At 63.7% G+C, this 57,671-nt stretch carries 46 protein-coding genes and 6 pseudogenes; 37 read left to right on the forward strand and 15 right to left on the reverse strand.

Features of this window, described 5'->3' with window-relative positions:
• A pseudogene (locus tag DN412_RS43100) lies at positions 1–654 on the reverse strand (hypothetical protein); the annotation flags it as partial.
• Between the two features lie 470 nt (positions 655–1,124).
• Between DN412_RS43100 and DN412_RS27255 the strand changes: the two are divergent.
• The 7 genes and pseudogenes from DN412_RS27255 (at position 1,125) to DN412_RS27280 (ending at position 6,376) form a co-directional block, all read left to right on the forward strand.
• Complete coding sequence (locus DN412_RS27255) at positions 1,125–1,838, forward strand: c-type cytochrome (protein WP_115214427.1); 714 nt, start codon at positions 1,125–1,127, stop codon at positions 1,836–1,838.
• Between the two features lie 121 nt (positions 1,839–1,959).
• Positions 1,960–2,763, forward strand: a pseudogene (locus tag DN412_RS45970) (c-type cytochrome); the annotation flags it as partial.
• A gap of 60 nt (positions 2,764–2,823) precedes the next feature.
• Positions 2,824–3,156, forward strand: coding sequence for a c-type cytochrome (locus DN412_RS45975; protein WP_425267451.1), 333 nt, complete (start codon positions 2,824–2,826; stop codon positions 3,154–3,156).
• A 5-nt stretch (positions 3,157–3,161) separates the two neighbouring features.
• Entirely contained in the window at positions 3,162–3,368 is a 207-nt protein-coding gene (locus DN412_RS27265) for a hypothetical protein (RefSeq protein WP_115214428.1), read from the forward strand.
• On the forward strand, positions 3,365–3,958 hold the full coding sequence (locus DN412_RS27270; protein WP_115214429.1) for a cupredoxin domain-containing protein: 594 nt from the start codon (positions 3,365–3,367) through the stop codon (positions 3,956–3,958). Before DN412_RS27265 ends, DN412_RS27270 begins: the two co-directional genes overlap by 4 nt.
• Complete coding sequence (locus DN412_RS27275; protein ID WP_115214430.1) at positions 3,945–5,567, forward strand: cbb3-type cytochrome c oxidase subunit I; 1,623 nt, start codon at positions 3,945–3,947, stop codon at positions 5,565–5,567. Before DN412_RS27270 ends, DN412_RS27275 begins: the two co-directional genes overlap by 14 nt.
• A 50-nt stretch (positions 5,568–5,617) precedes the next feature.
• Positions 5,618–6,376, forward strand: coding sequence for a c-type cytochrome (locus DN412_RS27280; RefSeq protein ID WP_244222800.1), 759 nt, complete (start codon positions 5,618–5,620; stop codon positions 6,374–6,376).
• Positions 6,377–7,262: 886 nt separating this feature from the next.
• Here the strand turns inward: DN412_RS27280 and DN412_RS27285 are convergent.
• The gene (locus DN412_RS27285) at positions 7,263–8,180 is read right to left on the reverse strand and encodes a LysR substrate-binding domain-containing protein (protein WP_161564050.1); all 918 of its coding nucleotides are present in this window, start codon (positions 8,178–8,180) and stop codon (positions 7,263–7,265) included.
• A 432-nt stretch (positions 8,181–8,612) separates the two neighbouring features.
• On the opposite strand from DN412_RS27285, the gene DN412_RS27290 reads away from it, so the two are divergent.
• Genes DN412_RS27290 through DN412_RS27295 form a run of 3 tightly spaced genes read left to right on the forward strand, consistent with a single transcriptional unit; the run spans position 8,613 to position 10,969 of the window.
• Positions 8,613–9,788 (forward strand): trans-sulfuration enzyme family protein, encoded by a 1,176-nt coding sequence (locus DN412_RS27290; protein ID WP_244222801.1) that lies wholly within the window; start codon positions 8,613–8,615, stop codon positions 9,786–9,788.
• An 18-nt stretch (positions 9,789–9,806) separates the two neighbouring features.
• Positions 9,807–9,980, forward strand: a complete 174-nt coding sequence (locus tag DN412_RS43520; RefSeq protein ID WP_161564051.1) for a hypothetical protein — start codon at positions 9,807–9,809, stop codon at positions 9,978–9,980.
• 20 nt (positions 9,981–10,000) lie between these two features.
• Positions 10,001–10,969 carry a tripartite tricarboxylate transporter substrate binding protein gene (locus tag DN412_RS27295; RefSeq protein WP_115214433.1) on the forward strand — a complete coding sequence of 323 codons (969 nt, stop codon included), beginning with the start codon at positions 10,001–10,003 and terminating at the stop codon, positions 10,967–10,969.
• A 295-nt stretch (positions 10,970–11,264) separates the two neighbouring features.
• Here DN412_RS27295 and DN412_RS44715 read toward each other — a convergent pair.
• Positions 11,265–11,483 (reverse strand): annotated as a pseudogene (locus DN412_RS44715) (IS110 family transposase); the annotation flags it as partial.
• Between the two features lie 132 nt (positions 11,484–11,615).
• Positions 11,616–11,891, reverse strand: coding sequence for a TonB-dependent receptor plug domain-containing protein (locus tag DN412_RS27300; RefSeq protein WP_115214466.1), 276 nt, complete (start codon positions 11,889–11,891; stop codon positions 11,616–11,618).
• Between the two features lie 278 nt (positions 11,892–12,169).
• Here DN412_RS27300 and DN412_RS27305 point away from each other — a divergent pair, with 278 nt between their 5' ends.
• From DN412_RS27305 to DN412_RS27350, 8 genes are all read left to right on the forward strand, one after another.
• Entirely contained in the window at positions 12,170–12,451 is a 282-nt protein-coding gene (locus DN412_RS27305; RefSeq protein ID WP_115214434.1) for a hypothetical protein, read from the forward strand.
• A gap of 177 nt (positions 12,452–12,628) precedes the next feature.
• Positions 12,629–13,588, forward strand: coding sequence for a hypothetical protein (locus tag DN412_RS27310; protein ID WP_115214435.1), 960 nt, complete (start codon positions 12,629–12,631; stop codon positions 13,586–13,588).
• 5 nt (positions 13,589–13,593) lie between these two features.
• Positions 13,594–13,968 (forward strand): copper resistance CopC family protein, encoded by a 375-nt coding sequence (locus tag DN412_RS27315; RefSeq protein WP_115214436.1) that lies wholly within the window; start codon positions 13,594–13,596, stop codon positions 13,966–13,968.
• 18 nt (positions 13,969–13,986) lie between these two features.
• Positions 13,987–15,045: a copper resistance D family protein gene (locus DN412_RS27320; protein WP_161564052.1), complete on the forward strand. Its 1,059-nt coding sequence runs from the start codon at positions 13,987–13,989 to the stop codon at positions 15,043–15,045.
• A 564-nt stretch (positions 15,046–15,609) separates the two neighbouring features.
• The gene (locus tag DN412_RS27325; RefSeq protein WP_013953073.1) at positions 15,610–15,879 is read left to right on the forward strand and encodes a hypothetical protein; all 270 of its coding nucleotides are present in this window, start codon (positions 15,610–15,612) and stop codon (positions 15,877–15,879) included.
• A gap of 703 nt (positions 15,880–16,582) precedes the next feature.
• Positions 16,583–17,860, forward strand: coding sequence for a patatin-like phospholipase family protein (locus DN412_RS27340; protein ID WP_244222802.1), 1,278 nt, complete (start codon positions 16,583–16,585; stop codon positions 17,858–17,860).
• A 679-nt stretch (positions 17,861–18,539) separates the two neighbouring features.
• Positions 18,540–20,225: a SulP family inorganic anion transporter gene (locus DN412_RS27345; protein WP_115214438.1), complete on the forward strand. Its 1,686-nt coding sequence runs from the start codon at positions 18,540–18,542 to the stop codon at positions 20,223–20,225.
• Between the two features lie 13 nt (positions 20,226–20,238).
• Positions 20,239–21,660 (forward strand): DUF2252 domain-containing protein, encoded by a 1,422-nt coding sequence (locus tag DN412_RS27350; protein WP_115214439.1) that lies wholly within the window; start codon positions 20,239–20,241, stop codon positions 21,658–21,660.
• 16 nt (positions 21,661–21,676) lie between these two features.
• On the opposite strand, the gene DN412_RS44725 is transcribed toward DN412_RS27350, so the two are convergent.
• Positions 21,677–23,254, reverse strand: a complete 1,578-nt coding sequence (locus tag DN412_RS44725; protein WP_244222803.1) for a transporter — start codon at positions 23,252–23,254, stop codon at positions 21,677–21,679.
• A 290-nt stretch (positions 23,255–23,544) separates the two neighbouring features.
• Between DN412_RS44725 and DN412_RS27365 the strand changes: the two genes are divergently transcribed.
• The gene (locus DN412_RS27365) at positions 23,545–24,723 is read left to right on the forward strand and encodes a hypothetical protein (RefSeq protein ID WP_115214440.1); all 1,179 of its coding nucleotides are present in this window, start codon (positions 23,545–23,547) and stop codon (positions 24,721–24,723) included.
• A 533-nt stretch (positions 24,724–25,256) separates the two neighbouring features.
• On the opposite strand, the gene DN412_RS27370 is transcribed toward DN412_RS27365, so the two are convergent.
• Positions 25,257–26,039 (reverse strand): IclR family transcriptional regulator, encoded by a 783-nt coding sequence (locus DN412_RS27370; RefSeq protein WP_115214441.1) that lies wholly within the window; start codon positions 26,037–26,039, stop codon positions 25,257–25,259.
• A gap of 195 nt (positions 26,040–26,234) precedes the next feature.
• Between DN412_RS27370 and DN412_RS27375 the strand changes: the two genes are divergently transcribed.
• The 8 genes and pseudogenes from DN412_RS27375 to DN412_RS27410 all read left to right on the forward strand — a co-directional run bounded on the left by DN412_RS27375 (position 26,235) and on the right by DN412_RS27410 (position 35,658).
• Positions 26,235–27,083, forward strand: coding sequence for a fumarylacetoacetate hydrolase family protein (locus DN412_RS27375; protein WP_115214442.1), 849 nt, complete (start codon positions 26,235–26,237; stop codon positions 27,081–27,083).
• Between the two features lie 36 nt (positions 27,084–27,119).
• Positions 27,120–28,795: pseudogene (locus DN412_RS27380) on the forward strand (bifunctional 3-(3-hydroxy-phenyl)propionate/3-hydroxycinnamic acid hydroxylase).
• Positions 28,796–28,818: 23 nt separating this feature from the next.
• Positions 28,819–29,658, forward strand: a complete 840-nt coding sequence (locus DN412_RS27385) for a VOC family protein (protein ID WP_115214443.1) — start codon at positions 28,819–28,821, stop codon at positions 29,656–29,658.
• A 126-nt stretch (positions 29,659–29,784) separates the two neighbouring features.
• On the forward strand, positions 29,785–31,098 hold the full coding sequence (locus DN412_RS27390; protein ID WP_115214444.1) for an MFS transporter: 1,314 nt from the start codon (positions 29,785–29,787) through the stop codon (positions 31,096–31,098).
• Positions 31,099–31,131: 33 nt separating this feature from the next.
• Complete coding sequence (locus DN412_RS27395) at positions 31,132–32,241, forward strand: porin (RefSeq protein ID WP_115214445.1); 1,110 nt, start codon at positions 31,132–31,134, stop codon at positions 32,239–32,241.
• A gap of 75 nt (positions 32,242–32,316) precedes the next feature.
• Positions 32,317–33,093: a class II aldolase/adducin family protein gene (locus DN412_RS27400; RefSeq protein WP_244222804.1), complete on the forward strand. Its 777-nt coding sequence runs from the start codon at positions 32,317–32,319 to the stop codon at positions 33,091–33,093.
• Between the two features lie 37 nt (positions 33,094–33,130).
• Positions 33,131–34,126, forward strand: a complete 996-nt coding sequence (locus DN412_RS27405) for a Bug family tripartite tricarboxylate transporter substrate binding protein (RefSeq protein WP_115214447.1) — start codon at positions 33,131–33,133, stop codon at positions 34,124–34,126.
• A 62-nt stretch (positions 34,127–34,188) separates the two neighbouring features.
• Positions 34,189–35,658, forward strand: coding sequence for an aldehyde dehydrogenase family protein (locus DN412_RS27410; protein ID WP_115214448.1), 1,470 nt, complete (start codon positions 34,189–34,191; stop codon positions 35,656–35,658).
• 88 nt (positions 35,659–35,746) lie between these two features.
• Here the strand turns inward: DN412_RS27410 and DN412_RS27415 are convergent, their stop codons facing one another.
• Genes DN412_RS27415 through DN412_RS27425 form a run of 3 tightly spaced genes read right to left on the reverse strand, consistent with a single transcriptional unit; the run spans position 35,747 to position 38,075 of the window.
• Complete coding sequence (locus DN412_RS27415) at positions 35,747–36,337, reverse strand: cyclic nucleotide-binding domain-containing protein (RefSeq protein ID WP_115214449.1); 591 nt, start codon at positions 36,335–36,337, stop codon at positions 35,747–35,749.
• Between the two features lie 52 nt (positions 36,338–36,389).
• Positions 36,390–37,283 carry an SDR family oxidoreductase gene (locus tag DN412_RS27420; RefSeq protein ID WP_115214450.1) on the reverse strand — a complete coding sequence of 298 codons (894 nt, stop codon included), beginning with the start codon at positions 37,281–37,283 and terminating at the stop codon, positions 36,390–36,392.
• Between the two features lie 48 nt (positions 37,284–37,331).
• Entirely contained in the window at positions 37,332–38,075 is a 744-nt protein-coding gene (locus DN412_RS27425; protein WP_115214451.1) for an SDR family oxidoreductase, read from the reverse strand.
• A gap of 126 nt (positions 38,076–38,201) precedes the next feature.
• Here DN412_RS27425 and DN412_RS27430 point away from each other — a divergent pair, with 126 nt between their 5' ends.
• Positions 38,202–39,098 carry a LysR family transcriptional regulator gene (locus tag DN412_RS27430; RefSeq protein WP_115214452.1) on the forward strand — a complete coding sequence of 299 codons (897 nt, stop codon included), beginning with the start codon at positions 38,202–38,204 and terminating at the stop codon, positions 39,096–39,098.
• 383 nt (positions 39,099–39,481) lie between these two features.
• Here DN412_RS27430 and DN412_RS27435 read toward each other — a convergent pair whose 3' ends face one another.
• Positions 39,482–40,480, reverse strand: coding sequence for an epoxide hydrolase family protein (locus DN412_RS27435; RefSeq protein WP_341868080.1), 999 nt, complete (start codon positions 40,478–40,480; stop codon positions 39,482–39,484).
• 145 nt (positions 40,481–40,625) lie between these two features.
• On the opposite strand from DN412_RS27435, the gene DN412_RS27440 reads away from it, so the two are divergent.
• From DN412_RS27440 to DN412_RS27455, 4 genes and pseudogenes are all read left to right on the forward strand, one after another.
• Positions 40,626–41,084 (forward strand): DUF6130 family protein, encoded by a 459-nt coding sequence (locus DN412_RS27440; RefSeq protein ID WP_115214454.1) that lies wholly within the window; start codon positions 40,626–40,628, stop codon positions 41,082–41,084.
• 275 nt (positions 41,085–41,359) lie between these two features.
• Positions 41,360–41,674, forward strand: a pseudogene (locus DN412_RS44730) (nitrilase-related carbon-nitrogen hydrolase); the annotation flags it as partial.
• 433 nt (positions 41,675–42,107) lie between these two features.
• Positions 42,108–43,160, forward strand: coding sequence for an alpha/beta fold hydrolase (locus DN412_RS27450; protein WP_115214455.1), 1,053 nt, complete (start codon positions 42,108–42,110; stop codon positions 43,158–43,160).
• A 31-nt stretch (positions 43,161–43,191) separates the two neighbouring features.
• Positions 43,192–44,931: an FAD-dependent oxidoreductase gene (locus tag DN412_RS27455; protein WP_115214456.1), complete on the forward strand. Its 1,740-nt coding sequence runs from the start codon at positions 43,192–43,194 to the stop codon at positions 44,929–44,931.
• A gap of 561 nt (positions 44,932–45,492) precedes the next feature.
• Here DN412_RS27455 and DN412_RS27460 read toward each other — a convergent pair.
• Positions 45,493–47,001 (reverse strand): efflux transporter outer membrane subunit, encoded by a 1,509-nt coding sequence (locus tag DN412_RS27460; protein WP_208647665.1) that lies wholly within the window; start codon positions 46,999–47,001, stop codon positions 45,493–45,495.
• A gap of 101 nt (positions 47,002–47,102) precedes the next feature.
• Here DN412_RS27460 and DN412_RS27465 point away from each other — a divergent pair, with 101 nt between their 5' ends.
• The 3 genes from DN412_RS27465 to DN412_RS27475 all read left to right on the forward strand — a co-directional run bounded on the left by DN412_RS27465 (position 47,103) and on the right by DN412_RS27475 (position 52,109).
• Complete coding sequence (locus DN412_RS27465; RefSeq protein WP_115214457.1) at positions 47,103–47,720, forward strand: TetR/AcrR family transcriptional regulator; 618 nt, start codon at positions 47,103–47,105, stop codon at positions 47,718–47,720.
• 103 nt (positions 47,721–47,823) lie between these two features.
• Positions 47,824–49,011: an efflux RND transporter periplasmic adaptor subunit gene (locus DN412_RS27470; protein ID WP_115214458.1), complete on the forward strand. Its 1,188-nt coding sequence runs from the start codon at positions 47,824–47,826 to the stop codon at positions 49,009–49,011.
• Complete coding sequence (locus DN412_RS27475) at positions 49,008–52,109, forward strand: efflux RND transporter permease subunit (protein WP_115214459.1); 3,102 nt, start codon at positions 49,008–49,010, stop codon at positions 52,107–52,109. The genes DN412_RS27470 and DN412_RS27475 overlap by 4 nt, the downstream gene beginning before the upstream one ends.
• Positions 52,110–52,752: 643 nt before the next feature.
• Here DN412_RS27475 and DN412_RS27480 read toward each other — a convergent pair.
• The gene (locus DN412_RS27480) at positions 52,753–53,520 is read right to left on the reverse strand and encodes an SDR family NAD(P)-dependent oxidoreductase (RefSeq protein ID WP_115214460.1); all 768 of its coding nucleotides are present in this window, start codon (positions 53,518–53,520) and stop codon (positions 52,753–52,755) included.
• A 119-nt stretch (positions 53,521–53,639) separates the two neighbouring features.
• Between DN412_RS27480 and DN412_RS27485 the strand changes: the two are divergent.
• Together DN412_RS27485 and DN412_RS27490 are read left to right on the forward strand one after the other, a co-directional pair.
• Positions 53,640–54,464: pseudogene (locus DN412_RS27485) on the forward strand (LysR family transcriptional regulator); the annotation flags it as partial.
• Positions 54,465–54,746: 282 nt separating this feature from the next.
• Entirely contained in the window at positions 54,747–55,256 is a 510-nt protein-coding gene (locus tag DN412_RS27490) for a nuclear transport factor 2 family protein (protein WP_208647666.1), read from the forward strand.
• A gap of 292 nt (positions 55,257–55,548) precedes the next feature.
• Here DN412_RS27490 and DN412_RS27500 read toward each other — a convergent pair whose 3' ends face one another.
• The 3 genes from DN412_RS27500 to DN412_RS43315 form a co-directional block, all read right to left on the reverse strand.
• Positions 55,549–55,974, reverse strand: a complete 426-nt coding sequence (locus DN412_RS27500) for a cupin domain-containing protein (protein ID WP_115214462.1) — start codon at positions 55,972–55,974, stop codon at positions 55,549–55,551.
• A gap of 82 nt (positions 55,975–56,056) precedes the next feature.
• On the reverse strand, positions 56,057–56,884 hold the full coding sequence (locus DN412_RS27505) for an AraC family transcriptional regulator (protein ID WP_115214463.1): 828 nt from the start codon (positions 56,882–56,884) through the stop codon (positions 56,057–56,059).
• Positions 56,885–57,471: 587 nt separating this feature from the next.
• A complete protein-coding gene (locus DN412_RS43315; protein ID WP_145970224.1) occupies positions 57,472–57,609 on the reverse strand; it encodes a type II toxin-antitoxin system VapC family toxin in 138 nt (45 codons plus the stop codon).
• Positions 57,610–57,671: the final 62 nt, after the last annotated feature.

The following is a 57,671-nucleotide window of genomic DNA, read 5'->3' on the forward strand; positions in this document are numbered from 1 at the left end:
CGCTACGCTGCGCAGGGGATTCTCCCCGCGCAAAATCAGGGCAGCGCTGTTCCGCTGCATGTGAAGAAATGGATGCAGCTTAAACTCGGTTGAAATCTGTCTTGACCGAGGGGTCCACTTTAGCCCGCCGAACGGCATGACAGACCCCCAAGGCGCACGCAGCGCTGTGTAGCCCCCGGCAAGTTCGAACAGCCCACCGCTCAGGCCACTGCTTGCATCGGTCACCACGTCGCGCGGGACGACAACTCTGGTGCCGCCCTCCGCCCCCACGGCCTTGAGGTTGGTTTGCTGACTACTAAAGTCAAGGTAGATCGCGTCGGCAAGGACAGTCCAATCTCCCTTGCTGGCTTCGACCTGCAGCATCAGAACAAACTGCAAATTCTGGAGATAGCTGTCCGGCCCCGCTCCAACATCGAGGTTGCCACCCCCGGTAGACGAGGATCCGGAAAAACGCAACGCGCCGCTCACGTTTGGCAACCAAAGGTACGGGCCAACGGCAATTTGCCAGCCATCGGCATTCGTCGGGGCGGCATGCGCCGACCCGGCGGCGACAGCAAGGACGATAGTGCTCCCCAGACAGTGGCGGCCCAGATTGGCACATAGGCCTTTACTGTTTGGTGCACCGAACCGACCAGCGAGTCGCACCTTTCTCATGGCTTCGCCCCCATTTCACAACATGTTGCGCCCGTGCGCACAAGGGGAATGGATTGCTGGGGTCGTCGGAGCACCCGGTGCCGGCCGCCATCACCAATGCAATGCCACGGGAAATGTTTGCTGATCCAAATCCAAGATAGCAGACGCCCAAGGCAGCGAGCGCCGGCCCGTATCCGTCGTGCCATGGCGTCTTGGTCACAACTGACTGTCTCGGCAACAGCAAAGTGCGCGGTCGACCGCTTTTTTTTGCGCTCCTTGAGACGACCGAAGCTGGTAGCCGGAAGTGGTGCCATCACCCATCCAAATGAAAGCGGACGGGATTGCAAGGTGCCCTGAGCCACTTCTATTTCACGGATTTGACGAACTACAGCGCGTCGCCCTTTATGACCTCAAATTGAAGGAGTTGCCTTTCCGCTTGACACAGCACGCTTGACGTCTACGCTTGATGCATCCCACACGGCACACCGCCCATGCGCCCCACATGGAAGTTCCCGCCGCTCGCGACTCTACTAGTCCTCCCCTTAGTCGGGATCGCGCAACCTGAGGCTGTTCCGGCGTTCAGGCAAGTGGACTCCCTCGAAGCCAGGGTGCAAGGCTGCGTTACCTGTCACGGCCAGAGTGGCCAAGGGACAAACAACGGCTACTTTCCCCGCATTGCGGGCAAGCCGGCGGGGTACCTCTATAACCAGTTGGCCGCCTTTCGCGACGGCACGCGGCGCTATCCGCCGATGAACTACCTGGTGGCCTACCTGCCGGACCCCTATCTGAAGGAAATTGCCGAGTACTTCGCCAAGCTGCGGCCGCCGTTCGCGCCCACAGAGAGCACCAACGACGCCCCGCCCACGCTGGCGCGCGGTCAGGCACTGGTGACGAAGGGCGACGCCGGCCAGGGCATTCCAGCCTGCGCCGCCTGCCACGGCAACGGGCTGACCGGCATGGAACCGGGCATTCCGGGGCTGGTCGGGCTGCGCCGCGCGTATATCGTCGGCCAACTCACGCGCTGGAAGGTAGGCGAGCGCCATGCAGCCGAGCCCGACTGCATGAAGCGCATTGCCGGCCGGTTGAGCGACGCCGACGTCTCGGCGGTGGCGGCATGGCTATCGCAGCAGCCGGCCCCGCGCGACCCGTCGCCGGAATCCTCCAACCTCGTTCGCATGCCGCTGGCGTGCGGCAGCCAGCGGTGATGCGGTGAAGCGCTGGCCCTACCTCATCCTCGGCATCGCGGTCATACTCGCCATCGTGGTGCTGGCGATGCGCTTCATGCAGCGGCCCGTTTCCGCACCGCAGCAGGCGGGCTCGCCGTCGGCCAAGCCCGTCGCGGCCGGACCGGCCGGCGCTGCCACGCAGATCATCACCAAGGGCGAGTACCTGGACCGCGCAGGCGATTGCGTGGCCTGCCACACCGAGCCAAACGAAAAGCCTTTTTCCGGCGGACGGCCAATGGCCACCCCCTTCGGCAACCTCTACGTGCCCAACATCACGCCCGACGATGAGACCGGTATCGGGCGGTGGAGCGCTGACGACTTCTACAAGATGATGCACACCGGCGTCTCGCGAGATGGCACCCTGCTCTACCCAGCCATGCCGTTCGCCTCGTATACGAAGGTGACCCGCGAGGATTCGGATGCCATTTATGCCTACCTGATGTCTGTGCCGCCGGTGAAGCGCCCCAACCGGCCACACGAGCTGCGCTTTCCGTTCAATAAGCGCGAGTTGCTGATCGGCTGGCGCACCCTGTATTTCAAGGAAGGCGAGTACCAGCCCGATCCGAAACAGACGGTGCAATGGAACCGTGGTGCCTACCTGGTGGAGGGGCTGGGCCATTGCGCGATGTGTCACACGGCCATCAACGCGCTGGGCGGCTCCAGCGAATCGAAGGAATTCGAGGGCGGCATGATCCCGAACCAGAACTGGTACGCGCCATCGCTGACGTCCAATCGCGAGGCGGGACTCGGCAACTGGCCGATCAAGGACATCACCGACCTGCTGCAGGTGGGCATCTCTCACCGGGGCACGGTGTACGGACCGATGGCCGAAGTGGTCTACAACAGCCTGCAATACTTGACGGATGCGGACGTGGAAGCAATGGCCGTCTACTTGAAGTCGCTGGCCCCGCGCGACACCGAGCCGCTGCCCACCAGCCAGGCGAGGCTGGTCCAGCCGGCGGTGATGGAACAGGGCCGGCAGATCTACACCCAGCAGTGCGCGATGTGCCATGCCGACGACGGCAAGGGCCATCCGCCCTCCTTTCCGCCGCTGGCCGGCAACCAGTCGATCACGATGGCCTCGCCGGTGAATTCCATCCGCATGGTCCTCAACGGCGGCTATGCGCCCGGCACCGCCAAGAACCCCCGTCCATACGGCATGCCGCCGTTTTCGCAGATCCTTGACGACCAAAAGGCTGCTGCGGTCGTCACCTATATCCGCGTAGCGTGGGGTAATGCCGGAACGCCGGTCGCCCCCAATCAGGTGAATGAGTTGCGCAAGCTGCTGCCGGAGTGAAGCCGATGACCATACCCAGTTCGATACCCAGCGCGACACCGGGCGCCCCCGATCCTGACGATTCTGAGCCCACCGAGGCCGACGTGCACCGCGTGGTCAGCGCGGGGCCGACCGGCGCCTTCGCCGTAGCGGGGGTGGCGACGGCCATCGTCGTGCTGATCTACCTCGCCTTCTGGTTCTTCATCCACGTGCCGAGGGGAATGGTCCAGTGAACGCAGCGACGCCGCCTTCTAGTCCGTCCGCCGCCCCGGACGGCCATCACGCCGAGGTGGTCGCGGTCGCGGCCGAGCGGCGCTGGGCCGTGGTGGTCGGACTCATCATCGCCGTGATCATTCTGTTGATGATCTTCGCCGGGCTGCACTGGGCGTCGATGCCGCCATCGCGGGTGGAGACGGTGGATGTGAAAACATTGCACCTGCGCGGCGAGTTCGCCGAGGGCAATCTGGGCACCGCCGTGGACGCCGATGGCAAGGTCACGGTGCGGCTGATCGCTCAGCAGTACTCCTTCGAGCCACAGTGCATCGTGGTGCCTGCAGGCGTGCCGGTAACCTTCCGCGGCACTTCAGCCGACGCCATCCACGGCTTCATCGTCGGCACGACCAACGCCAACACCATGCTCATTCCCGGCTTCGTGGCCACTTTCACCACAACCTTCCCCAAGGCCGGCGAGCACCTGATGCCCTGCCACGAGTACTGTGGCACGGGCCACGAGGCGATGTGGGCGCGGGTGGAGGTCCTGCCCCAAGAAGAGTTTATGGCCCGCGCGCGTGGCGCGGAAAGGATGAACTGTGTTTCTCGCTAGAAAGCTCGTCCTCGCGCATTTCTGGGTGGCGTTCGTCGCCTTCCTCGGCGCCATCCTGCTCGGCGAATGGCAGATGTTCATCCGCAGCCCGCTGGCGCAGTGGGTCAACAATCCCGAGCACTATTACCGCTCCGTCACCGCCCACGGCACGGTTATGGCCTATGTGCTGCCCACGCTGGTGGCAATGGGATTTGGCTACGCCATCACCGAGCTGTCGCTGAAGCGGCCTCTGCTGGGGCTGCGCTGGGCATGGCTCGGCTTCTGGGTGGTGATTGCGGGCACGGTACTGGCGGCCATCGCCATGGGGCTGGGCAAGGCATCGGTGCTCTACACCTTCTACCCGCCTTTGATCGGTAGCCCGTTCTACTACCTCGGCGTAGTGCTGGTGGTGGTGGGTTCGTGGGTGTGGGTGGCGCTGATGTCGGTGAATCTGCACGCCTGGCGGCGAGACAACCCCGGCGCAACCGTCCCCCTGGCGATGTATGGCACGGTGGCCGGCGCCTACCTGTGGGCGTGGACGTCGGTGGGTGCGGCGGTCGAGGTGCTGGTGCTGATTCTGCCCGCGTCGCTGGGGCTGACCGACACCATCAACGCCGGACTATCGCGTGTGTTCTTCTCGTGGACACTGCATGCCATCGTCTACTTCTGGCTGATCCCGGCCTACGTGGCCTTCTACAGCATCGTGCCGCGCGCCATCGGCGGGCGGCTCTACAGCGACACGATGGGGAGGGTAGCCTTCGCGCTGTTCCTGGTTTTCTCCATGCCCATCGGTATCCATCACCTGTTTGCCGATCCGCAGGTCGGCGCGGGCTTCAAGTTCGTGCATGCGGCCATGACAGCGCTGGTGTCAGTGCCCACGCTGCTCACGGTGTTTACCATCGTCGCCTCGGTGGAGATCGCGGCGCGGCTGCGCGGCGGCAAGGGCGTGTTCGGCTGGCTGACGGCGCTCCCGTGGCGCAACCCGATGATGCTGGCGGTAACGTTCTCCTTCATCATGCTCGGCCTGGGCGGCGCCGGCGGCATTATCAACATGAGCTACCAGCTCAACGAGACGGTACACAACACGCAGTGGGTCACCGGACATTTTCACCTGATCTTCGCCGGCGCCATTGTCATTATGTACATGGTGGTCGCCTATGACATGTGGCCGCAGCTCACTGGCTGCGCGCCGCTGCAATCGGGACTGGTGCGCCTGCAACTGTGGCTGTGGTTCCTCGGCATGCTGGTGCTGTCGCTGCCGTGGCACTGGGTGGGCCTGCTTGGCATGCCGCGCCGCATGGCCTACTACGACTACAGCCACCCGGCGCTCCATCCGCAGGCATGGACGGTAACGGCCTCCACGTTCGGGGGGCTGGCGATGGTCGTCTCGGCCATCCTGTTTGTGCTGATCCTCGCCCGCGCCCAGCGACGCCCCGGGCCGGCGCCCGCCACCTATACCTTTAGCCAGCCGCTGCATCCCGGCGCACGGCCGCCAGCCGCGCTGAACGGCTACGCACTGTGGGTGGGCATGATGATCGCGCTGACGCTGGTCAACTATGGCTATCCCATCGTGCAACTGGCCATGCTGGACAACGCCCGCGTGCCGGTGGTCCCCATCGGGAGCCGCTGATGCAAGACAACCGTACGCCCCCGGACCGCAGCCCGCTCGGCAGGCAGAGTGTGGTGGCTCTGGCCGTACTCACCGCCCTGCTGATGCTGGTCGGCTTCCTGTGGCTGCCCATGGCGCAAGGCGACTTTACCGTGCGCGGACTGTGGGACACCATCTGCCGCGCTGCGGGCGTACCTTCCCAATGGGCCGGCAACAGTGCTGCCCGTACCGGCCACGTCGCCACCAACGTCGTGCTAGACCGCGCCATGGCCCACGCCGCGCCGGCCGCCGCCGTAGGCCGGGGTGCCACGCTCGCGTTGAACTGCACCATGTGCCATGGCGCGCAGGGCATGAGCGCGTCCAATGCGCCCAACCTCGCCGGACAGTATCCGGAAGTCGTCATCAAGCAGTTGCAAGACTACAAGACAGGCAAGCGTGGCAGTCCGATCATGGAGACGCTTTCCCGCAATCTCTCCGAACGCGATATCGCCGACCTCGCGGCCTACTACGCTTCGCTTCCCAAGGCGCGCACGGCTCCGACGACCTACGACGAGAACCTGCCCGCGCTGGTGCGCGTGGGAGACCCGCTGCGCAATGTGGCGCCCTGCATTTCTTGCCACGGAGGCGTGGATCAGAAATTCGGCGCGCCGTGGCTCGAAGGCATGCCGCACGCCTATTTGACAAGCCAGTTGCGTGCGTTCCGCGAGGGTACCCGCCGTAATGACAGCGAGGCGCAGATGCGCAATATGGCGCGAGCGATGACCGATCAAGAGATCGAGGAAGTTTCGAATTTTTACGCAAGAAAGAACAGTGCGGCAGAGGGGCGCTAGCCATCGCATTTAGGGAGCGTTAAAAACCTTGGGGTTCGGCTTCAGCAATTCGTCCTAACCGGCCCGCCTGGCTAGGCCGTCAACCCTCGCGGCGCCGCATGTCCGCTTTGCTTGCGGGCCGGTTAAATTCCCGCAGCCCGTCCGCCAGCATCCCGAGGGCGACCGACGCGACACCATCTCCCCACGCATTGGGACCATGCAATACCCCATACTCAGCCGGGAACGCAATCGGCGGCGGATACCAAAACGCCAACACGGGCTAACAGGAGGACCGATCGGTCTCAAGAACCGGTGAACCGACGACCGAAGCGTGCCCGTGAATATTGGGCGCGGACGGCTATCCCGACCTGTCCCAGCCCTCGACGCTTTCCGACCGAAGTGATCCCACGAATGACCGTTCGACCTCGGAAGCGGCCGTATAGGTTATCGCGGATTGAAGGGCTGTCCAGGGTCGGTAGTCGACTCTTGCGCCAGCAAGCCCGTGCGCGAATACGCCGACGACAGAGACCGGCCACTTTCGGACGTCTACGTGTGCCTCGATGCTGCCGTTCGAACGTCTTCAGCGCCTCCAGTAACGGTCGTTCGCCAAGCAGCGTCGAGTGGCTCGTTTGCGTGGGCTACCGCGAACTGGCGCGCCATGCAGGAGGTGGCTGGGCGCTGGGAGGAAATTGTGCTCTGGCCAGCGCCGAAGAGGAAGGTGCGGTTGTAGTTGTGGTGGCCTAAAGCATAAAGGTCGCACGGCCCGGCCGCGCAAACGGCACGAAGTGTTGACTTCGCTGGCTTGGCTGACCGCTGGCGAAGTCTACCCGGCAGGCCAGAAGTTCGGTAGGTGACGTAAGGGTGGGCCGGTTAGCGGTGTTTTTGCGCCCTGCACTGGCATGTAACGCTAAGAGGTCCCCGGGAGCGTCATCTTGGCGAGCTCGGTCCGTGCAATCTTCAGAACCTCCCGTACACGAGGTGACGACGGACTTGACGGCGGAAACACGGCAAGGGTCGAAAACCGAATTTCAACCTCCAGCGGGAGTACGGCGACCTGGCGACGGGCTTCGTGTGACAGGCTGATCGCGTTCACAATCCCAATACCAATGCCTTCGCGAACCATGGCCAACACTCCCATGCTATAGGGTGTCTCCACTGCGAATTGGAGTTGAAGGCCTCGGTCCGTGCAAGCTTTCTCCAATGCTTTTCGAGTCACATCCTCGGAATTCAAAGCCACAAGCGGGAACGAAGCAAGTTCTTCCAGTGTAACGGTTCCTCGTTTCCTAGCGAGTGTATGTTTTAAGGGGGTGATAACAACGGCCGCCGACTTCGAGAATATTGAATGGACGACCCCCGACGTATCGATTTCACTCGCGGCAAAGCCAATATCCCAATCTCCGTTCGAAACCCGATCCTTGATCTCCCCGGAGTTCGCTATCTGCAGGGACACGCGGACTGAGGGGTGTGATTGCCGGAAGATACGGATGACAGATGGAAGCAGCGTGTATCCCAGTGCATGCTGACAGCCCACGTAAATTTGGTCTTCCTGTGCGCCACGGAGGCTCATCGCACGGCGCTCCAAGGCCTCCATGCTCACGTAGTGACGGTCAACCTCGTGGAAGAACGCTCTCCCCTGCCGGGTTGGCACGAGCCGTCCCCGCTCCCGCTCGAATAGCTTGAAATCGACCGCCGTCTCGAGTGCTGCGATCTGTTGACTCACCAGCGACTGCGAAATGTTCAGCGTACGGGCGGCCGCTGAAGCACCTCCTGCCAGTATCACCGCGCGGAAGACCTCCAATTGCTTGGATTTGAGCTTCGTCAGCATGTCGCCCTTCATTAGGTTTTCAGATGGACCAATCGCATTTTAGTAATAGATGTCGATGGCGCGAGTAAAGATACTACGCGTATCCCTCGTGGAGCAACACCATGTAAAGCATTGTTCAAAGCACGTTTCCTCGCACGCGTGTCCACTTCGGTCATGGCACAAGCGTACCCCCACGAACCGATCAATATGGTGTTGCCCAAGCCTTCGGGCAAGTGAACGCATCGGGGAGGTAGGGCCTGAGCTCGTGCGGCCCGTTGTCACATCCGGTCAGGCGACGTGGTGGGTGTGTGTGTCACAACTGGAAGAGTCTAAGCATGTACCGGGGCCGGCGCACGTGGCCACACTTCACACATCCACGACGACGCGGACGTAGGCGCCCCATCCGCCAATGCATCTTTATATATAGAGAGCTTTGAGTTTTGAAGATCAGAAATGGATGAAATCAGCATGAATCAAGCTACTGTCGAGGATACCAAGGTCGCGGGCTTCAAAAGCCTGTCGCCCGCCGTGTGGAGGGCGTCAACCGTACTCTTCAATACCGTAGACGAATTCACTAGTCGTAAGGACCGCTTGTACGACGGCTACACGTACGGCGTTACAGGTACCCCCACGAACAGGGCGCTCGAGGAGCGAATTGCAGAATTCGAAGGCGGCGCGCATTGTGTGCTCGCTCCTTCAGGGCAGGCCGCTCTCTGCATGGTTGGCCTCGCGTTGGTTCGCGCGGGCGACCATGTCCTTGTGTCCGACTCTGCGTATGGCCCGCTTAAGACCTTCTTGAACGACTGGCTCAGTGGCTATGGCGTGGCAGTAGACGTCTACCCACCGACGGCGGGTTCTGATTTAGAGAGCCATATCCAGGACAACACCAAGCTGATCTTTTTGGAGTCTCCAGGGTCGCTGACCATGGAGATGCAGGACATTCCGGCGATCGTTGCCATTGCCAAGCGCCGAGGCATCCTGACCGTGATAGACAACACCTGGGCAACCCCTTTGGGATTCAAGCCGCTTGATCAGGGTGTTGACATCTGCGTCGAAGCGGGATCAAAGCTCTTTGGTGGCCATTCGGATGTGCTGCTCGGTTCTATTGCGACGAACCATCGGTGGGTCTACGAGAAGATGCGCCATGCGCAAAGCGTACTGGGCCAGGCGGTCAGCGCGGAGGACTGCTTCCTAGTCCTCAGGGGCTTGGACACACTGGCGGTCCGCTACGCACACCAGTGCAACTCTGCGATAGAGATCGCCAGTTGGCTGGCGAAACACGAGCAAGTGGAGTTGGTCATGTTCCCGCCACTGCAAACGTCGCCAGGGCACGAAGTTTGGGCGCGATCCTTTCAAGGCGGGGGTTGCGTTCTCTCTTTCATTCCGACGTTCCAGCAACGCGACGAGGTACACGCATTCTTCGCTGCACTGACGACGTTCTCCATTGGAGCTAGCTGGGGTGGCGTTCACAGCCTCGCCGCGTTCTATCCCGCCACCGAGTTCGCTCGAAGAAAGCACTGCGAATACCAAAGAGGGATCGTTCGCCTGTCTGTGGGATTGGAACCGGTTAGCTCGCTGGTCACCGACCTCGAAAAATCGCTTGCATCTGCACGCGCTCGGAATTCGTAATTAACAGGAGTTATTGAAGTGACAACTATCTCGCAATTCTTGTTTGGCACTGGTGCCGAGAAAAAGGTCGGTACGATCGCCGTTGGGGTAATGGCATCTGGCGTTCCGCTTGAACTTCCATACATCGGCGGCGGCGCTGCAGCCGTCGTCGGCGCCGACGCACCTGCCCATGGCGGCCCGGCACAAGCATGATTTCAACACAGAGTACCCCCATGAAACTGAGCCATCTTCTTGCCACACTGTCAATCTGCCTTACCGCTCATGCGCCAGCGGCACTCGCCGCCTATCCCGACAAACCAATTCGCCTCATCGTACCGTGGGCGGCCGGTGGTAGTACCGATGCCCTGGCACGAGCCGTGGCTCAGCGAATGAGCGAATCGATGGGCCAGCCTGTGGTAGTGGATAACCGCGCCGGAGCTGCGGGCCGGATCGGAGCGGAGGCGGTGGCGAAGGCAACGCCTGACGGCTACACGCTGGGCGTCATCGAGTTGGCTCACACTGTCGCGCCCTCGGTATTCCGCCAGATGCCATACGATCTGCTGAGGGACTTTGCGCCGGTGTCCCTGCTTGGAGAATCTCCGTTGGTACTATTCGCCAATAGCACCCGGTATCGTACTGGTGAGATCCAGCGGTTCCTTACGGACGCGCGCAAAAACGGCATGGCACTGCAACTTGCCACCAGTGGCAATGGCACGATCAGCCATCTGGCGGCTAAGATGCTCGAGGCGCAAGCCGGCATTCCAGTCGATGCGGTTCCGTACCGCGGTTCCGCACCTGCGCTGACCGACGTGTCTGCTCAATTGGTCGCAGGCCACTTCGCCACGCTTGCCAGCGGCAGCAGCTTGCTTGGTGGAGGCAAGATCACGGCGCTAATGGTGACGGGACCGGCACGGATTCCCGCACTGCCACAGGTTCCCACAGCCGCCGAGGCGAAGCTTTCCGGCCTGCAAGTTAGTCAGTGGTGGGCTCTTGTGGCCCCGGCTCGCACGCCGTCCGCTGTGGTCACCAGGCTGGGGGACGAAGTGCGCGATGCTCTGGCCAATCCGAAGACACGGGCGCGGTTGGATACGCAAGGCATCGAGCTCAAATCATCGTCCTCCGCACAACTCGCCCAACGGCTGCGCGAAGAAGCTGGTCGATGGTCGACCCTCGTTAAGCAGGCTGGCATCCAACCCGAATAAGGTTATATGAACGCGCCCCGGTTTGCTAGGTAAAGCGAAGGGTCCGGCTCAACAAAGGGTTGGTTGCAGACTTGTATCCTGCCTCATGGTGCAGGCCATGCCTGCGGGCCCTGATGGAATTCGCCAAGAACGCTCTCATCTTGGCCACGTGCTCGAAGCACCAGAACCTAAGCAGGATTGCGTTCTTGCGGTCCAACCTGTCACGCCATCATCTTTATGCTTACCATCGCAACTTGCTGACGAGGATTCGTCGCTCCAAACCAACGGCCACGTGTCTGTGAAGCGGGCGTACGAGCTACGCAGGCTTCACTGGCACGTGGTTCTTTTTCAATGCAGTTTTGTGCACCAGCAGCGCCCAGGCTGTGCGAACCATTTTGTTGGCCAGGGCCACAGTGACCACATTGGCCGGTCGCCTCTGACGCAGACGGTCGCACCAGATTCCCTTCTCTTTCGATCGGAATAGCACCGTACGCGCGCCGTGGATCAATAAGGTGCGCAGGTAGACATCGCCACGGGGACCAGCTTGAGCGCATCGGTCGGCTTGATGACCGTCTGTAGGTAAGCCCCATAAACGTCGAAGTCGAAATCCTGGTCGCGCGTCTGCTTGACGCGTACCTGTTCGACGGTGTTGTAGCGCAGGCTGCGGTTAGCCTCCCGAAGTGGTGCCCTGATTGAAGTCGGTCAGCAACACCCCCGGCATCTGCCCAAACAACTGCCAGACATTCCTGACGTTTTGGTCTTCGATTCGATCCGCGCCCAGCACGTCGACGGAGGTCAGTATGTTCTTCGTTGACAGTATTCCAGTCTGCCGGGCTTGCACGACGACTGATCCGAGCACAAAGGTGGAATCATCTGCGAGAGTTGCGTTTGCCGTCGACTTAACCGACGCCGCGGCCGGCTTGTCGGCGGACACGTCTGCCAAGGCGTGTGCGACTGCCAACTTACGTTCCAGGGCGTCTGGCTACGGTCGCAATAAGGCGGGATACCAGCAATCGGGGCGCGCATTGTCACACAGGACGAAAACGGGATGGAATTCGACAAATCGTCACCGTGTCCCGGCCACATCGCCGTCGTCGGCAGATTGGTATTTGGCTTGCGTGATGTTACGGGTTGCCTACACTTTCAATCAGGCTGGCATTCTGCTTGCAGTGCAGTGCCGAGCCTGACGCAACGCCATGATTTATTGCTTGGAGGTACATCATGAAGAAGGCACTTCTGCTCGTTGTATCGACGATGCTAATGACGATTTCTGCGACGTCGGCGATTGCTCATAAAGACACGCCCGGGATCATGGGTGAACACGATATGACTGGGACCGTCAGCCAGCTTGATCACAAGAAGGGAACGTTTGCCCTGCAAACCAAGGGCGGACCCACCCTCAATCTGCATTTCCCGGCCGATCAAATCAAGGACGTCAAGAACGGCGACACCATCACCGTTCATCTGGGATTTACTAAGGAAGGCGGCACCGAGAAGAAGTAAGCCTTCTTGGCTTTCGGCCGGCATTCACTTGGGAAACTCTGGCATGCGCACTTTTGTAGTGCATGCGGGTGGCACCTTTGCCGGCCGAGTACAAGAGAACGCCAGCCCGAAGGCACGGCTGGGCCATCTCCGTTGTGTGTGCAACCTGAATCTGCCTCCAGCCAAGCTCGACCCGTCATGAAAAAGACCAGTGATAACCTGATCGGTGCCTTGCTGGCTGCGGCCGGCGCCCTGGGATTGTGCAACTCGCCTGCTCACGCCCATGGCGTGGTCGGCAAGCGCTTTCTGCCGGCCACCATCACGATTGACGACCCGTTCGTTGCGGACGAAGCGAGCTTTGTGGTCGGTCACCGCAAGCTCCCGCAGGAGGCAGAGGCGGGCGGCACGGGCGGCAGTGACGAAGCGGGGCCATCCAGTGGCACGCCAGGCGCCCATACGACGACATTTTCCACCGAGCTCAGCAAGCGCATCACGCCCGACCTCGGCATCTCGCTGGGCGCCACCTATCAGCGCGTCAGGCCGGACGATACAACCGTCCCCCAGTATGGATTCGACAACCTGTCGCTGGGGGTCAAGTACCAGGTGATCAAGAATGCCGAGCATGAAGCGATCGTGTCACTAGGGTTGGATGCCGACCTCGGCGGAACCGGGAGCCACCGGGTCGGTGCGGAGTCCTTCTCAACCCTTTCGCCAGGCATCTTCTATGGCAAGGGCTTCGGTGACCTGCCCGAGGGGGTGAAGTACCTGCGTCCCTTGGCAATCACCGGTATCCTCGCGCCCGAGCTGCCCACGCGCCGGTCGGAACCTGATAGGCTGAACTGGGGCTTTACCGTCCAGTACAGCCTGCAGTACCTTCAAACTTATGTCAAAGATGTCGGCCTGGGCGCCCCATTCAATCGCATGATCGCCCTGATCGAAGTCCCGGTGAAAACCTGCCTGAGCGGGGATTGCTCCAGCCAGACCACGGGGACCGTAAACCCTGGCTTGATGTGGTTCGGAAAGTACATGCAGGTCGCCCTGGAAGCTGCCATCCCGGTCAATCGTCGGTCCGGGCGTGACGTCGGGGTATTCCTTCAATTTCACTTGTTCCTGGACGACATGTTTCCCGGAAGCATCGGGAAACCGCTCTTCCACTGACCGGGATGAAGCTTCGCCCATTGAGGATCTGCCTGGCGATCGCCGCGCTCTGGGGACTGTTAGCGCCTCAAGCGATCTTGGCGCACGCATTTCCCGAACAAATGGAGCCGCGTGTCGGTGCGGTCATCGACAATCTTCCAGGCCAGGTTCGAATCTGGTTTGACGCGGATCTGGAGCCCGCTTTCAGCACCCTGCGCGTGCTGGACGACCAGGGGAGGCAAGTCAATCGAGACCCGGGCCAAGTCAATACCGGGCAGGCCCGCCTCCTCGAGGCACGGCTGCCGCCGCTGGCACGAGGGGTCTACCACGTCTTCTGGCGGGTGGTCGCCCGCGACGGGCACGCCACAGAAGGGGATTATTCATTCACGGTGGGGCGATAGGCAACCATGGCTCATGCAATGATGGCAGCAAGCCCGGGCAGCATGATCGTTACCGCGGCTGATCTGCTGGCACTCGCTACATGTATCGGGGTCCTGGGCTTCCGCATCTGGGTTGTCCGGTTCAAGGACGAAATGCCGCGGCCATCCATCGCCACCGTGATGCCACTCTGGTGGCTGGTTGGCATCTGCCTCGCCGTGCTCACGCTGAGTAGCGTGGGCGAACTGATCCGGCGCACCATGGAGATGAGCGCACGGCCGCTGGCGGAGGTTGGCCTGGTGCTGCCGCAGGTCCTGTCCCAGACCCATTTTGGGCGAGTCTGGCTGCTTCGTCCTGTGGCGCTACTGGTGCTATGGTCAGGCTGGTGTACCCGACCTCGCCTCGGCTCGCCAGCGATCACGGCGGTGATGCTGGCTGCGGCCTGCCTGTTCGCCGCAAGCAGAAGTTTGTCCGGCCATGCGGCCGACTGGGGCGATATCACGCTGCCCGAAATAATAGACTGGTCGCACTTACTCGCCGCATCCCTCTGGGGAGGCAGCCTGATCGGGCTCACGCTTACCGGATTTCATAGCCTGACCGAGGCGGCGGATGAGCGGCGCCAGTTCGTTGCCGCCATGGCCCGCCGCTGGTCGGCACTCGCGGGCGTAGCACTGGCGGTGGTAGCCCTGACCGGCATCTACAACGCGTGGCTGGAGATGCAGCACTTCGAGGCGCTTTGGCAGACTGCCTACGGCAGGATCCTGTTGCTCAAGTTGTCACTGGTGCTGATCATTGTTGCGCTGGGCGCAAGCAACCGCTATCTCGGCATCCCTTCGCTGCGGGCCTGGGCAGACGGGTCGTCCGGCAGCGCGAAGCCTTCAGGGATATTGGCGACCACACTGTACTTCCTGACGCTGAAGCGTCGTAGAGCGGGAAAGCATGGCCCACTTGAGCGATTTGTGCGCAGGGCAAAAGTGGAAGGTGTTCTGATGATAGGGGCACTGCTCTGTGTCACGATTCTGCTCGGCCAGATGCCCGCCCGCCATCAAAGCCGCATGCCAACCAGCCACCACACGCATGCTAACGGTATGGCTCGCTGAGCCCCAGAACGGTCATTCAAGTGGAGTTTGTGACCACTCTACATGGGCCTATTCAAGCGCCGCAATCAGAACGGTAGCAGCAGCGGACGGCAAACGGACTGCAGCGGCCTCAATCTGTGTCGGACATCTGGCTGGGTGTGGCAGGATGCCCGCTCATCGGCCAAACCGGCCATTCAACTAAAAGGTGGGGAATGTCTATAAAGGGTTGGGAAGCGCCGACCGAGGAGCGACCGGCGGAGGTCTCTTGCCGGCCATCAAGCGACATCCCCGCAGAAGACCGCGCGGACGCTCAAACGTCAGGTATGGCCAAACAGCGGACACCTGACGCGCGCCGCAACTGACGTGGGATCGTCGGCCACTCACGAACCATTGCCACCCTTTGAGGAATGGCTTGCGCATGGGAATTTGTTCTCGGCGACACTCATTCGTGCCATCATCGGCTGCGGGCAAGGGATGCTTTCTTTTGTCGGAGGAGGCTTCTTCAGTCTGGCTCTCTACGAGCATGCGAAGGCGGCGTTGTGCGAAAACTGACCGCCGTTTCTACCCAGCACGGAGGAGGTGAAAATGGTCGAATCAAGAAATGGACTTTGGAGGCGGACGGGCGCAATGCTGGCCGCAGCCGGACTCCTGGCGCTATCGGGGGCTGCCCTGGCCACCAACCAGTCGCAACAGCGCCAACAAGGCAGGGACGCAAACCAGGCTGCCAAACAGGAAGCGCGCGCGGGCAAGGTCGACTGCCGGGCTGCAAACCAAAAAAGCAACTCCCAGTGCCGGCAAGACAAGCGCGACACGAAGCAGGAGGGCCGGCAGGAAAAACGGGACATCAAATACTAGCGCGGCCGATGCTGGCCGACGAAACGATGCTACGTATTCGTGCGGCCGCTTTCTGGCGCGGCCCTGTTCATGCGCAACCGGCCAACTGCGGCCACTCGACTGCGCTCTCAAGCCGACATTCGAATGTCGGCTTCTTTCTGAAAATGCTGCTTGAAAGCGGCCATTGCGACTGCCCCGGTCTGAACGGCAGCAGTGGGTCAGGGAAGATCGCAGGTTCCCAGCGTGCATCCGACGGGGACCGGCCAGGACCGGTCGGTCGTCGAGCCCGTCAATTTTGGGCTCTGGACCTCGCAACATTACTTCACTTCTCGTCGGGCTCTTGTATGGCTGACGTTTCCCAAGCACTTGCGCGACCAACGGCACTGTGGTGATGACCCCTACAGCGAGCAGCGTCCAGCCGATAGCGCGGCGTTGTTCCGGATTCATTCGGTCGCTGAGCAACAGTGCGAGGCCCGCAGCGCCTGCCGCCCGTGTTCCGGCAATCAATCCAATTTCTGGAATGGTCAGTGATACCTGTTGCATCTGTGCCTCCTGGCGGGTTGGACAGATTCGAAGTGGTTTGCGGCGCGTACGGCACGCATTCAATGCGACGCACCAAGGTTTCGCTACTCTACCGGCGCACAAAGAATCTGCGTGCCTTACAGTTGCTAGAGGCAATGGCCTTGCAGGTGAAAGAGCAACCCAATGTAAGGAGGGCGAGATCATGAGCCGGTTATTCGCTGCGATGGTGTCACTTGCGGGCGTCGCCGACGCCCAACCGAACCTCAAGTCCACCGTCCTCAGCCTAATTGCGGCTTTCATGCTTGTCTTGCAAGGGTGCGCGACCGCGCCGGCACGCCTGCCCGCAGTTCCCCCCGACCTAACAACAAAGGCTGAAATACCCGGCATGCCCGGGGTACGTTACGTCGCAGGGATCGATTCTCCACAACTCACTCAAGCGGCTTTTGAATCACTTCGGCGAGAACAGGATTACCGCGCACGGGAGGGGCACAAAGGGCCCATGCCTGCGGCGGTGTACGCCGCGATTTCGGGTGGCGGTGACAACGGTGCGTTTGCTGCCGGCCTTCTGAATGCATGGACGGAGACTGGGACACGACCGGTGTTCAAACTCGTCACCGGCATAAGCACTGGTGCGCTGATCGCGCCCTTCGCCTTTCTCGGGCCGAAGTATGATGCGACGCTGAAGGAGGTCTATACGACCATTTCCCCAAAGGACGTTATGAAACCGCGCAGCTTTCTTGGGGGCGTGTTAAGCGACGGGATGGCCGACAACGCGCCACTGCTAAGGCTGACGCGAAAATCGGTGACCGAGGATCTGCTCAAGGAGATTGCCGCCGAGTACGCTAAAGGCCGCATGCTTTTGGTGGCCACTGCTGACCTCGATGCGCGCCGCGGGATTATCTGGGACATGGGCAAGATCGCGAGCTATGGCGGGCCCAACGCATTGGACCTGTTTGTGAGAGTTATGGTCGCCTCCGCCTCGATTCCAGGCGGCTTTCCGCCGATGATGATTGACGTGGAAGTCGACGGCAAGCACTACCAGGAGATGCACGTTGATGGCGGTATCGTCGCGCAGGTATTTGCCTACCCGGCGGTGATCCGCGTCAAGGAGGACGCGGCTTCTGTCGGCGTTAGCCGCGAGCGCAAGCTCTTTGTGATTCGCAACGCCCGACTCGACACGGAATGGGCGCAAGTCGAGCGCTCCACGATGAGCATTGCCGCTCGCGCGGTCTCCTCGCTGATTCATAGCCAGGGCATTGGTGACCTTTATCGTATCTATGCCACGGCGCAGCGCGATGGCGTTGATTTCAACCTTGGCTTCATCCCAGCGAGTTTCAACGCACCACACAAGGAAGAGTTCGACAACGAATACATGCGTGCCCTCTATGACACCGGTTATCAAATGGCCTTGAAGGGCTACCCGTGGGTTAAGGCACCACCTGGATTCACATTGCCGAGCGCCGCGGCAGCGGCAAAATAGCGCGCGCAGCAAGCGCTGAACTTTCTTCTTGTAATCCTAAAGGACCTAATCGATGGGACATCCACCCCGCCTGAAGCTACTTTGATTGGCGGACAGGAGGCGACGAGCATCACGCGCCTTGCCGTGGAAGATGGCCGAGGCCACACGAATGTCCGTGAATCGGTGCCGTAACGGTCGCTCGCCGCGATCCTGCCGAATGGCAGAGACGGCTACAGCCTTCCAAGCGAGGACGGCGATCGTCTCTTCATCGCCCACGCGGTCAGACGCCCCGGCAACATTCCGTGCGCCACGATGAAGCCAACCGGGAATGAGGAGTCGAAGGTACTGGCCCAAGGGCAGGAGGGCAGCTCAGGTGAAGGCGGTCTTGGCGCGCGATGGATTCGATGAGGTTGCTTCCCCGCTTGATCAGCCCGGATTGTCCCTGCCTTCAGGGTCACGGTACGGATTCGGAAAAAACAATGCGTCGCGTGCTCGGTCGCGCTCCTGGCGCTGGGCTGGGGTCACCCGGGGCCTCAGGACGTAGGTCAATCCGAACGCCCATAGGGCAGCTAGTTTTATATCTATTGATAGGCCAATCGCCTTTACTTCCTTCAGAAGGACGGGTGCGATGGCGTCCGAAGGGCGCCCGGCTTGGCACCGGTCTCGTGGCACGCAAGGGCATCGCAAAAGGAGGGGCGCCATGGGCAGAAACGCTTCTCAGGCCAATGGCCTGGAATCCGGTGTCGGCATCCGGGACGACACCACTGGCGTCCGCGGATGGCGTGGTGTGTTTCCCCCTGGCCGCTGGCTGCCCGCCTACCAGGCGCAGTGGTTGCGGCACGACATGATCGCGGGCGTGACGCTGGCCGCCTACGGCATTCCTGTATCCCTCGCCTATGCGTCGCTCGCCGGCCTGCCGCCGCAGTACGGGATCTATTGCTACCTGGCCGGCGGTCTCGCCTACGCGCTCCTGGGCTCGTCGCGCCAGCTCGCCATCGGACCGACTTCGGCGATCTCGATGCTGGTGGGCGTTACGGTAGCGGGCATGGCGGGGGGCGATCCGGGGCGCTGGGCTTCCATCGCGGCGCTGACGGCGCTGCTGATCGCGGTCATGTGCGCGGTGGCATGGCTGTTACNGTTCGGGGTCAAGGGCGGCGGGGAGTCCTTCTTCGACCGCGTCGCCATTCTCGCCGGACAGATTCCTGACACCAACCTGGCCGTGCTGGCCTTCGGACTGGCCGCGCTGGCCGTTCTGCTGCTGGGCGAGAAGTACCTGCCGGGGCGCCCCGTGGCGTTGTTCGTGGTTGTGCTTTCCATCATCGTCCTGTCGGTGACGCCGCTGGGCGCATTGGGCTTCAAGGTCGTTGGTGCACTGCCGCAAGGGCTGCCGGCGTTCCATCTCCCGGGACTTCGGCCGAGCGATGTGGACGGGGTGATTCCGCTGGCGTTTGCCTGCCTGCTGCTGTCCTATGTGGAGAGCGTGTCGGCGGCGCGTGCGCTCGCGCAGGCGCACGGCTACGAGATCGACCCGCGCCAGGAACTGCTTGGGCTCGGCGCGGCGAACCTGGCGGCCGGGCTGTTCCAGGCCTATCCGGTCGCGGGGGGCCTGTCGCAATCGTCCGTCAACGACAAGGCCGGCGCCCGCACGCCGCTCGCACTGGTATTCGCTTCCGTGACGATCGGACTGTGCCTGATGTTCCTGACCGGCATGCTTGCCAACCTGCCCAACGTGGTGCTTGCTGCCATCGTGCTGGTGGCGGTCAAGGGGCTGATCAACATTGCCGAGCTGCGCCACGTCTGGCGCGTGAGCCGTTTCGAGTTTGCGGTGTCGATGGTGGCTTTCGCCGCCGTACTGCTACTGGGCATTCTGAAAGGGGTGATCGTGGCGGTGCTGGTGTCGATGCTGCTGTTGATCCGCCGCACCGCGCACCCGCATGTAGCCTTGCTCGGCCGTATTTCCGGCACGCGGATCTTCTCCGACATGGAACGCCACCCGGACAACCAGCCGGTTGCGGGCGTGCTGGTCTTGCGCCCCGAGGCGTCGCTGGTTTATTTCAACGTGGAGCATGTGCGCACAGCCATCCGGTGGCGCGTGCGGACTGGCGCTGGCCCGGTGCGGCTGGTGATCTGCGACCTCTCCCTCAGCCCCGTCGTCGACTTGGCCGGCGCGCGGATGCTTTCGACCCTCGTCGACGAGCTGGGGGCGGCCGGCATCGCGCTGCGCCTCGTCGGCGCGCACGCGGCCGCACGCGACATGCTGCGCGCCGAGGGGCTGGAAGCGCGGATCGGGCATATCGGCCGCCGTCCCACCGTGGCCGATGCAGTCGACGAATTCCAGCACGGGTCCGGCAATGCCGCCAGGCCGATGCCGGAACAACGGCAATAACGAAGGATGCACCATGACCAAGGCAGACAAGACCCTTCGCAACGGCGAGAGCGCCCCCGCGTCCGCCTACCTGACCGCCGACGAGCGTGCCGCCAGGGGCCGGGCCCTGCGCGACACGGTGCCGCGCTCTTCTCAATCTGGCTGGACGCCAGCCCCCGACCGTCGCGACCCGGTGACTCTGCTGGAAGAATCGAACGCCGGCCGGATGATGGAACTGGTCCCCATCCGCTTCGGCCGCATGTCGGCCTCGCCCTTCGCCTTCTACCGGGGCGCGGCGGCGGTCATGGCAGCCGACCTGGCGGGCGCGCCCACGAGTGACATCCGCGTGCAGGCCTGCGGCGACGCGCACCTGATGAACTTCGGCGGCTTCGCCACGCCGGAGCGCAACATCATCTTCGACATCAACGATCTCGACGAGACGCTCCCGGCACCCTTCGAATGGGACCTGAAGCGGCTGGCGGCCAGCATCGTCATCGCGGCGGAGCACCTCGCACTGCCGAAGAGCGACGCGGCCCGCGTGGTGACGAACGCAGTGCGCGAATACCGCGAACGGATGCACAACTACGGCTGGATGCGCGCGCTCGACGTCTGGTACGACCGCATCGACCTGCAGAAGTATGAGGACCGCTCTGGCGACCCCGACATCGTCGCGGCGGTGCGCAAGCGGCTGGCGGAGCGCATCGAGGTGGAGCGGCGCAAATCCGTGCCCGAGCACCTGTATCCCAAGCTTGTCTCGGCGGAAGGGGAAACGCCGCGCATCAAGGATGAGCCGCCGCTGATCTTCCATCCGCCGGAAGACCTCGCCCCAGGGTTGGCTTCGGGCTACGAGGAAGCCATTGCGGCGTATCGCGAGAGTCTGGCCGACCATACGCGGGTGCTGTTCGACCGCTTCCATTTCTTCGACATGGCCATCAAGGTGGTCGGCGTCGGCAGCGTCGGCACGATGTGCGGGGTGGGCCTGTTCATGGCGGCCGACAACGATCCGCTATTCCTGCAGGTGAAGGAGGCACGGGCGTCGGTACTGGAGCCGTACGCCGGCAGAAGCGTATATCCTAACCACGGCCAGCGCGTCATCGTCGGCCAGCGGCTGATGCAGTCCGCGAGCGACGTCTTCCTGGGCTGGACCCGCGGCAAGAGCGGGCGCGATTTCTATATCCGCCAGATGCGCGACATGAAGATGTCCGCCGTGATCGAGGACTGGGATGCCGGCCTGCTGAGGCAGTATGGCCGGATGTGCGCCCACGCGCTGGCCCGCGCACATGCGCGGTCTGGCGACGCGGCGATGATCGCGGGGTACATGGGTTCCGGGCAAACTTTCGACGATGCGATCTGCGAGTTCGCCACTGAGTACTGCTCGCAGAACCGGAGCGACTACCGTGCCTTCATTGCCGCGATCCGTGAAGGGCGCATCGACGCGAAAATCGAGGAGAGCTAAGCGTGCGGCGGCGGCTTCAACCGTCCAGCCACTGGTATTGAAGCGCCAGCGTGATTGCCTTGTAATCGCCCCCTGCGCGGGTTATCAATCCCCTGGACGCGCCCAGCTTGGCAGACCAGCCTCGGACGATCGGTACCGATAGCGTGATGCCGTAGCGTGAGTTTTCCTGCCGATCGGCATTAGTCACGCCGTTCACCGAGGTGTTGCCGCCGGTATAGAAGCCAGCATCGGCGGCAATCCACAAGGCAGGCCGGAACTGGTAGCCGCCATGCAACTGTAGTACGCCGAGGGGCGATTGTGCTCGCCGGTTGCTGCCGAGGAAAGCCGTGTTGTCTCCGAACACCCACACACCCGCGGAGACTTCTGCAAACCAATTGCCGATCGGCCGCGACAACCCGATTTCCGATTTCACAGCCCAGCGATGGGCACCAATATTGATCAAGCGGTTCGCATTGTATTGCCCCGTTGGGGCAATGACTGTAACACTCCCGCCAAGCATGCCAGTCGACGCCCGCCTTGCAAAATCAGCGGGACTCAGTGCTGGACCGCCCACAAAATTGACGGCCAGCCGCATTCGGACATCGCCAATTCCCGCGCGGTGAATGAAGTTCGGTGCGTCGAACACGTTTCCACTGACATCGCCGCTCGCGAAAGGTATGGCCAGGCCGATCGAAGCCGTTCGCCCGGCGAGGTCGAACGCGCGCACATAGCCGGCCCCATAGATGTTTATCCTGGCGTGCACATCCGTGATGGGCAGTGACGGGTCGGTCAGGACGTCGCCGGTCAGCAACGTATAGGTCGCAGCGAGAAAGTTCGCGCCGACAGGCAAGGCGGAATAAGCACGAGGTTCCAGTTCCTGTGCGTGGGCAACCGTCAGACCCCAGAGAGCAAGCCATACCCACCAGGTGACAATGGTCCGTCCAAAAGCTGGCATGACGACGCCTTCGATCAATTTACCTATGTATGCGGGCATTATGGACGACGGCGGGCGGCATAATTCCCCGGCGTGCAGGAAAAGCCAAGCTTCGGCGGATGGGCCGGCCGGCGCCTTCCCCTCAGTCGGCGGATGCCGAACCCGCCCGCTGTTCAGGATGGGCGTCCTGGGGCCGGTCACCACCAGTTCGCGCACCGGCTTCTGGTCGCGTGGCGCGGCAAAGTCGACCAGCTTCAGCCGCTCCTCCGCCTCTGTCAGGTTGCCCGCCCTGGGGATGATAATGACAGTCAGCGGCCGCTTGCCAAGCCGGCTGGCATATTTCCTGTTCAGGTATCGCTCGAACTCGCGCACCAGATCCGCAGTCAATCCGCGTTTGTGGCCCCGCTCACTGAAGTACAAGGTGCGGCTGTAGGGCACCAGCACGCGGACAACCCGGTGCTCGAGCGTCGCGTCGAAGTCGCCCTTCCACTGCTTGGTGGCGAGGTTGAGCCTGCGCACCGGCGCAGCGCCGGTCTTGTTGGTCGGCTGGGCAGAGCGAGCCCCCGGTGCGACATCTGGCGCCAGGGAATGCTGCGCCGAAGCAAGCGACCCGCAGAAGCACAAGACCCCCACCAAGCCTTTCAAGAACCGGCTTGCCGGACGCGTGCACACGTTCTCCATGTGTCCAGCTCAGGTTGATACTTTTTCGGCAAATTCCTCGAAGGTCAGCGGCTGGACCAAGTTCTTGCGCGCAGCGCATGCTTCGACGCACTCTGGATGCGGTCCGACTTCGGCCTGAAGCGGCGGCAGGTGGACGCATCAGCAAGATGAGGTCGTGGCGGCGGTCCGATCTAGACCCCAGCCGGCGACCCTTTCAGTTCATCCGCGGGCGTTAGGAAGATATTTCCCTTGATCCTTATGCGCAGTATGCTGGGACTGCCACCCGGCAAGCAATTCCTGGGAGTCCCATCATGGCCAAGGGTCAGTTACGCGGCAACCGCGAAGCCAAGAAGCCCACCATCCGCTGGATCAAAAACCCGGCGTGGGACCTCGTTTGGGTGCTGAATGCACTGTGGTTAGCCCCCCTGGTCCTTCTGCTGGCGCGGGGTCATGACGACGTGCGCGCCAGCCCGGTGGACGGGCTGTTCTTCGCCTTCGCGGTACCTCTATGGTTCGGCCACCGCGTCTCATCGGCCTGGTTGGCCTACGCAACCCCGGCCTACCGTCACCTGCTCGCCACGCAGCGGCTGCGCTTCGTAGTGGCCCCGTTGGCCATCGCCGTGGCCTGCTTCGCCCTGTTTCTGACTCCCGAGAGCGTGCTGCCGATGCCGCTGACTGAGCGCGTGGTCTGGTTGGCCGTCCTCGACTACCTGCTGGTGAGTCACCATTTCGCCGCGCAGCACTTTGGGCTGCTTAGCCTCTACCGCGCGCGCGCGGGACGATCGTCTGACGCAGTCACGCGACGGCTTGACCGGTGGTTCGCGCTTGTCGTGGGCGGCGGTTTCGTCGTACTGGCAGACGCCCTGGCAGGATCGATTGCCTTCCAGGATCGCTGGATCGACCCGCTGCTGGGCGAGGGCTGGTCGGACATGTTCGCGCGCACGCTGCACGATGGCGGCGTTTCCTTCGTCGTGATCCTGACCGCCCTGATGCTATGCGTCGAACTGCGCTCGCAGCGCGCATCGCTGCCGCGCGTGGCCTACGTCCTCAGCGTCTCGTCCATGGTGCTCTTCGCCTTCCTCGCGCGCGACCCCTTCCTGTTCATCGTGCTGTGGAGCGTGCAGCATTGGAGCGCGGCAATGGGACTCGCCTCGCTCGCGGCTTCCGGGGGGGACCAGGCGCCTGGCACGCACTGGCAGCGGTTGCTGGCGCCCATCAATCGACGCGGCTGGGCCGTTCTGCTCGTGCTCGCCGTCGCCTCCACCCTGCTGCTACCGGTACTGGAGGTAGAGGCCGTGACCGACGAATACGCCTACGCCGATCGCATCTTCGGCGAGGCGGCGCGCTGGCTGCGCTCTTCACCTTTCGTGCCGGCGCTGCTGGCGCTGGGCTTCGCGACCGGCTTCATCCACTACCTGCTCGATCGCGCAGTCTTCCGCTTCTCCTCGCCTGAGGTCAGGCAAGCGGCCCGCGGGCTGTTGCGGTTCTGATTTTTTTCACTAATGGCGACCGTCGCCAAGCCAGGAGCGCCAAGTGCGCGCTGTCGCGACTGGACTGATCGCGCAGGGGCTACTGCGTCGCGCTGGCCGAGTGATCGAATGATGATGCCCGCTACCGACCGCTCATGGCTGCCGATTCAACCGGTCGATGCAGCATCGCATCACGCACCGGGGGGCTTGTTTCACAGGGCGCTTGCGTATCTATCCGCTTCAAGGACAACCGAATATGGCTATCGCCAATTTTGCAAGCCCGCGCCGTGCTGGCGCCCGCATCAAGCGCGCCCGTACCGTGCGCCCTCTTTGTCCGTTCCGAGTGCTCGATACGGAAGAATGGTCCGGCCGGGCTGCGGTCACGGTTGGGAAAAATCTAAGAACATCCCTTCGGCCAATGCCTCCCAGAGATGGCCTGTATTGCACTGAAGTCGTCAGAGAACTCAAGCTTCGTGGCGAGAACATAGCTCCCGCCGCAGGGAAACGTCAGCGTTACCTTAGTGCACGCACTCTCGAGTTTCGGATGCTCATGCCTATGCCTGACGCTGGCCAGCATCAGAGGTCGGATCCTGCGACTGCAATGCAACGCTGATTTCGTTTGCCGCGGCCGCAAGCAGATGTGTCAGGCGCGTGATGCCGCGCGCGTCGATTGCGGATTCCGAAACCACGTAGCTCAGGCTGCCGATGGCGCGGCCATCTTCGCTGAGCACGGGTGCGGCAAGTCCAACGCGTCCGCGGTCAATCTGTCCGTGAGAGACCGCGTGCCCCGCGCGGCGCAACTGGCTTAACGCCTGGCGGAACGTGGCCCAGTCGTCGCCAAGGCCCGCCGAGCGGATTTCATCGGCGTGCTTGTGATAGATCGCCTGCAGCGTCCGGGTCTGCTGATAAGCCAGGATGATCCTTGACGTAGCACCGCGAAACATGGGCATGGGACGCCCGCGTTCGTAGCTGACCACGGATTGCGGGCCGGGCCCGAGCACCTGGTGCACGCAAAGCACCGAGTCGGCGAACGCGCGGCACAGCAGCATCACCGAGCCGGCCGGCGCAAAGCCGATCAGCTCTTCCATGACCGGACGCGCCAGTTGCAGCATGGGGTCGGTCAGCTGGATCTGCCGGTCCAGCTGAATGATCGCGGGGCCAAGCACATAGCGCCCTGCGCCAGCCGGCGCTACCAAGCCAATCTCCATCAGGTTCGACAGGTAGCGGTAGGCGCTGCTGATCGACACCTCTAGCCGCGCCGCCACCTCCTCCGCTGTCCAGATCGGCTTCTCCAGGGAAAAAAGCCCCAGCACCCCCAAGGCACGATCGGTTGCCATTGCCCGTCTCTCGCCAGAAATTCGTCTGCCTGAAGCATAGCATCAAATTCCGTCGCCTTGAAGCCAACAAATTATCCTTATATGAGTATTCTGGTAAACGTTACGTGTGTTTTTATCAAAATATGACAATACTGCATTCATCGAACGGCCAACACAAGGCGCTTGTGATGGCACCATCACCTTCAGGGGACGACAGTGAAGCTACTAAGTTTTGAGTACCGTAACCAGCACTCCTTCGGCGTGGTTGCCGGTGACCGTGTGATTGACCTGGGCCCTCATCGGGCAGCGCTCGGCACGAGCCTCCGGGATGCGCTCGAGCGCGGCGCGCTGCCGGCCATCGCGGAAATCGCCAAGCAGAGTGAAGCGACCATTTCGCTGTCCGAAGTCCGCTTTCTGCCGGTTATCCCGAACCCCGCGAAGATCCTCTGCGTAGGTATCAACTACGCATCGCACGTGAAGGAAACGGGGCGAGAGATGCCCAGGTATCCAATGTTCTTCACGCGCTTTGCCGATTCTCAAACCGCCCACGAGCAGCCGATCCTTCGTCCCAGGGCTTCGGAAAAGCTGGATTTCGAAGGCGAATTGGCGGTGGTCATCGGCAAGACCGCGCGGCACGTTAGTGCCGCAGATGCCCTCAGCCACGTGGCGGGCTACGCCTGCTACAACGACGGCAGTGTGCGCGACTGGCAGAAGCACACCATCCAGTTCACACCCGGCAAGAACTTCCCGCAGACCGGCGCCTTCGGGCCCTGGCTCGTGACCGCCGACGAGATTCCCGATCCGTCGCGGCTCTCGCTGACCACCCGGCTGAATGGCGAGGTCGTGCAACAGGCCACCACCGACGACCTGATATTCAGCGTGGGCGAGGTCATTGCCTACTGCGCCACCTTTACCGAGCTGCGCCCGGGCGACGTCATCATCACCGGCACCACCGGAGGCGTTGGCGCCTTCCGCGAGCCGCCGCTGTGGATGCGAGCCGGTGATGTCGTCGAGGTTGAGATTTCCGCGATCGGCGTGCTGCGCAACACCATCCGCGATGAGTAAGGACCTCGCGGAGGCACGGCACACAGGAGACAAATCATGCAAAGCACGGAAACCCTGCGCACCGCGGTATTGGTGGTAGGCGCCGGCCCGACCGGGCTCACGCTGGCCAATATCCTCGGCCAGCACGGCATCGACACGGTGCTGATCGACCGCAAGCCGTCCACCGTGGCAGAGCCGCGGGCCGTTTCGATCGATGACGAGTCGCTTCGCACCATGCAGGCGATCGGGCTGATCGAGCCGGTGATGAAGGACGTGGTGCCGGGCTATGGCGTCCATTACTACACGCGTCCTCACGGCCGCTGCTTTGGCAAGGTGGAGCCGACGGCGAGCGACTATGGCTTTCCGAAGCGCAACGCCTTCCGGCAACCGCTGTTCGAAGCCACCTTGTGCGAGGGGCTGCAGCGCTTTGGTTCGGTCCAGGTCTTGTTCAGCCATACGCTGGATGGATTCACGCAGGACGACGCGGGCGTCAGTGCGGTCGTGAATGGGCCGCAGGGTTCCATCACTGTGCGGGCGGCGTACCTGGTAGGCACCGACGGCGGCCGCAGCTCGGTTCGCCAGGCAATCGGCTCGACCCTGGTGGGGTCCTCCTTTAACGCGCGCTGGCTGGTGGTGGACACCGAGGATGACGACGATCCATTCTGGCAGACGCGCGCCTATTGCGATGCGCGGCGTCCGGTAGTGGAAGTGCCGGGGCCGAATCGCACCCGCCGCTTCGAGTTTCTGCTCAGGCCCCAGGAAACCGACGAGGCAACGTTGCGGCCCGAGCGCGTCAGCGAGCTGCTTCGACCATTCCGCGGCGAGCGCAAGACCAACGTGGTGCGCAAGACCGTCTACACCTTCCATGCCCGAGTTGCGGACCACTGGCGCAAGGGTCGGGTCTTCCTGGCCGGGGATGCAGCGCATCTCACCCCCCCTATGCGGGACAGGGCATGAACAGCGGTGTACGCGATGCGCACAACCTCGGATGGAAGCTGGCGGCAGTGCTGCGCGGCACGATGCGACCATCGACGCTGGACAGCTACGAAGCCGAACGGCGCGACCACGCGTGGGCACTGATCCGGCTGGCGTTGAACCTTGGGGTCGTGATGGCGCCGTCCAGCCGTCTGCGCGCCTGGGCTGTGGCGTCGTTCTTTACCGCTACGGCGTTGGTGCCGCCGGTACGCGACTACTTCCTCAAGATGAAGTTCAAGCCCAAGCCGCGTCTGAACGCCGGCCGCGCGGGCGTGCTCGAGGTCATGCAGCCCGACACCGCCAGGCTGGTCGGGACGATGCTGTCCCAGCCGTCCGTGGCAATTGCTGACGGTCTGCAGGTGCCGCTCGACGACGTGATCGGACATCGCTTTGCGCTGCTCGCGCTTGGCATTGACGCCGCCGGGCTGACGCAGATCGCAGCGCACCCGCTGTGGCGCCGCCTTGGCGCTGCACGTGTGCTTCTGCTGCCGGGGCCGGATGCCGCGCTGGCAGGCATGGCACGGTCGTCTGGCTTTGAGGTGGTGTGCCTGCCCGGCCCCCAATGGCCCGCGAGCTTCCACGCGATGCAAGGTCGCCTGATCCTGGTTCGGCCCGACCGCTATATCGCCGCGATTTGCGAACCGTCGCATGCCGACGCTCTCGCGGCCCGCTTCGCTCGCCATATCGATCCCGGGCAAGGCGCGGGGCAGGACGCCATGACATCTCAGGCACACGCCGCGTCCCCCGCTGGCCACTGATCACCTAAAACCGGAGGAAAACCATGAGCAGCCTGCAAACTGACACGCCGCTGTCCCTTCATCACCTGCATGTCACCAGTGACAAGCCCGAGGCGCTCGCCGCCTTCTACGAGGACCTATTCGAGCTGGCGCGGATGAACAGCCATGGCGATGCCATCGTGCTGGCCGCGGGCGAGCGCGCCGTCGTCATCGGCGATGGCAAGCCCGGCGAGCTCGCTGCGGCAGCCTACACTGCCCGTGATCACGCGGCGCTCGCCCTGCTACGGGCCCGGCTGGACGATCTGGCCGAGCCACCGCCTTCAACTGCCAGCCTGCTCTTCCACGACGACGCTTTCACCGTGCGCGACCCGCAGGGCCGGCGGCTGATCCTGGGCGTGGCCAGGGTGCCGCGTTCTGCCGACCGCATGGCGGCGCGCGTGCAGCACACGGTGTTCCAGACCACCGAACTGGAGAAGGTGCTGGATTTCTATGTGAACAGGATTGGATTCGCCGTCTCAGATGAGGTCGTGGATGAGGACGGCGCGCTCATGACGTGCTTCCTGCGTTCGGACGATGAGCATCACAGCCTGGCGTTCTTCCGTGGATCGAACAATGCCTGGGACCACCACTGCTACGAGACGCGGAGCTGGAACGACATCCGGGACTGGGGCGACCGCTTCGCGCGCGCGCGCCGGTCCATCTTCTTCGGGCCGGGGCGCCATGGTCCGGGCAACAACCTCTTCTTCATGGTGACCGATCCCGACGGCAACCGGATCGAGCTGTCGGCCGAACTGGTGCAGGTGGATGCCGGCGGCCTGCCGGGTGTCTGGCCACACGAGGAGTACACGCTCAACTCCTGGGGCCGTGGCTGGATCCGCACCTGAGCAGGCCCCCATGGTGCCAGCCGCCTCGCCATGCACGAGGGGCGACACCACAGGCGGCCGGGACGGCAATCCAGCCGTCCGCGCCGCGTTCAAGGCGACGGGACCATCCCGCGCATGGAGACAACCATGAATACCTCATCCCCCTCACTGTTCGTTCATGAGGTGATAGACAGCCGCCCGCTGGGGCGCATGCAATGCTGGGCCATCGGGCTGTGCATCCTCGTGGCAGTGCTGGACGGTTTCGATACCCAGACGATCGGCATGCTGGCGCCCGCCATGTCCGCGGAGCTGGGCATCCCTGTCAGGTCTTTCGGGCCCGTCTTCAGCGCCGGCCTGGTCGGCATGCTGATCGGCGCTGTTGTGCTCGGGCCGCTGGCAGACCGGCATGGCAGAAAGACGATGATCGTGCTGTCTTCGCTGCTGTTCGGCAGTCTGTCACTGGCCACGGCTTATGCAACCAGCTTCGATCAGTTGCTGATCCTGCGATTGCTGACCGGAATTGGCCTGGGCGGCGCCCTGCCCAATGCGATCTCGCTGGCCTCCGAATATGCGCCGAAGCGGCACGCCCGCACCACGGTGGCCACGCTGATGTGCGGCATGCCGCTTGGCGCCGTGCTCGGCGGGCTGGTCAGCTCGGCGTTGCTGCCGGTGCACGGTTGGCACTCGGTGTTCGTCGTGGGTGGCGTCCTGCCGCTGGCAGTGGCCTTGCTGGCGGCCGCGTTCATGCCGGAATCTGCGCGCTTCCTGATTGCCCGCGGCGGCGATGCGGGACGGGTAGCGGCGATCATGCAGCGGATTGCTCCGGAGCTGGGAGCCTCGCAAGTATATCGCGCCCCCCAGGCACCGCGCGGCGGCGTGCCCGTGCGCGAACTCTTCACCGACGGGCGGGCGGCGGAGACGGTCTTGCTGTGGATCCCCTATTTCCTGAACCTGGTGGTGCTGTATTTCATCGTGAGCTGGATGCCTGCACTGCTGATCAGCGCGAGGCATCCCGCCTCGGTCGGCATCACGGCGATTTCGCTGTTCAGCATCGGCGGCGTGGCCGGCTCAATTGCACAGGGTCCGCTGATGAACCGCTTCGGCGCCAGGCGCGTCCTGCTGTGCGAACTGCTTGGCTATGCGGCGCTTGCCGTGGTGCTGGCCAACTGGTCGGCCAGCTTTGCAGCGGTGGCCACGGTAAGCCTGCTCATTGGCGTTGCGGTGCAGGGCGCGCAGGCCGGCCTCAATGCACTGGCTGCGGAGATCTACCCCACCCACATGCGGGCCACCGGCGTTGGCTGCGCCATTGGCATGGGCCGCGTCGGCTCCATTTGCGGCCCGTTGCTGGGCGGCGTGATGCTGGGTCTGCAATGGGACGTCGCGCACATCTTTCTGGCCGGCATCGTACCGGCACTGGTTGCCGCAATCGCGATCGCCGGCAATCGCAAGGCCCGCACATAGGCAGGACAAATCAGAGGTGATGGAGGAGACAATATGAAAAAAAAGAAGCGCATCCCGGCCACGACGCTGGTGTTCGGCGCCCTGGCTGGCCTGCCGGCGATGTCCATGGCGCAGTCAGTGATCCTTTATGGCGTGGTGGATACGGGAATCGAGTACGTGTCGAACATCGGCACCGCCAGGAACAGCGTGGTCCGCATGCCGGGATTGGCGGGCACTGTGCCATCGCGCTGGGGCCTGCGGGGGAGCGAGGACCTGGGTGGCGGACTGAAAAGCATCTTCGTGCTTGAGTCGGGATTTGCCCCCGATGCGGGCACCTCCAACCAGGGCGGCCGCCTGTTCGGACGCCAGGCGCTGGTGGGACTCTCCGGCGGCTGGGGTCAGGTGGCGTTCGGGCGGCAGTACACCATGCTGTTCTGGTCGATGCTGGAGCCCGACATGCTGGGGCCTAACACGTTCGGATCATCGTCGCTGGACAGCTACCTGCCCAGCTCGCGCGCCGACAATGCGGTGTCGTACAAGGGAACCTTCGGCGGGCTGACCGTCGGTGCCACCTACAGCTTCGGCCGCGATACCGCGCTTGCCGGCTCAGGACCCACTGCCACGCAATGCGCCGGCGAGAATCCGGCCGACCACCGCGCCTGCCGGGAATGGTCCGCATTGGTCAAGTACGAAACCGGAACCTGGGGCGCAAGTGTCGCCTACGATTCCCTGCGCGGCGGCCAGGGCGCGGCGGCTGGCCTGACCAGCAGCGGGTTGAAGGATGATCGTCTCGCGCTGAACGCCTACGCCAATGTCGGCAAGGCCAAGCTGGGCGGCGGCGTGATCCGGCGCGACAACGATGGTAGTCCTACGCCGCGCAGCGACCTGTGGTTTGGCGGGGCCTCATATGCCATCACGCCTGCGTTGAGCGTCGACGGCGAAGTTTTCCTGCTGCGCTACCACAACAGCCCCAACAAGGCCTGGCTCTATGCCGCGCGAGGTACCTACGCCTTTAGCCGGCGCACCTCGGTCTATGGCACGGCCGGCTTCATCGATAACCGCGGCAACCTCGCGCTTTCGGTCAGTTCCGGCGCTGCCGGCGCCGGCGCCGCGCCGGGCGGCAACCAGTTCGGCGCCATGGTCGGCGTCAAACATATCTTCTGAATTTTTGAACCCCTGAAGCCGCTGCGCTGGCGCCGACGCCAGAACCGGCGCGCCACAAACCAACAGGAGACAGCCTTGCCTGCCCCAATACCCCATGCTCCCGGAGAGCCCGCCGCAGTTGCCGACGGCATGCAGGACCTCGTGGATGCGAACCATATCCTGTACCACGAAGGCGTGCTGGACGCCTTTGGCCACGTCAGCATGCGTTCCCCGCAGCGCGCCGACCGCTTTGTCCTGGCCCGCAGCATGGCACCCGCGCTCGTGACGGGCGCCGATCTGCTTACGCTCGACCTTGACGCCAATCCCGTTGCGCACGGCGACGCCACGGCCATCGACGGCGCGGTTCCGGCCGTCTTCCTTGAGCGTTTCATCCACAGCGCCATCTATCGCGCCAGGCCCGACGTCATGGCCGTGGTGCATAGCCATTCACTGGCAGTGATCCCGTTCGGCGTGGTCAGGAACGCCACGCTGCGGCCGGTATGCCACATGAGCGGCTTCCTGGCACGCGGGACACCGGTGTTCGAAATCCGTGAAGCGGCCGGCCCGGGGTCAGATCTGCTCATCCGCGACGCGGCCCTGGGTCAGGCACTGGCTGCCAGGCTCGGCAAGGCCGCTGTCGTCCTGATGCGCGGACACGGAGCCACAGTGGCCGCCGGCTCGCTGCGGCAGGCGGTCTATTGCGCCATCTATACCGAGAAAAATGCCCGCCTGGTGCTGGATTCCCATCGCCTCGGCGACATCGAGTACCTCTCCGACAAAGAGGCCCTTGCTGCGGAAGCTACCAACGCGCAGCAGGTCAGCCGGGCATGGGACCTGTGGCAACGGTCCGCCCGGCATTCGACCGTCGCCTGACGGGTCGAAAACACGCGACAACACTAGGAGACATCCAATGATCACCGCACAACTATTGCCGCGCCTGCGGGCCTATGCCCTGTTCGCCGCGGCACTCGCGGGCGCTGTGGCAGGCTGGACCAGGCCGGCTGCGGCTGCCGAATGGCCGGCAAGGCCGGTCAGGCTGATTGTGCCGTCGGCTGCGGGTGGCGGCACCGACGTGTACGCGCGGCTGCTCGCCACCACCCTGTCCAAATCGATGAAGCAGTCCTTTGTCGTTGAGAATCGCCCGGGCGCCAGTGGCCATGTCGGCACGCAGGCTGTGTCGCGCGCCACACCCGACGGCTACACCTTCCTCATTACCGCCAATGCCGCCGTTGCAATCAGTCCGGCGCTGTACAGCAAGCTGCCGTTCGATGTGGAGCGCGACCTGGTTCCGATCGCGCGCGGCGTGATGGCGCCCATGGTACTGGTTGCCACGCCAGACGCTGGCATCCGGACATTTTCGGACCTGATCCGGCTTGCGAAGGAGAAGCCGGGAGAGCTGCCGTATGGCTCCGCCGGAGAAGGCAGCCCACCGTATCTCGGCGTGCGGATGATCGAGGAATCGACGGGCGCCCGCTTCCTGCATGTGCCCTACAAGGGCGTGGGTCCTGCGTATCAGGACCTGCTCAGCGGCCGCCTGAAGTTCATGTTCACCGATCTTAGTTCGGTGCAGCAGTTCATCAAGTCCGGCAAGCTGATCGCGATCGCGGTCAACGAAAAGACCCGACTGCTGCCCGCAGTGCCATCCCTGGCCGACGCCGGACTCAAGGGGGTCCAGGTATGGACATCGTTCAGTGTGTTTGCTCCCACCGGCGTCCCGCCCGCCGTGCTGCGCAAGCTGAGCGATCAGGTCGTGCAGGCGATGAAGACGCCGGAGCTGACTGCTGCACTGGAAGCGCACGCGCTCGTTCCCGTATTCGATACGCCTGATGCGTTCCGCGGCAGCCTGCAGAAGGAGCGTGAGCAATGGGCAGCCTTTATTCGCCGCAACGGCATACATCTCGAATAGGGAAGACTCTGCCCGAAAGGCGCCGCTCATCCCTTGGACAACCGTCACCCAGGAGTCACTCCATGCACCTGAATGAACGAAACCAACGCCCGATGCTGATTGACGGCGAGTTGTGCGAAAGCGTCGGCGGCCAATGGCTGCCCAGCCTCAATCCGGCCACCGAGGCAGTCATCGGACACATTCCGGCTGGCAATGCTGACGATGTCGAGCGTGCCGCGGCAGCCGCCGAGCACGCCTGGCCCGCATGGCAGGCGCTGGGCGTCGAAGGCCGCGCGGAGCGGCTGCGCGAAGTCGCCCGGCGCCTGACCGAGCAGGCCGAATCCTTGCTGACCGTAGAGGTTGCCGACACAGGCAATACGGTGACGTCGCTGCGGCGCGACGTTGCCGATGCGGCGTGGGGACTGAACTTCTATGCCGGTCTTGGCTATGAGCTGAAGGGGGAAACCATCCCGGCAACGGCTGAATCGCTGCATTTCACGGTGCGCGAGCCCTACGGCGTGGTTGGCCGCATCGTGCCGTTCAATCATCCCCTCATGTTCGCCACGGCGCGCACGGCTGCCGCCCTGATGGCGGGCAACGCCGTGGTGGTCAAACCGCCCGAGACCAGCTCCCTTTCTGCCACGATGCTCGCGGAGATCTGCCGGGACGTCTTGCCGGCCGGCGTCATGAACATCGTCACCGGGCTCGGCAAGGACGCCGGCGATGCCATCGCGCGGAATCCTCGCATCAAGCGCATTGCCTTCATCGGATCGCCCGCCACGGGCCGGCAGATTCAGCGGAGCGCGGCCGAAGTGGGCGGCAAGCATATTTCACTCGAGCTTGGCGGCAAGAACCCGCTGATCGTCTTCCCCGATGCTGATCTTGAAGCCGCCAAGGACGCTGCCGTGCGCGGCATGAACTTCCTGTGGCAAGGCCAGTCCTGCGGGTCCACCAGCCGCCTGCTGGTCCATGACAGTATCTATGACCAGTTCGTCGAGGCGGTGGCTGCACGCGTCGCCCGGATCCGCCTGGGCGATCCCCAGTCGGCCGAGACCGATATGGGGGCCATCAATTCACAGGCGCAATACCAGCGCGTCCTCGACTACGTTGAAATCGCCAGGCGTGATGGCGCCCGCCTGGTGACCGGCGGCAAACGGCCAGCCGGCGAGCCCTTCAAACGCGGCTACTGGATCGAGCCGACCGTTTTCGCCGACGTGACGCCCCAGATGCGCATCGCACAGGAGGAGGTGTTTGGTCCTATCTTGTCCATCATGCGTTGGTCAACGCCGGAGGAGGCACTGCGTATGGCCAATGGTGTGGAGTACGGCCTGACCGCCTCGGTCTGGACCTGGGACATCCAGGCCGCGCTGGCGACTTCGACGCGGCTTCGCACGGGATATATCTGGGTCAACGGCGTCGGCACGCATTTCAAGGGCATGCCGTATGGCGGCTACAAGAGTTCCGGAGTTGGCCGTGAGGAAGGTATCGAGGAGATGCTGAGCTATACCGAGACCAAGGCGATCAACCTCGTCGGCCCGTTCGGGTACAGGTAACCGGAGACCGGGACGCCGGTAGCGGGATCGGGGGCGCAGGCAAAATCGCCCCCGATCTGCCCATGGTGTTCCCTCGCCCTTCCCCAGGCTATCGCGCATCCAGTCCGGCCTGGTCACTATCCCGGCTGCTGCCCGGCCTTGTCGCAGCCGGCACGTCTGCAAAGATCTCGCGATAGTAGCGATATCCCTCGGCCAGGTGCTTGTCAAAAGCAAATCCCTGCGCAAGCATGTCGTCGAAATCGGCGCGCGTGATCAGCATGACGTAACTGTGTTCCGTGGTGACCAGGCGGCAACCTCCGGTCACCTGACGCGCGCTGAACCACTTTCCTGCGTCCGCATGGCCTGCCGGGTAACTGTGGCCGTCATGTTCGAGCCGCCATCCTCCGTCAAGCAAAATCCAGATATCTGGGGAGGTAACAGAGTCATCCTGGCATTGCGCGATAACGGTGCCGGCTTCGGCCTCCCACTCGCGCGAGTGGCTGATCGTCAAGCGCAACTGCGGCGTAGACAAGCTGGTGAAGAACGGTGTCTTGCGCAACAGGTGCAGGTAAGTGATCGAGGCTTTCATGGGTTTCCTCTGTGTGGCGGCGGCATCGTCGCGCCGCGTTGGCTGCGCATCGCATGCGCTGATTAGCGCCGGCAGCAATGCTGCAGACGCAAGGCAAATCCATCGCTTCATGGTCATCTCCAGAAGGCAGGCACGGGCCCTGCCAGGCCCGCGCTGCATTTGCCTACCGGCTGACCCTGGCGTCGAGCAGGTCGCCCATGCCGATCCGCCTGGCGAAGTCGATCCGTACGCGCTCAGACACTTCCAGGACTTCCCGGGCTCCATCACCGACGAAATCGATCACCGCGCGCATGGGGCGGGACCCTGCCGACATGTCCACGATCCGCACGATCTCGTCGGCCACGGCCTGCGGGTCGGCGTCGTCGGGCGTCAACGCGGTCAGGCGTTCGCCGATCTGGTCCATGACGCCGTCATAGCGGCTGTAAGTTGCGGCCCTTGCTGCATCGGCCGGCTTGCCCGCGGTAGGAAAATGCGACGTGCCCTTGGTGAACGCGCCGGGGACCACGATCGAAGTCTCGATGCCGAAGCGCGCGATCTCGTAGGCCAGCGTGACCGCAAGGGAATCCATCGCCGCCTTGGCCGCGCCATACGGGCCCATGAACGGCGGGAAACCGCCCTTGGTCGTGGTGCTGCTGATCCACAGCATCAGGCCCGCCTCACGCCCCCTCATGTACGGCAGCACCGCGCGGTTCACGCGTTGCGCGCCGAACAGGTTGGTATCGAAGACCCGCATCATTTCCTCGGGTGTGAACGCCTCGGTGGGCCCCACCACGAGGTGGCCAGCGTTCTGCATCACCACGTCGATGCGACCGTGCTCGCGGACAATCGCCGCGGCCGCGGCATCGGCCGATTCCTGCGACAGCACATCGAGCTCCAGCGGGTGCAGGGTCACGCCGCGTTCGGCGGCCCATTGCCGGACTTCGTCCGCACGGCCTTTGTTGCGGCCATCGATGTCGCGCATTGATGCGTACACCGCGTGGCCAGCCAGGGCCAGGGACTGTGCGGACAGCTTGCCAATGCCGCTGCCGGCGCCAGTTACCAGGACAACTTGTTGCATGATCGAACTCCTGTGCAGTGACGATGGATGGATTGGAGGGTGACCCGGTCAGGCGACGCCGCCATTGGCACGCAGGATCTGGCCGTTCACCCAGCCCGCATCAGGGCCAGCGAGGAACGACACCACGCCGGCAATGTCCTCGGGCTGGCCCAGGCGCTGCAGCGGCGGCATCTTTGCGAAGGCCTGGATCTGTTCTTCAGTCTTGCCATCGAGGAACAGCGATGTTGCGATCGGGCCCGGCGCCACCGCGTTCACGGTGATGTTGCGGCCGCGCAATTCCTTGGCGAACACGTGCGTGAACGACTCGACCGCCGCCTTGGTCGCGTTGTAGACCGCATAGCCGGGCATGTTCAGGGCCAGCGTGGTGCTGGAGAAATTGACGATGCGCCCGCCATCGTTCAGGCGCGCGGCGGCTTCGCGCAGCGTGTTGAAGGTGCCGCGCACATTGATGCCGAAGGTCTGGTCGAAGAGCGCGTCGCTGGTGTCGGCCAGGGGCTCCGTCTTCAGTACGCCGGCGTTGTTCACCAGCACATCGACCTTGCCGAGTTGCTGTTCGACGATCTCGAACATGCGCCGCACTTCGCCGGCGTCCGAGACATCGGCCCTGACGGCGATGGCCCTGGCGCCACCCGCTTGCAGGCTGGCGACCAGCGCGTCCGCCTGGGCGGGGCTCGAAGCGTAGTTGACCGCCACGGCGAAGCCGTCTTGTGCCAGCCGCTGTGCGACAGCGGCGCCGATGCCGCGCGATGCACCGGTAACGATGGCGACATTGGCGTTGTTGGCTTGATTCATGATTCGTTTCCTCATTTGGGGTTGGTGGTGAAACGAATAGTGGATCATTCCTTCCCAAAGATAATTGCCGTTTTTCTGGTAACATATTTCCGTATGCTTTAACAATAAAGCCCAAATGAGTGCCTGATGGATCGCTTCCAGGAAATGCAGGCCTTTGTGCGTATTGCCGAGCGGCAGAGCTTCACACAGGCATCCGACGACTTGCAGATTCCCCGTGCGACCGTCACTAACCTGATCAAGCGGTTGGAACAGCGGCTCGGCACGCGGCTGCTGGAGCGCACCACCCGCACGGTGCGGCTGACGCATGACGGCGAGGCGTACTACCGCCGCTGCGTGCGGCTGATTGCCGATCTGGAAGAGGCCGAGGGGTCGTTCCGGAACACGGCGCCCAAAGGGCTGCTACGTGTGAATCTGCAAGGCACGCTGGCCCGCCATTTCGTGGTGCCGGCGCTGCCGGATTTCCTGGCCCAGTACCCGCAGATCGAACTGCAGATCGGCGAAGACGACCGCCTGGTGGACCTGGTGCGCGAAGGCGTCGATTGCGTCTTGCGAGCAGGCACGCTGCAGGACTCATCGATGGTAGGCAGGCAGATCGCGCTGCTGGAGCAGGTGACCGTCGCCAGCCCCGGCTATCTCGAGAAATATGGCGAGCCGGCCGACTTGCAGGCACTGGCGGCGCATCGGGCCGTGAACTACATCTCCAGCGCGACCGGCAAGGCCGTTCCGCTCGAATTCACCTTGAACGGCCAGGTGACGCCAGTCCAGCTTCCTGCGGTCGTTTCGGTGACCGGCGCCGACCTCTACACCGGCGCGGCGGTAGCCGGGCTGGGGCTGGTGCAGGTGCCCCGCTACCGGGTGGCCGCGGAACTGGCGTCGGGTCGCTTGAAAATTGTCCTGCGGGACTTCCCGTGCCCGCCGATGCCTGTCTCCGTCCTGTATTCGCAGAATCGCCAGCTCTCGTCACGGGTTCGGGTCTTCGCGCAATGGCTGCGCGAAATCTTTGCAGCTCGAGAAGACACCTAAGCGCGGATGACCGCTGAACCTTGGAGCCTGCCATTGAAGTAGCGCTGGACGCGGTGGCCGCAGTGGGTTGCGCCGGCCAGCATTCGACCGGCGGTTGGCGCATGTCGGCCAGTTTGAGTCCGTCGCCCCGAGATTTTCGATGACGGAACTGGCTGACAAACGGCCATTGCTTCTTGGACCGGGTCGTCGCTGCGCAGCCAGTTTCGGTCGTACGGCCGATAGCTGCGGGGAGCCGGATCCCGCCAGCTTTCGATCACCAGACTCCCTGGCAATCGACAATCCCGCGCAATATCGCCTGTAGAGGCGCCTTCCCGATAAGGATCTCATTGCGGGACGCGCCTGTCCGGCCAGTTTCACCGTACAGGCGGCACAATGGCCCGCGCTCAGCGCAGCGACCGGAACGCGAGTCGTAGTTCCGTGCTAAACAATTGCGGTTCTTCCCACGCGGCGAAGTGTCCGCCCTTGTCCACGCGGTTGAAGAAGATCAGGTTCTGATAGGCACGTGCCACCCAGTGCTTTGGCGGCCGGTAAACCTCGCCGGGGAAGATGGTCGCTGCCGCCGGGACCGTGATAGGCGAGGTCTTTGCCGCGGCCGCCGCAGTTTCCCAGTAGATCCTCCCACTCGACGCTCCGGTATTGGTCAACCAGTAAAGCGTGATGTTATCGAGGATCGCATCGCGGCCTAGCGCTCGTTCGGGATCGCCACGCGTGAATACCCAGTCTGCCTGCTTGTCATAGATCCACGCCGCCAGCCCCACCGGCGAATCGGCCACGCCATAGCCGATGGTCTGCGGCCGCGTCTGCATGATGGCGGCATTTCCGAATCCCTTGTTGAGAAACCCCCTGGACTGGTTGAAGGCCTCTCCTTCTGCAGGCGTGAGGCCGCCCGGGGCCGGCTCGCCGTTCATCAGCGCTCTGGCGACCTCCGGTGGCAGGGTCGTTGCGCGTTCGATCCGGTTCACGTGGATGCCAAGCAGACCGTCGGGCGCCAGACGTCCAAGCGAGTCGGAGATGATGGCACCCCAGTCGCCGCCCTGCGAAACATAGCGTGTATAGCCGAGCCGCTTCATCAGGACGTCCCACGAGCGCGCGACGCGGTCGGGGTTCCAGCCACCTTCCGGGGGCTTGTGCGAAAAGCCGAAGCCGGGAATCGAGGGAATGACCAGGTGAAAGGCATCATTGGCCGAGCCGCCGTGCGCGGTGGGGTCGGTCGGCGGACCGATAACATTGAGCAACTCGAAGACTGAGCCTGGCCAGCCGTGGGTCATGATGAGCGGCAACGCGTTGGCATGGTGAGAACGCACGTGGATGAAATGAATGTCCAGGCCGTCGATGTCCGTCATGAACTGGGGCCAGGCATTGAGCTTCGCCTCGGCCCTTATCCGCTAGTCCGCTCCGCGCGACTGCGGCTGCAAACCTTCCGACTACGGTGTCCGAGCCTTCATGGCACGCCTACTCTGTACCTACACACGTGGCCGAAACGGGCTCGTGCGTCGAGGTAACCCATCTGCAAGAAAGGAAAACACCATGCGCCTCCTACTGAGACACCTGTCAGTCGCCGCGGCCAGCGCGGCATTCTGCGTGACGCCGTTCGCACAAACCGTGCCGGATGCCTACCGCCCTCCGGCAATCCTGCCGCTCGACTCGGAACCCGCCCCCAGGCTGATTCCTTACCCGCCGCTGGCCGAACCCCTGGCACGTGGTGTCGTCATCGTCCAGTTCCGGACCGAGCATTTCCGCGTGATGCCGGTATTCGGCAAGACCGCCGTGGGGCTGTCACCGCGTATCGGGCACCTGCACGTGACCGTTGACGACACGCCTGGCACGTGGGCCCATACCAGCGAGGATCCCGTCATCGTGGTGGGACTCGCGCCCGGTCCACATAAGCTGCGCCTCGAACTCGCCGATCCCAGCCACAAGATCCTCGCCGCCGAGATCGTCACCGTGACCGTACCCGACTTGAAGGGATCGGGTTCTCATCGTTAAGCAACTTTTACCCGTCTGTATCCCGGGCCTACGCCGACACATTGCATTACGAGAACGGGTCGACCGCGATCCAGACGGGATACAACCGTCGCCTTAAATACCTCTGCAAAGCATTGGAACATCGCAACCCGGCGATTCCAGCAAGGCTGCCCAAGCCAGTTTGCTGCATCTACAACACGTTGGCAGGTATGACTTCAGACGTTCGGCATAACGAGTGCGACACGGTAGGCAGGGAGATCCTGCGTGACTGCCTGCTCACACGCAGCCGGCAGATATCGCGGGCCACCGACGCGATCGGCGAAGCCGCCCGCCAGGCGGGCATGGTGGTGTCTATCGGCGTCAACGAGCGTGACGGCGGCACCCTGTACAACACGCAATTGCTATTCGACGCCGACGGTACGCTGATCAAGCGCCGCCGCAAGATCACCCCCACTCACTTCGAACGGATGGTCTGGGGCCAGGGCGACGGATCGGGCCTGCGTGCCGTCGACAGCAAGGTCGGACGGATTGGCCAGTTGGCATGCTGGGAGCACTACGGTGCTACTGCCAGGTTGGCCGGAGGCATGGCGGACATTCCACAAGGTCATGCCGGCGCTGGCCGAGCACTACACCGTGATCGCCGTCGAACGGCAAGCTGGACCCGCCGGTCCTCGCAGTGGGGGGCCGGCCTACAGGTGGATGAGCAAGGTCATTCCTCCCCGGGTGTCCAACCTCACGACCCTGCATCTCGAAAACACCGGCCACTTCCTGCAGGAATAGCGAGCTGAACTCGTTGCCAGAACGCGATCAGCAGAATTTCTGCAGGGACAATTGTCCGCGAAACCCGGCGGCTGATGCTGTATAGCCCTAAGGTCACATGAGCAGGGCCGCCGCGCCAGACGGCCTGCCTCCCCGTCGCTCCTGCCTGGCGGCGGCCATGCCGCCTGCGCCGCACACCACTTTCTGGTTTGCAAATGACCGTCGCAAAGCTAGATTGACTATCGAGTTGCCGCGAATCGCGTCCAGCGTATGCAGGAGAGGAGTATGACAAGAGAAATCGATCGCCCTCGCCGGGATTTCCTGGGCGCCGCAGCCCTGGCACTCGCTGCGGCGCAGGTTGGCACGCTGCGCTCCGCCATGGCCCAGCCTGGGCCGGCAAAAGCCGCGCCGCTGCCTGCCACCACGCCGGGTACGCATAAGGCTTTTGCCTCGATCAAACAGATCAAGGCCGGGCTGCTCAACATCGGTTACGCCGAGGTCGGCCCCGCCAATGGCCCTCCCGTGCTCATGCTCCATGGCTGGCCGTACGACATTCACGCCTTCGTCGATGCCGCGCCGCAGGTGGCGTCGCGCGGCTACCGCGTAATCGTTCCTTACCTGCGTGGCTATGGCTCGACCACTTTCCTGTCGAACGACTCGCTGCGCAATGGCCAGCCGGCAGCCGTGGCACAGGACATCGTCGCGCTGATGGATGCACTCCGCATCCAGAAAACCGTCCTCGCGGGATTCGACTGGGGCGCGCGAACCGTCGACATCATCGCTGCGCTGTGGCCGGAACGCTGCAACGGGCTGGTGGCTGTCAGCGGCTACCTGATCGGCAGTCAGGCGGCGGGCAGGATGCCGCTGCCGCCCGTCGCCGAGCATGAGTGGTGGTATCAGTTCTATCTGGCGACCGATCGCGGCCGCGAGGGCTACCAGAAATACACGCACGACTTCACGCGGCTGATCTGGCAGCAGGCGTCGCCGCTCTGGAAGTTCGACGACGCCACCTTCGAACGCAGCGCCGGCGCGTTCCGGAATCCCGATCATGTGGCCGTCAGCGTACACAACTATCGTTGGCGGCAAGGTCTCGCCGAAGGCGAAGCGAAATACGACGACATCGAAAAGCAGCTCGCGGCCGCGCCCACGATCGGGGTGCCGACGATCACTATGGAAGGCGACGCCAACGGTGCGCCGCATCCCCCTCCCAGTGCGTATCGCAGCAAGTTCACCGGCAGGTATGAACACCGCGATCTGACCGGCGGCATCGGTCACAACCTTCCACAGGAGGCGCCAACGGCGTTCGCGCAGGCAGTGCTCGACGTTACCGCGCTCTAGGCGCGAGCTGGTGTCGATAAGGAGATGCACGATGAGTCAAGCCTCTGAATCCGAACGCGCGCGCGCCTCCCAACCTTCGGGACCGGCAGACGAAGCCAACGACGAAGACCCGAGTGTGCGCGGTCATCCGCGCCGCGCACAAATGTTCCCCGTGCTGACCGAAGAGGAGATCAACCGGTTGCGCCGCTTCGGCACCCCGTGCCGCTACGCGAAAGGGGAGTTTCTCTACCGCTTCGGCAAGGCTTGCCCAGGCGTGTTCGTGATCCTGTCCGGCAAGGTGCGGATCGTGGCCCCCGAGGGGCTGAGCGCGAAGCCGATCATCCACACCTACACGCAGCGCGGCGAATTTACGTCCGACATCACCCAGCTTTCGAACAAGCCTGCGGTGGTCGATGCCCACGTGATCGACGATGTAGAAGCGCTGTTGCTGCGCCCCGGCGAGCTCAGCGCCGTCATGGTCAGCGAGGCCGACTTGGGCGAGAAGCTCATGCGCGCGCTGATACTGCGGCGCGCCCTGGCCATGGAACACGGCCGCGGTGTCGTCATCGTCGGTGCGACGGGCGACGCCCATCTCGTCGAACTCCAGAATTTCCTGCGTCGCAATGGGTTTCCGAACATGGCCATCGACGCGGAACAGGACGCCGACGCAATCGCGCTGCTGCAGCAACTCAGTCCGGTGCCCGACGACTTCCCGCTGGTGGTTTGTCCGAACGGCATTGTGCTGCGCAACCCCGACGTTGGCCAGGTCGCGTCCTGCCTGGGACTGGTTCCCGAATTCGATCCGACACACATCTATGACGTGGCGATCATCGGTGCGGGCCCGGCGGGACTCGCCGCAGCAGTCTACGCGGCATCCGACGGCCTGTCGGTTGCGGTATTCGACTGTCGAGCGCCCGGAGGCCAGGCCGGCACGAGTTCCCGCATCGAGAACTATCTGGGCTTTCCCACAGGTATCACGGGACACGAGCTGGCGAGCCGAGCCTTCATTCAGGCCCAGAAATTCGGGGCACATATCGGCATTCCTTGCGAAGTGACCGCCCTGCATTGCGACAGCGATCTGCGCGTTGTCGAACTGTCCGACAGTCGACGGATCAGTGCGCGCACCGTTGTCATCGCCAGCGGCGCCGAATATCGACGCCCCGGTATTGCCGATCTTGAGCGCTTCGAGCGTAGCGGCGTCTACTACTGGGCGACGCCGGTCGAGGCGAGGCTGTGCCGCAGGCAACCCGTGGTGCTGGTCGGCGGCGGCAATTCAGCGGGCCAAGCCGTCGTATTCCTGGCGTCACACGCCGAGCACGTGCACATGTTCATTCGCGGAGCCAGCCTTGCCGACAGCATGTCGCGTTACTTGATCGAACGGATTCAATCGCTTGCCAATGTGACATTACACACTCGGATCGAGCTGCGCGCGCTCGAGGGCGGCGCACGCCTGGAGCGCGTACACTACCGCGGCGCCGGCGGTATCGAAGGAAGCATGACGACGCATCATCTGTTCGTCTTTATCGGCGCCGAGCCGAATACCTCCTGGCTGCAGCAATGCCGTGTCGCGCGCGACGACAAGGGATTCGTACTGACCGGTGTCGATCTCGAGGACGCCTTCGTGCCATCGCTACCCTCCCAGACCACAGTCGAGGGCGTCTTTGCGATCGGCGACGTTCGTTCAGGATCGACGAAACGCGTAGCGTCGGCCGTGGGCGAAGGCGCTGGCGTCGTCGCGCAGGTCCATCATTTTCTTGCGCTCGTACGTGCCGGGAAGTCAGCTTACGTCTGACTCCTTCGCGCAGCAAGCTGATCGACGGCACTCTCAAAAAGAGACTGCATTCAGAGCGCCAATCTTGTGCAGAAGCGCTCGGCCTTAGCGTGACTCGCCGAGTTGCCGCGCGGGTCGTTGCTGCGGGTCGTCCCGCCTGCGTCCGGGCTGTCCGGCTCGCGGGTTTAGCGGCCCGTCCCCTTGGCGACCGACGCGCCCCACAAATGACCGTTCGACCTTGGGAGCAGCCATAGACGTTGCCCCCCTCGAAGGGCAGCTCAGGGTCGGCAGCCGCCGATGACCGCCGTCGGCCCTCAACCGGTGAGCTGACGGCGGAGTTCGGCCACAAGCCGCCCGTCACATGCGTCGTCGGTCGGACGTTCTGGCGTCGGCTCAGCCCTGCGGATTCAACCCTTCCCCATTGCAGATTGAACGGCAGTAGATCGGCCAACGCAGACCTTTAATCTGACATTTCCGCGTGAGAGAAGGATCAAGAACCCTATCGCCGCCGTGTGCTATTCAGACGCAATGAGCCCAAATGAACAGGGGCAACTTGTGCCGGCACGCCGACAGGCGTGTCGCCTACAGCACCGTAACCCCCGGCGCCGGCGCCGCCGCAGCCGCCTGCCAGCCTCCGCCCAGGGCCTTGAATGCCGCGATGGCCGCGCGGGCTGACTGCGCTTCGGCCTGCGCCTTCGCATCGGACGTCTTCAGCAGGTTCTCGTCGGCGAGCAGCACCTCGATCAGGCGGACGACGCCCTTCTCGTAGGCCGCGAACGACGAATTCCGCGCCCGCCGGAGCGCCAGTTCCCCGCGTTCGAGGGTATTGGTCTGTTCCTCGCGCTTGACCAGTGCCGTGAAGGCATTCTCGACATCCTCCGACGCATGCAGCACGGCCAGTCGATAGCCCGCCAGCGCCTCGGCCTCCTGCCCCTTCGCTTGGTCAATCTGCGCCCCGATGCGCCCGAAGTCGAACAGTCGCCAGCGCAGCCCGGCCACGCCGGCAGCCTGGTTGGCACCGGCCGAGAACAGATTGCCGCTGGCCACGGTCGTCGCGCTGCCCAGCAACCCGCTGAGCGAGACCTTCGGGTAGTACTCGGCGATGGCCGCGCCGATGCGGGCATTCGACGCCGCCAGCCGGCGTTCCGCCACGATCAGGTCGGGGCGCCGCCGCAGCAGGTCGGCGGGCGTGCCGGTGGCTTCGATCCGTGGCGCGGCCGGGATCGCCTTGACGTCGGCGAGTTCGGCGCGGTAGGTGCCCGGCGGGCTGCCGAGCAGCACGTCCATCGCGTTCAGCGCGGCGTCGAGTCCGGATTCGAGTTCCGGAATGGTGGCCTCCACCTGCGCAAGCGCGCCTTCCGCCTGCTGCACCTCCAGCGCGGCGGCCAGTCCCTTGGCATAGAGCAGCCTGACGGTCGAGACCAGCTTTTGCTGCGTATCCACCTGCTGCCGCGCGATCGACAGCCGGGCCTGCAGGCCGCGGATGGTCACGTAGGTGTCGGCGGCCTGTGCCGCCACCTCCACGCGGGTGGCAGCCAGCCCGGCCTCCGACGCCTGGTACTCCGCCTGCGAGGCCTCGCGCTCGCGCCGCAGGCCGCCGAAGATGTCGATCTCCCAACTTGCGGTGAGGTCGGCCTCATACAGGCTGCCATGCCGCTCGAAGTTTGGCGTCGCATTCAGCACCCGGCCCAGCGGCGTCTCCACGGACTGGTACTGCTTCGCGACCTGGGCGCTGACGGCGCCCGAGGGCAGCAGCGCGGCCGTGGCGAAGCGCAGTCCGGCCCCAGCCTGCGTGACCCGCGCGGAGGCTGCCGCCAGGTCGAGGTTCTGGTCGAGCGCCTGCCGCACGAAGCGCGTCAGTTGGGGGTCGCCAAACCCTTCCCACCAGACTTCGAGATCCGCCCGGGTGGCGGCCCGGCGCTGCTCCACGTCGCGCTGCCCGAGGAAGCGGTCGGCGGTGGGCACGTCGGGCTTGTGGTAGTCGGGGCCGACGGCACAGCCGGCGAGCGCCGCCAGGGCAGTCGCGGCGGCAACGAGGCCGGACAGGTGGGTGAGGGAAGGGGAAGGGGAAGGGAGGCGTCGGGAATGCATGGGCTGCCGGAATAACATGGTCGAATTTTTTGCGTGACTTGTGACCATAATACAAACTGGTCACTCTTTGTCAATGATCATTCAGCGTGTAAGCTCACGACATGACCGATACCCAACTCACCGCCCCCCAGCCGCGCGGTCCCGTGGACCACAGCGTGCGCAACCAGATCGTGGAAGCGGCCACGGAGCACTTCAGCCTCTACGGCTACGAGAAGACCACGGTCTCCGACCTGGCCAAGGCCATCGGCTTCTCGAAGGCCTACATCTACAAGTTCTTCGACTCCAAGCAGGCGATCGGCGAGGTCATCTGCTACAACTGCCTCAACCAGATGCGGCAGGCCGTGGACGAGGCGGTGGCCGGAGCCGAATCGGCCTCCGAGCGGCTACGACGCCTCTTCGGCACGCTGGCGGAGGCCGGCAGCCGCCTCTTCTTCCAGGACCGCAAGCTGTACGCCATCGCCGTGGCGGCCTGCGAGGAACAGTGGGGATCGGCCCGCAACTACGACGCCCACATGCAGCAACTGATCCTGCAGATCGTGCGCGAAGGGCGCGAGTCGGGCGAGTTCGAGCGCAAGACGCCGCTCGACGAGACGGCGCACGCCATCTACCTCGTGATGAAGCCCTACCTCGATCCGCTGCAACTCCAGCACAACCTGGACTTCGCCGAAGTGGCGCCGGCGCGGCTCAGCAACCTCATCCTGCGGAGCCTGGCGCCCTGATTCCATGGCGTGCGCAGCGCCTCAAGGCTTAGGAATTGCTAGTGACTATTGACTAAATTAGTCACTGTTACTACAGTGAAGGCCATCTGTATGGAGGGCCCTCATGCTTCAGCGCCGATTTTTCGCATCCACTGTCACCCACCCCGCCACCAGCGCCTCTGCCTTCGCTGCCGTGTGCCTCCTGCCGCTCGCACTCGCGGCATGCGGCGGCAAGCCGCCGCCCGATCCCCGCGTGCAAGCGCCGCTGGTGCGGGTGGAAAACGTCCAGGGCGCGTCGGCCGCCCGGCGCGCCTTCACCGGCATCGTCGCCGCACGGGTGCAGAGCGACCTGGGCTTCCGCGTGCCGGGCAAGGTGCTGGAGCGCCTGGTCGACACCGGCCAGTCCGTGAAGCGCGGCCAGCCGCTGATGCGGCTCGATCCCGTAGACCTGAAGCTGGCGGCACGCGCGCGGCAGGAAGCCGTGGCCGCCGCCAAGGCGCGCGCCACGCAACTGGCGGCGGACGAGGAGCGCTACCGCGATCTCGTGACGGCCGGGGCGGTATCGGCATCGGCCTACGACCAGATCAAGGCCTCCGCCGACTCGGCGCGGGCGCAGCTCAGGGCGGAAGAGGCGCAGGCCGACGTGGCGCGCAACGCATCCGACTACGCCGTGCTGCCGGCCGATGCCGACGGCGTCGTGGTCGAGACCCTCGCCGAACCCGGGCAGGTCGTGAATGCCGGCCAGGTGGTGGTGCGGCTGGCCCGCGCCGGACAGCGCGAGGCCATCATCCAGTTGCCCGAAACCCTGCGCCCGCCGGTAGGCTCCACGGCCCGCGCGACGCTCTACGGCAAGGACAGCGAGGCAGTCACCGCCACCCTGCGGCAGCTTTCCGACGCCGCCGACCGGCAAACCCGCACCTATGAAGCGCGCTACGTGCTCGGCGGCGCGCTGACCGATGCGCCGCTTGGCGCCACCGTCACGCTGCAGGTGGCCGATCCCAGGGAAGCATCGCAAGCCGGCCTGCTGGTTCCCATCGGCGCGCTCCACGATCCGGGCAAGGGCCCCGGCGTCTGGGTGCTCACCGGTACCCCGGCACGCGTGACGTGGCGGCCGGTCACCGTGCGCGGCATCAGCGACGACTCCGCGCGGGTCGAGGGCCCGATCCGGCCCGGCGACCGCGTGGTGGCGCTGGGGGCCCACCTGCTGAACGAAGGGCAACAGGTCAGGGTGGTGTCGGAGGTGAAGGTGGCCGAAGCCGCCACCGACGGTAAAGGCCATAACACCGTCAACGGCGTGCGGGGGCAGCAATGAGTGGCTTCAATCTCTCGACACTCGCCGTGCGCGAGCGTGCCGTCACCCTCTTCCTGATCATCCTCGTCTCGGTCGCCGGCTTCGTCGCCTTCTTCCAGCTCGGCCGCGCGGAGGACCCGCCATTCACCGTCAAGTCGATGATCTTTATCACGGCATGGCCCGGCGCGACGGCGCAGGAAATGCAGGACCAGGTCGCGGAAAAGCTGGAAAAGCGCATGCAGGAACTGCGCTACTACGACCGCACGGAAACCTACACACGGCCCGGGCTGGCGTTCACCACCGTCACGCTGCTCGACAGCACGCCGCCAAAGGAAGTCCCGGAGGAGTTCTACCAGGCCCGCAAGAAGCTCGGCGACGAGGCGCGTTCCCTGCCGGCCGGCGTCATCGGCCCGCTCATCAACGACGAATACTCCGACGTGACCTTCGGCCTCTTCGCGCTGAAGGCCAGGGGCGAGCCGCAGCGACTGCTGGTGCGCGAGGCGGAGACCATCCGCCAGCGCCTGCTGCATGTGGCCGGCGTGAAGAAGGTCAACATTATCGGCGAGCAGGCGGAGCGCATCTACGTGTCGTTCTCGCACGACCGGCTGGCCACGCTCGGCGTGACGCCGCAGGACATCTTCGCCGCGCTCAACAGCCAGAACGTGCTCACCCCCGCGGGTTCCATCGACACCGACGGGCCGCAGGTCTTCGTGCGGCTCGACGGCGCGTTCGACAAGCTGGAACGCATCCGCGACACCCCCGTGGTGGCCCACGGCCGCACGCTGAAGCTGTCTGATATCGCCACCGTCGAACGCGGCTACCAGGACCCGGCCACCTTCGTCGTGCGCAACAAGGGCGAGCCGGCGCTGCTGCTCGGCATCGTGATGCGCGACGGCTGGAACGGCCTCGACCTCGGCAAGTCGCTCGACGCGGAAGTGGCGAAGGTCAACGCCGAGCTGCCGCTGGGCATGGAACTGAGCAAGGTCACCGACCAGGCCGTCAACATCAAGTCGGCCGTCGACGAGTTCATGGTCAAGTTCTTCGCCGCGCTGATCGTGGTGCTGGTGGTGAGCTTCGTCAGCATGGGCTGGCGGGTGGGTATCGTGGTCGCGGCGGCAGTGCCGCTGACGCTGGCCGCCGTCTTCGTGGTCATGGCCGCGACCGGAAAGAACTTCGACCGCATCACGCTGGGCTCCCTGATATTGGCCCTCGGACTGCTGGTGGACGACGCCATCATCGCCATCGAAATGATGGTGGTGAAGATGGAGGAAGGGTATGGACGGATCGCGGCTTCGGCCTATGCCTGGAGCCATACGGCCGCGCCGATGCTGTCCGGCACGCTCGTCACCGCCGTGGGCTTCATGCCGAACGGCTTTGCGAAGTCTTCCGCAGGCGAGTACACCGGAAACCAGTTCTGGATCGTGGGGATCGCGCTGATCGCGTCGTGGATCGTCGCGGTCGCCTTCACGCCCTATCTCGGCGTGAAGCTACTGCCCGAGATGAAGAAGGTGGAAGGCGGCCATGGCGCCATCTATGCCACGCCGAACTACCAGCGCTTTCGCGGGCTGCTGGGGCGGGTCATCGGGCGGAAATGGCTGGTGGCGGCAATCGTCGTCGGACTGTTCGCCGCGAGCCTGGTCGGCATGGGCGCTGTGCGCAAGCAGTTCTTCCCGACCTCTGACCGTCCCGAGGTGCTGGTGGAGGTGCAGATGCCCTACGGCACGTCCATCGAACAGACCAGCGCCGCGACGGAGAAGGTGGAAGCGTGGCTCGACAAACAGCCAGAAGCGAAGATCGTGACGTCCTATATCGGCCAGGGGGCTCCGCGCTTCTACCTGGCGATGTCGCCGGAACTACCGGACCCGTCCTTCGCCAAGATCGTGGTGCGCACCGACAATCAGGAAGAACGCGACGTACTCAAGGGCCGGCTCCGCCAGGCCATCGCCGAAGGCCTGGCACCGGGCGCGCGGGTGCGCGTGACGCAACTGGTGTTCGGGCCCTACTCGCCCTTCCCGGTCGCGTTCCGCGTCATGGGCCCGGACCCCGACAAGCTGCGCGCCATCGCGGAGCGGGTAGAGGGCGTGATGGAGGCCAGCCCACTGATGCGCACCGTCAACACCGACTGGGGCCCGCGCGTGCCGGGGCTGCACTTCACGCTCCAGCAGGACCGGCTGCAGGCGGTCGGCCTGACCTCCCACGACGTGGCGCAGCAGCTTGAATTCCTGCTGACCGGCGTGCCGGTGACCGAGGTGCGCGAGGACATCCGCTCGGTGCAGGTGGTGGCGCGCGCCGCGGGCGACATCCGCCTCGACCCGGAGCGCATCGCGGGCTTTACACTGATCGGCGCCAACGGCGGGCGCGTTCCCCTCTCGCAGGTCGGCACGGTGGACGTGCGCATGGAAGATCCCATCCTGCGCCGCCGCGACCGCACGCCGACCATCACCGTGCGGGGCGACATTGCCGACGACCAGCAGCCGCCCGACGTATCGAAGGCTATCCTGGCGCAACTGCAGCCGGTCATCCAGAAGCTGCCCTCCGGCTACCGCATCGAGATGGCCGGTTCCATCGAGGAATCGGGCAAGGCGAACAAGGCGCTGGCGCCGCTGTTCCCCATCATGCTGGCGATCACGCTGCTGATCATCATGTTCCAGGTGCGGTCGATGGCGGGCATGGTCATGGTCATCCTGACGAGTCCGCTCGGCCTGATCGGCGTGGTCCCGACGCTACTGCTCTTCCACCAGCCGTTCGGCATCAATGCGCTCGTGGGGCTGGTGGCGCTGTCTGGCATCCTCATGCGGAACACGCTGATCCTGATCGGGCAGATCCAGGGCAACCTGAAGGAGGGACTGTCGTCGTACGACGCAGTGGTGGAGGCCACCGTGCAACGGGCCCGGCCGGTGCTACTGACGGCCATGGCAGCCATCCTCGCCTTCATCCCGCTCACGCACTCAGTGTTCTGGGGCACGCTGGCCTATACGCTGATCGGGGGGACGCTCGCCGGCACGCTGCTGACGCTGGTGTTCCTGCCGGCGATGTATGCGATCTGGTTCCGGATCCGGCCGCCGGCGCAGGTGGCGGTGCAGGAGGCCTCCGTGGGCGAGGTGGCGCAGGTGTCGTGAGCGGGCCGGTCGCGAGCAGCTCGCCGCCGTGCCGTCACCCAAAGGCAAGACCATTCTGTCCTCCGGTCCCATGCAGCCAAAAGCATGATGTGCGGCAACACCCGGCGCTTTCGCTGGCCGGGCAGCCAATCCGCGTGCCGGCGGCCTGGGCCTGCTGCTCGATCTATTGACTTGGGAGGACAATGGCAGGCAAGTTGCGTTGGCGAGAATTGAGAACCTAGGTCGCTTGCCAGCCATCTGCTGCCGTTCGTCCTCGCGGTCAAGTGGGCATTCAAGCGACCGGTCCACTCCATGAACGGACCTTCCTGCCCGGCCCGGGCGCCAGACCATCGCTCTCGCCAAGCCTAGACATGCGAACTTGCCAGAAGGCAAATTTGTGTCAAGGGGCGAGCCTTCGGTCGCATCGATCCAGAGTGCATGGGCGTGGGCTGTTCGGAGTTTCGCGCTGGAGCAGCCCAATTTGACATCAAGGCCGAGTGCGATCCGAGCGCAGTCAGCTTGCCCGGTGCGCATTCCTCACCTTCCGCGAGATGAGTGCACGTGGCATCGGTGGCGGCCTTGAGCATCGTGTCGAAGGACACCGCCCCGCGCAGAATCGCTGGTCAAACACATGGAGCGGCGCGCCTTCACGGCGTGTCGGCGATCAGATGCTCATCCCGCCCGATACCTCAATGCGCTGTGCATTCACCCAGCGGCTGTCGTCAGACAGCAGCGCCGCAATCATTGGGCCGACGTCGTCCGGGACGCCTGCACGGCCGAGTGCCGTCATTTGAGCCACCATGCGATTGAGGTTCGCGTTATCGCGCAGATGGCCGCCATTGAAGTCGGTCTCGATCGCCCCTGGCGCGACCGTGTTGGCGGTGATCCGCCGGGCACCCAGTTCCTTCGCCAGCGAGCGCGTGAACACCTCGATTCCCCCCTTCATCATGGCGTACGCAGCGGTACCCGGAATAGAGAAGCGCGCAAGTCCGCTCGACACGTTGATGATGCGACCGCCGTCCGCGATCAGCGGCAAGAGCGCTTGCGTGAGGAAGAAGACGCCCTTTAGGTGGACATTCGCCAGAACGTCGAACTCCTCCTCGGTCGTTTCGCCGATGGACTTGTGCAGGCCGGTGCCGGCGTTGTTGATGAGGTAGTCGAAATGTTCGCGCCCCCACACCTTCGCTAGCACGCCCTTAACGCGCTCCGCGAACGTGGCAAAGCCCTTGCTGTCGGAGACGTTGAGCTGCAGGGCCACCGCGCTGCGACCATGCGCCTCGATCTGCTTCACGGCTTCATACGCCTGCGCCTCGCTGCCTTTGTAAGTGAGGATCACGTCGACACCCCGCTCGGCAAGCTTCAACGCGGTGTTGCGGCCCAGTCCGCGGCTGCCGCCGGTGATGAGGACGATGGGAGTCTTGGAATCGGTCATGGAGATCTCCTAAAGATCGGTTGAGGAAGGCCACGACCAGACTTTAGAAATTCTCATGAGAAGGATAAAGGCATCAAAAGGTGCCACACTGTTCTCTGAAACAGAACAATAGGGGAATGATGAATCTCGACGACCTCCAAATTTTCGCCAAGGTGGCCGAGCTGATGAGCTTCAGCCGAGCGGCCGAGCAAATGGGCCTTGCCAAGGGGCGCGTGTCGACCGCGGTCCAACAGCTTGAGGCGCGCGTTGGCGCCCGGCTGCTGCAGCGCACGACGCGCAGCGTGCGGCTGACGCCCGATGGGGAGCTTTTTCTCGAACGCTGTAAGGAACTGCTAACCGAAGCGGAACAGTTGGAAGTGATGTTCCAGCCGGCCGCGAGCGGCCTTACAGGACGGCTTCGCATCGACCTGCCCGGCGCATTGGCGCGTGACGTAGTCATCCCCCGCCTTCCCGAGTTCCTCGCAGCACATCCGATGCTGGAGATCGGCATCAGCACCACGGACCGACGCGTAGATCTCGTGCATGAAGGCTTTGATTGCGTGCTTCGCGTCGGCGCGCTTGGGGACTCCGACCTCGTCGCGCGTGAGTTGGGCCGCCTGCGCATGAGTAACCTTGCGAGCCCGGACTATCTGCGCACGCATGGCATTCCGCTAAAGCTGGCCGACCTGGCGAAGCACCGCGTCGTGCACTACGCTTCCACGCTAAGCGCGCAAAACGCGAGCTGGGAATATTGCGACCCGGTGGACAGCAGTGTACGCACGTTGCCGATGCGCGCCACGGTCACGGTCAACGGCACCGATGCGTATTTGTCCGCTGCGGTCGCCGGCCTCGGTCTGATCCAGACACCAATGTTCGGAACGCAAGCGCTGGTAGATGGGGGGAAGCTCGTGGAAGTGCTGCCCCGGTTCTCCGCATCCCCGCTGCAAGTCTCGTTGCTCTATGCGCACCGGCGCCAACTGGCGCCGCGCGTGCAGGCCGTGATGACTTGGCTCTCGCAGGTCCTGTCTCCGTACTTGGTGGAAGTGGGGTAACAATCAATCGCGAGCGTTCGCGGCTCGTAAGAGCAAGGGCCTCAACGGTCGCAAGGCCTGGGGGTCGGCTAGTGCTTATGCGCCGCCACACATTCCACGGACCGTGGATGCACAGGGTGGTGGCTCGGGAATTTCAGACAGGTCGCTAAGTGGGATGCCTGCTATATTTTCCCACGATTAGCAGGAGCATTTTTGATGAATGCGAACCGACGAAACCACTCACCGGCATTTGACGAGAGCGCAGCCGATGCTGGCAATGGCGGCCAGTCGCAGCAATCCAGCGACGAGCAGCCTAGTGACTCTCTCCATGACGAGCACCGGAGGACGAAAATGTCAACCGAGTCAGAATTGGTGCAGCAACTCTACGACGGGTTCAACGCACGAAACATTGATGCAGTTCTCGCCAAGCTCGCTGAGGATGTCGTTTGGGCGAACGGGATGGATGGTGGGCATGTTCACGGCCGGGAAGCAGTCAGGGCATACTGGACTAAGCAATGGGCGACCATCAGCCCGCATGTCGAGCCTAAGCAGATTACTCAGACGGCGGATGGTGCCACGTCAGTCGAAGTTCACCAAATTGTCCACGACCTTAAAGGCGCGCTGCTACTCGATGAGACGGTCCTTCACGTGTTCCGTTTTGAAGGCGGTAAAGTGAAGCGTTTTGATATCAATAGCACTTCTCAGCTTTCGTCCATCGCCCACTGATCCGGGGGATTGAGTCCGGGCCGGGCGTTACCTGCACTTCTTGAATGACCGCTTAGCCTCGTTCGAATGGCGGCTTTGGGGAGGCTCGAAATTCCGCTTCCGGTCGGTCAGAGACGGCTGTGGCGGTCGGCCTGGCCGGCGGCAGAGACCGGCTGCCAGTTTCTGCCCTTCGCGAGGACGACATGGATGGCGGCTTTCCGAGGCGCAACGGACGTTCGCGCCATCACCGCGAAAGCCCGCAAAGAGGGCGGGCTGGGGCATCCGCCCCGCCTCCTTTTTTAAAGGCAGGGCCTTAAATCCACTGGTCGTTCACAACAGTGCGTTCGCTTGTTGCACCGTCGCCGGTGTTCACCACACCGCGCGGCTCGATCAGCAGCAGTTTCACTTCGTCATGCGCTGAGGGCTTGTGCTCGACGCCTTGCGGCACGACGGCCATCTGACCGGCACGCAGCACTATCGAGCCGTCGCCCGATGGTCCATCGCGAAAATCGATTCGCAATTCGCCGTCGAGCACGATAAAGGTCTCGTCAGTATTACCGTGATTGTGCCAGACGAATTCGCCCTTGACCTTGACGACCTTGAACTGATAATCGTTCATTTCCGCGACTATGCGCGGCTGCCAGTGGCCGTCGATCAGTGCAATCTTGCCAGCCAGGTCGATAGCCTCGCATTGGCCGCGCGCAGCGGGTACAGTGCTGGAATTTGTTGATGCGGACATCGTTCTCTCCGTTCGGGTGTGGATGCACGGTCGAGAATACGCAGCCGCCAGGGGGCGGTATTGAACGATCGTGGTTGAGTGTTCAGTCGCGGGGCACGTTGCCCACGATCTGGAGCCAGCGTCCTGGCGTGAGGCCGAAGGTCTTCAGGAAATGACGCGTCATGTGGCTCTGATCGGCGAAGCCGGCGTCTGCCGCCGCGCTCGCGAGCGAGATGCCTGAGAGCAGCATGCGCCGCACGGCATCGAGGCGCCGCATCGTGAAATAGCGATATGGACTTGTGCCGTAGAAGGTGCGGAAATCGTGCGAGAGGCTCCAGCGGTCGCGGCCTGTCGCGATTTCCACTTCTTCGAGCGTGACCACTCTCGTGAAATTCGCATGCAGATAGTCGCGCGCACGGCGTGCCGCGAGATAATCGCCTTTCCCTCGCGCGCGCGGCATGCCCGCGGCGGCAGCGAGCGCATGCGCAAGCTCGGCTAGCGCATCGTTTTGTTCGAGCGGCTCGAGCGTATGGCCGACGCGTTGCAGCAAGGTTTCCGTGGCCGCCGCGATACGGGGATTGGTTGTCACACCGCCCTCGAGGAACGGCAGCGTGCGGCCACCCAGCACGTCCTGAAAAAGCGCAGGCTCCACGTAAATCATGCGGTAGCGGAAGCCCTCGCCCGTACCCGCCTGGCCATCGTGCGCTTCGTCGGGATGCAGCACGATGGTATTACCCGGCAGGCTGTCGCGCCGGCTGCGCCGATAGTTGAAACTCTGCACCCCCGCGAGCGTGCGGCCGATCGCGTACGTATCGTGGCGATGCATGGCATACGCTTTGCCCTGAAACCAGGCCTCGATGCGCTCGATGCCTTCTATCGGCTGGGCGCGCATCACCCAGTCCGGGCGCGCGGGTGCTGCCTTTTGGAGCATGACGAGTCGCAAACGAGAGTGAAATGGAATTCGCGTCGGCACGAAGCGCGCGCGTCGATTCAATATATTGCCACATGAGCGCGCCTCGCGAAGCCGCGCGTCAGCGTCAAAGTGGTCGCGTCGCTCTTCGCGTTAACAACGCAGATGTCCGCTTTCTCGGCGCTCAACGGACGTTCATGTCATTGCTGCCATGGTCCGCGATGGGTCGACTACGGCCCTTCGCCGGCTTTCGGCAAGGCTATGGCAGGACCACTACAGCTTCGGGTCGCCCTATTTGTACGGTCTGGGGTCGCACTTCCAGGGTGCACTTACTTAAGGGTGGAGGTCCCCCACGGTGGAGTCGCCCATGTCCTCTGTCTCTTCCCCCGGCACCATCGAATCCACCGTGCGTCCCTGAATCGGTCGCCGGAATCCAGGTCAATTTCTGCAAAAAGAGGGGCCCAGCATAAATGCGTCAGCCTTGTCCATGGTTGCGAGGCGAAGCGGCGAAGCGGTGCTCCCCACGGGCGTTGTCCTGTTGCTCAGGACTCATATTGGCGCTCCGCGCTGTGCGGCCGCCCTCGCCCGGCATGTCCATCGGAAGCACGTTACAGCTGGGCGGCGACGAGATCGACCCATTGCTCGATTTCGTCAGCCTTGGCAACATCCTGATCGCGGGTGAGCTCGATGCCCGTCTGAATCTCGCCCAGGGTGACGGCCGACAGGTACAAGTCGCCGTCGCCCACGGATCGGAGCCAGGCGACAACCGCGCCTTGCAATCGCCGCCATTCTGCCGCCGGTCGTGCTG

Origin of the sequence: Cupriavidus lacunae (assembly GCF_003353055.1) — a bacterium.
Classification (GTDB): Bacteria; Pseudomonadota; Gammaproteobacteria; order Burkholderiales; family Burkholderiaceae; genus Cupriavidus; species Cupriavidus lacunae.

Bases quoted from the DNA above. Each gene is read 5' to 3' on its own strand.
- DN412_RS27255 (WP_115214427.1), top strand. From the start codon at position 1,125: ATGCGCCCCACATGGAAGTTCCCGCCGCTCGCGACTCTACTAGTCCTC.
- DN412_RS45975 (WP_425267451.1), top strand. From the start codon at position 2,824: ATGGAACAGGGCCGGCAGATCTACACCCAGCAGTGCGCGATGTGCCAT.
- DN412_RS27265 (WP_115214428.1), top strand. From the start codon at position 3,162: ATGACCATACCCAGTTCGATACCCAGCGCGACACCGGGCGCCCCCGAT.
- DN412_RS27285 (WP_161564050.1), bottom strand. From the start codon at position 8,180: ATGCTGACGAAGCTCAAATCCAAGCAATTGGAGGTCTTCCGCGCGGTG.
- DN412_RS27290 (WP_244222801.1), top strand. From the start codon at position 8,613: ATGGATGAAATCAGCATGAATCAAGCTACTGTCGAGGATACCAAGGTC.
- DN412_RS27295 (WP_115214433.1), top strand. From the start codon at position 10,001: ATGAAACTGAGCCATCTTCTTGCCACACTGTCAATCTGCCTTACCGCT.
- DN412_RS27305 (WP_115214434.1), top strand. From the start codon at position 12,170: ATGAAGAAGGCACTTCTGCTCGTTGTATCGACGATGCTAATGACGATT.
- DN412_RS27310 (WP_115214435.1), top strand. From the start codon at position 12,629: ATGAAAAAGACCAGTGATAACCTGATCGGTGCCTTGCTGGCTGCGGCC.
- DN412_RS27315 (WP_115214436.1), top strand. From the start codon at position 13,594: ATGAAGCTTCGCCCATTGAGGATCTGCCTGGCGATCGCCGCGCTCTGG.
- DN412_RS27320 (WP_161564052.1), top strand. From the start codon at position 13,987: ATGATGGCAGCAAGCCCGGGCAGCATGATCGTTACCGCGGCTGATCTG.
- DN412_RS27325 (WP_013953073.1), top strand. From the start codon at position 15,610: ATGGTCGAATCAAGAAATGGACTTTGGAGGCGGACGGGCGCAATGCTG.
- DN412_RS27340 (WP_244222802.1), top strand. From the start codon at position 16,583: ATGAGCCGGTTATTCGCTGCGATGGTGTCACTTGCGGGCGTCGCCGAC.
- DN412_RS27350 (WP_115214439.1), top strand. From the start codon at position 20,239: ATGACCAAGGCAGACAAGACCCTTCGCAACGGCGAGAGCGCCCCCGCG.
- DN412_RS44725 (WP_244222803.1), bottom strand. From the start codon at position 23,254: ATGGAGAACGTGTGCACGCGTCCGGCAAGCCGGTTCTTGAAAGGCTTG.
- DN412_RS27365 (WP_115214440.1), top strand. From the start codon at position 23,545: ATGGCCAAGGGTCAGTTACGCGGCAACCGCGAAGCCAAGAAGCCCACC.
- DN412_RS27370 (WP_115214441.1), bottom strand. From the start codon at position 26,039: ATGGCAACCGATCGTGCCTTGGGGGTGCTGGGGCTTTTTTCCCTGGAG.
- DN412_RS27385 (WP_115214443.1), top strand. From the start codon at position 28,819: ATGAGCAGCCTGCAAACTGACACGCCGCTGTCCCTTCATCACCTGCAT.
- DN412_RS27390 (WP_115214444.1), top strand. From the start codon at position 29,785: ATGAATACCTCATCCCCCTCACTGTTCGTTCATGAGGTGATAGACAGC.
- DN412_RS27395 (WP_115214445.1), top strand. From the start codon at position 31,132: ATGAAAAAAAAGAAGCGCATCCCGGCCACGACGCTGGTGTTCGGCGCC.
- DN412_RS27405 (WP_115214447.1), top strand. From the start codon at position 33,131: ATGATCACCGCACAACTATTGCCGCGCCTGCGGGCCTATGCCCTGTTC.
- DN412_RS27410 (WP_115214448.1), top strand. From the start codon at position 34,189: ATGCACCTGAATGAACGAAACCAACGCCCGATGCTGATTGACGGCGAG.
- DN412_RS27415 (WP_115214449.1), bottom strand. From the start codon at position 36,337: ATGAAGCGATGGATTTGCCTTGCGTCTGCAGCATTGCTGCCGGCGCTA.
- DN412_RS27420 (WP_115214450.1), bottom strand. From the start codon at position 37,283: ATGCAACAAGTTGTCCTGGTAACTGGCGCCGGCAGCGGCATTGGCAAG.
- DN412_RS27425 (WP_115214451.1), bottom strand. From the start codon at position 38,075: ATGAATCAAGCCAACAACGCCAATGTCGCCATCGTTACCGGTGCATCG.
- DN412_RS27430 (WP_115214452.1), top strand. From the start codon at position 38,202: ATGGATCGCTTCCAGGAAATGCAGGCCTTTGTGCGTATTGCCGAGCGG.
- DN412_RS27440 (WP_115214454.1), top strand. From the start codon at position 40,626: ATGCGCCTCCTACTGAGACACCTGTCAGTCGCCGCGGCCAGCGCGGCA.
- DN412_RS27450 (WP_115214455.1), top strand. From the start codon at position 42,108: ATGACAAGAGAAATCGATCGCCCTCGCCGGGATTTCCTGGGCGCCGCA.
- DN412_RS27455 (WP_115214456.1), top strand. From the start codon at position 43,192: ATGAGTCAAGCCTCTGAATCCGAACGCGCGCGCGCCTCCCAACCTTCG.
- DN412_RS27460 (WP_208647665.1), bottom strand. From the start codon at position 47,001: ATGCATTCCCGACGCCTCCCTTCCCCTTCCCCTTCCCTCACCCACCTG.
- DN412_RS27465 (WP_115214457.1), top strand. From the start codon at position 47,103: ATGACCGATACCCAACTCACCGCCCCCCAGCCGCGCGGTCCCGTGGAC.
- DN412_RS27470 (WP_115214458.1), top strand. From the start codon at position 47,824: ATGCTTCAGCGCCGATTTTTCGCATCCACTGTCACCCACCCCGCCACC.
- DN412_RS27475 (WP_115214459.1), top strand. From the start codon at position 49,008: ATGAGTGGCTTCAATCTCTCGACACTCGCCGTGCGCGAGCGTGCCGTC.
- DN412_RS27480 (WP_115214460.1), bottom strand. From the start codon at position 53,520: ATGACCGATTCCAAGACTCCCATCGTCCTCATCACCGGCGGCAGCCGC.
- DN412_RS27490 (WP_208647666.1), top strand. From the start codon at position 54,747: ATGAATGCGAACCGACGAAACCACTCACCGGCATTTGACGAGAGCGCA.
- DN412_RS27500 (WP_115214462.1), bottom strand. From the start codon at position 55,974: ATGTCCGCATCAACAAATTCCAGCACTGTACCCGCTGCGCGCGGCCAA.
- DN412_RS27505 (WP_115214463.1), bottom strand. From the start codon at position 56,884: ATGCTCCAAAAGGCAGCACCCGCGCGCCCGGACTGGGTGATGCGCGCC.